This is a genomic window from Stenotrophomonas sp. YJH_SMC_64 (assembly GCF_059371375.1).
Map to the genome: position 1 here is coordinate 1 of NZ_JCAFUN010000024.1, position 48,512 is coordinate 48,512.

At 65.2% G+C, this 48,512-nt stretch carries 45 protein-coding genes; 17 read left to right on the top strand and 28 right to left on the bottom strand.

Annotated elements, in window-relative coordinates; translation table 11 throughout:
• Nucleotides 1-280: 280 nt before the first annotated feature.
• Both AC5P9L_RS20365 and AC5P9L_RS20370 read right to left on the bottom strand, forming a co-directional pair.
• Complete coding sequence (locus AC5P9L_RS20365; RefSeq protein ID WP_099472596.1) at nt 281-1,483, bottom strand: DUF4785 domain-containing protein; 1,203 nt, start codon at nt 1,481-1,483, stop codon at nt 281-283.
• Nucleotides 1,484-1,494: 11 nt separating this feature from the next.
• Nucleotides 1,495-2,373: a lipase family protein gene (locus tag AC5P9L_RS20370; RefSeq protein ID WP_005411808.1), complete on the bottom strand. Its 879-nt coding sequence runs from the start codon at nt 2,371-2,373 to the stop codon at nt 1,495-1,497.
• Between the two features lie 262 nt (nt 2,374-2,635).
• Between AC5P9L_RS20370 and AC5P9L_RS20375 the strand changes: the two genes are divergently transcribed.
• Nucleotides 2,636-3,475 (top strand): acid phosphatase, encoded by an 840-nt coding sequence (locus AC5P9L_RS20375; protein WP_005411807.1) that lies wholly within the window; start codon nt 2,636-2,638, stop codon nt 3,473-3,475.
• 112 nt (nt 3,476-3,587) lie between these two features.
• Here AC5P9L_RS20375 and AC5P9L_RS20380 read toward each other — a convergent pair whose 3' ends face one another.
• Complete coding sequence (locus tag AC5P9L_RS20380; protein ID WP_043035292.1) at nt 3,588-5,858, bottom strand: TonB-dependent receptor; 2,271 nt, start codon at nt 5,856-5,858, stop codon at nt 3,588-3,590.
• Nucleotides 5,859-6,016: 158 nt separating this feature from the next.
• On the opposite strand from AC5P9L_RS20380, the gene AC5P9L_RS20385 reads away from it, so the two are divergent.
• Together AC5P9L_RS20385 and AC5P9L_RS20390 are read left to right on the top strand one after the other, a co-directional pair.
• Nucleotides 6,017-7,033, top strand: coding sequence for a TIGR00266 family protein (locus AC5P9L_RS20385; RefSeq protein WP_043035291.1), 1,017 nt, complete (start codon nt 6,017-6,019; stop codon nt 7,031-7,033).
• A gap of 634 nt (nt 7,034-7,667) precedes the next feature.
• Nucleotides 7,668-8,660 carry a patatin-like phospholipase family protein gene (locus AC5P9L_RS20390; RefSeq protein ID WP_005411784.1) on the top strand — a complete coding sequence of 331 codons (993 nt, stop codon included), beginning with the start codon at nt 7,668-7,670 and terminating at the stop codon, nt 8,658-8,660.
• Between the two features lie 39 nt (nt 8,661-8,699).
• Here the strand turns inward: AC5P9L_RS20390 and AC5P9L_RS20395 are convergent, their stop codons facing one another.
• On the bottom strand, nt 8,700-9,185 hold the full coding sequence (locus tag AC5P9L_RS20395; protein WP_005411782.1) for an Lrp/AsnC family transcriptional regulator: 486 nt from the start codon (nt 9,183-9,185) through the stop codon (nt 8,700-8,702).
• Nucleotides 9,186-9,310: 125 nt separating this feature from the next.
• Between AC5P9L_RS20395 and phhA the strand changes: the two genes are divergently transcribed.
• Together phhA and AC5P9L_RS20405 are read left to right on the top strand one after the other, a co-directional pair.
• A complete protein-coding gene (gene phhA / locus AC5P9L_RS20400; RefSeq protein WP_033833531.1) occupies nt 9,311-10,204 on the top strand; it encodes a phenylalanine 4-monooxygenase in 894 nt (297 codons plus the stop codon).
• Nucleotides 10,205-10,446: 242 nt separating this feature from the next.
• Nucleotides 10,447-10,917 carry an Imm26 family immunity protein gene (locus AC5P9L_RS20405; protein WP_012478677.1) on the top strand — a complete coding sequence of 157 codons (471 nt, stop codon included), beginning with the start codon at nt 10,447-10,449 and terminating at the stop codon, nt 10,915-10,917.
• Between the two features lie 164 nt (nt 10,918-11,081).
• Here the strand turns inward: AC5P9L_RS20405 and AC5P9L_RS20410 are convergent, their stop codons facing one another.
• The gene (locus AC5P9L_RS20410) at nt 11,082-12,137 is read right to left on the bottom strand and encodes a LacI family DNA-binding transcriptional regulator (RefSeq protein ID WP_049450083.1); all 1,056 of its coding nucleotides are present in this window, start codon (nt 12,135-12,137) and stop codon (nt 11,082-11,084) included.
• A 238-nt stretch (nt 12,138-12,375) separates the two neighbouring features.
• Here AC5P9L_RS20410 and AC5P9L_RS20415 point away from each other — a divergent pair, with 238 nt between their 5' ends.
• The 4 genes from AC5P9L_RS20415 (at nt 12,376) to AC5P9L_RS20430 (ending at nt 15,403) form a co-directional block, all read left to right on the top strand.
• Nucleotides 12,376-12,966, top strand: coding sequence for a cysteine dioxygenase family protein (locus tag AC5P9L_RS20415; protein ID WP_005411799.1), 591 nt, complete (start codon nt 12,376-12,378; stop codon nt 12,964-12,966).
• Nucleotides 12,967-13,079: 113 nt separating this feature from the next.
• Nucleotides 13,080-13,718 (top strand): bifunctional 4-hydroxy-2-oxoglutarate aldolase/2-dehydro-3-deoxy-phosphogluconate aldolase, encoded by a 639-nt coding sequence (gene eda, locus AC5P9L_RS20420; protein WP_005411778.1) that lies wholly within the window; start codon nt 13,080-13,082, stop codon nt 13,716-13,718.
• 96 nt (nt 13,719-13,814) lie between these two features.
• Nucleotides 13,815-14,843, top strand: coding sequence for an alcohol dehydrogenase AdhP (adhP, locus tag AC5P9L_RS20425; RefSeq protein ID WP_005411777.1), 1,029 nt, complete (start codon nt 13,815-13,817; stop codon nt 14,841-14,843).
• Between the two features lie 167 nt (nt 14,844-15,010).
• Nucleotides 15,011-15,403, top strand: a complete 393-nt coding sequence (locus AC5P9L_RS20430) for a hypothetical protein (protein ID WP_005411776.1) — start codon at nt 15,011-15,013, stop codon at nt 15,401-15,403.
• 71 nt (nt 15,404-15,474) lie between these two features.
• On the opposite strand, the gene ligD is transcribed toward AC5P9L_RS20430, so the two are convergent.
• The 3 genes from ligD to AC5P9L_RS20445 all read right to left on the bottom strand — a co-directional run bounded on the left by ligD (nt 15,475) and on the right by AC5P9L_RS20445 (nt 19,448).
• Nucleotides 15,475-17,961: a DNA ligase D gene (gene ligD, locus AC5P9L_RS20435; protein WP_111193949.1), complete on the bottom strand. Its 2,487-nt coding sequence runs from the start codon at nt 17,959-17,961 to the stop codon at nt 15,475-15,477.
• Between the two features lie 3 nt (nt 17,962-17,964).
• Nucleotides 17,965-18,885: a non-homologous end joining protein Ku gene (ku, locus tag AC5P9L_RS20440; RefSeq protein WP_062606457.1), complete on the bottom strand. Its 921-nt coding sequence runs from the start codon at nt 18,883-18,885 to the stop codon at nt 17,965-17,967.
• Between the two features lie 164 nt (nt 18,886-19,049).
• Nucleotides 19,050-19,448, bottom strand: coding sequence for a hypothetical protein (locus AC5P9L_RS20445; protein WP_262102013.1), 399 nt, complete (start codon nt 19,446-19,448; stop codon nt 19,050-19,052).
• A 147-nt stretch (nt 19,449-19,595) separates the two neighbouring features.
• Between AC5P9L_RS20445 and AC5P9L_RS20450 the strand changes: the two genes are divergently transcribed.
• The gene (locus tag AC5P9L_RS20450; protein WP_262102015.1) at nt 19,596-19,934 is read left to right on the top strand and encodes a hypothetical protein; all 339 of its coding nucleotides are present in this window, start codon (nt 19,596-19,598) and stop codon (nt 19,932-19,934) included.
• An 80-nt stretch (nt 19,935-20,014) separates the two neighbouring features.
• Here the strand turns inward: AC5P9L_RS20450 and AC5P9L_RS20455 are convergent, their stop codons facing one another.
• Nucleotides 20,015-22,108, bottom strand: coding sequence for a TonB-dependent receptor family protein (locus tag AC5P9L_RS20455; protein ID WP_262102012.1), 2,094 nt, complete (start codon nt 22,106-22,108; stop codon nt 20,015-20,017).
• Between the two features lie 171 nt (nt 22,109-22,279).
• On the opposite strand from AC5P9L_RS20455, the gene AC5P9L_RS20460 reads away from it, so the two are divergent.
• From AC5P9L_RS20460 to AC5P9L_RS20470, 3 genes are all read left to right on the top strand, one after another.
• A complete protein-coding gene (locus AC5P9L_RS20460; protein WP_005411770.1) occupies nt 22,280-23,482 on the top strand; it encodes an amino acid aminotransferase in 1,203 nt (400 codons plus the stop codon).
• A gap of 413 nt (nt 23,483-23,895) precedes the next feature.
• Complete coding sequence (locus AC5P9L_RS20465) at nt 23,896-24,912, top strand: class 1 fructose-bisphosphatase (protein WP_043035283.1); 1,017 nt, start codon at nt 23,896-23,898, stop codon at nt 24,910-24,912.
• Nucleotides 24,913-25,020: 108 nt separating this feature from the next.
• Nucleotides 25,021-25,731: a 2OG-Fe(II) oxygenase gene (locus tag AC5P9L_RS20470; protein WP_024958796.1), complete on the top strand. Its 711-nt coding sequence runs from the start codon at nt 25,021-25,023 to the stop codon at nt 25,729-25,731.
• Between the two features lie 62 nt (nt 25,732-25,793).
• Here AC5P9L_RS20470 and AC5P9L_RS20475 read toward each other — a convergent pair whose 3' ends face one another.
• From AC5P9L_RS20475 to AC5P9L_RS20490, 4 genes are all read right to left on the bottom strand, one after another.
• On the bottom strand, nt 25,794-26,264 hold the full coding sequence (locus tag AC5P9L_RS20475) for a hypothetical protein (protein WP_197633364.1): 471 nt from the start codon (nt 26,262-26,264) through the stop codon (nt 25,794-25,796).
• Nucleotides 26,265-26,951: 687 nt separating this feature from the next.
• The gene (locus AC5P9L_RS20480; protein ID WP_223846460.1) at nt 26,952-27,134 is read right to left on the bottom strand and encodes a hypothetical protein; all 183 of its coding nucleotides are present in this window, start codon (nt 27,132-27,134) and stop codon (nt 26,952-26,954) included.
• A gap of 9 nt (nt 27,135-27,143) precedes the next feature.
• Entirely contained in the window at nt 27,144-27,371 is a 228-nt protein-coding gene (locus AC5P9L_RS20485; RefSeq protein WP_062606456.1) for a hypothetical protein, read from the bottom strand.
• A 114-nt stretch (nt 27,372-27,485) separates the two neighbouring features.
• Nucleotides 27,486-28,082 (bottom strand): hypothetical protein, encoded by a 597-nt coding sequence (locus AC5P9L_RS20490; RefSeq protein ID WP_223846461.1) that lies wholly within the window; start codon nt 28,080-28,082, stop codon nt 27,486-27,488.
• A 315-nt stretch (nt 28,083-28,397) separates the two neighbouring features.
• On the opposite strand from AC5P9L_RS20490, the gene AC5P9L_RS20495 reads away from it, so the two are divergent.
• Nucleotides 28,398-28,703 (top strand): hypothetical protein, encoded by a 306-nt coding sequence (locus tag AC5P9L_RS20495; RefSeq protein ID WP_138970112.1) that lies wholly within the window; start codon nt 28,398-28,400, stop codon nt 28,701-28,703.
• Nucleotides 28,704-28,851: 148 nt separating this feature from the next.
• Here AC5P9L_RS20495 and AC5P9L_RS20500 read toward each other — a convergent pair whose 3' ends face one another.
• The 15 genes from AC5P9L_RS20500 to dnaA form a co-directional block, all read right to left on the bottom strand.
• Nucleotides 28,852-29,943, bottom strand: coding sequence for a PA0069 family radical SAM protein (locus tag AC5P9L_RS20500; RefSeq protein ID WP_049450315.1), 1,092 nt, complete (start codon nt 29,941-29,943; stop codon nt 28,852-28,854).
• A gap of 101 nt (nt 29,944-30,044) precedes the next feature.
• A complete protein-coding gene (locus AC5P9L_RS20505; RefSeq protein ID WP_062606453.1) occupies nt 30,045-30,788 on the bottom strand; it encodes a pyridoxine 5'-phosphate synthase in 744 nt (247 codons plus the stop codon).
• Nucleotides 30,789-30,797: 9 nt separating this feature from the next.
• Complete coding sequence (locus AC5P9L_RS20510) at nt 30,798-31,067, bottom strand: hypothetical protein (protein WP_012478631.1); 270 nt, start codon at nt 31,065-31,067, stop codon at nt 30,798-30,800.
• 40 nt (nt 31,068-31,107) lie between these two features.
• The gene (cls, locus tag AC5P9L_RS20515) at nt 31,108-32,568 is read right to left on the bottom strand and encodes a cardiolipin synthase (RefSeq protein ID WP_049460375.1); all 1,461 of its coding nucleotides are present in this window, start codon (nt 32,566-32,568) and stop codon (nt 31,108-31,110) included.
• Nucleotides 32,569-32,670: 102 nt separating this feature from the next.
• Nucleotides 32,671-33,084 carry an ExbD/TolR family protein gene (locus AC5P9L_RS20520; protein ID WP_005411740.1) on the bottom strand — a complete coding sequence of 138 codons (414 nt, stop codon included), beginning with the start codon at nt 33,082-33,084 and terminating at the stop codon, nt 32,671-32,673.
• 3 nt (nt 33,085-33,087) lie between these two features.
• Nucleotides 33,088-33,513 (bottom strand): ExbD/TolR family protein, encoded by a 426-nt coding sequence (locus AC5P9L_RS20525; RefSeq protein ID WP_005411739.1) that lies wholly within the window; start codon nt 33,511-33,513, stop codon nt 33,088-33,090.
• A gap of 62 nt (nt 33,514-33,575) precedes the next feature.
• Nucleotides 33,576-34,337, bottom strand: coding sequence for a TonB-system energizer ExbB (exbB, locus tag AC5P9L_RS20530; protein WP_005411738.1), 762 nt, complete (start codon nt 34,335-34,337; stop codon nt 33,576-33,578).
• Between the two features lie 94 nt (nt 34,338-34,431).
• A complete protein-coding gene (locus AC5P9L_RS20535) occupies nt 34,432-35,097 on the bottom strand; it encodes an energy transducer TonB (RefSeq protein ID WP_164225556.1) in 666 nt (221 codons plus the stop codon).
• Nucleotides 35,098-35,240: 143 nt separating this feature from the next.
• Entirely contained in the window at nt 35,241-36,428 is a 1,188-nt protein-coding gene (locus AC5P9L_RS20540) for a tetratricopeptide repeat protein (protein ID WP_099484091.1), read from the bottom strand.
• A 132-nt stretch (nt 36,429-36,560) separates the two neighbouring features.
• The gene (locus AC5P9L_RS20545) at nt 36,561-37,367 is read right to left on the bottom strand and encodes a M48 family metallopeptidase (protein ID WP_005411735.1); all 807 of its coding nucleotides are present in this window, start codon (nt 37,365-37,367) and stop codon (nt 36,561-36,563) included.
• A 71-nt stretch (nt 37,368-37,438) separates the two neighbouring features.
• Nucleotides 37,439-38,284, bottom strand: a complete 846-nt coding sequence (locus AC5P9L_RS20550) for a CPBP family intramembrane glutamic endopeptidase (RefSeq protein ID WP_262102011.1) — start codon at nt 38,282-38,284, stop codon at nt 37,439-37,441.
• Nucleotides 38,285-38,351: 67 nt separating this feature from the next.
• Nucleotides 38,352-40,811, bottom strand: a complete 2,460-nt coding sequence (gene gyrB / locus AC5P9L_RS20555; protein WP_005411733.1) for a DNA topoisomerase (ATP-hydrolyzing) subunit B — start codon at nt 40,809-40,811, stop codon at nt 38,352-38,354.
• A gap of 112 nt (nt 40,812-40,923) precedes the next feature.
• On the bottom strand, nt 40,924-42,018 hold the full coding sequence (gene recF, locus AC5P9L_RS20560) for a DNA replication/repair protein RecF (RefSeq protein WP_279915871.1): 1,095 nt from the start codon (nt 42,016-42,018) through the stop codon (nt 40,924-40,926).
• Between the two features lie 995 nt (nt 42,019-43,013).
• Nucleotides 43,014-44,114, bottom strand: coding sequence for a DNA polymerase III subunit beta (gene dnaN / locus AC5P9L_RS20565; RefSeq protein ID WP_005411731.1), 1,101 nt, complete (start codon nt 44,112-44,114; stop codon nt 43,014-43,016).
• A 275-nt stretch (nt 44,115-44,389) separates the two neighbouring features.
• The gene (dnaA, locus tag AC5P9L_RS20570; protein ID WP_005411730.1) at nt 44,390-45,721 is read right to left on the bottom strand and encodes a chromosomal replication initiator protein DnaA; all 1,332 of its coding nucleotides are present in this window, start codon (nt 45,719-45,721) and stop codon (nt 44,390-44,392) included.
• A gap of 256 nt (nt 45,722-45,977) precedes the next feature.
• Here dnaA and rpmH point away from each other — a divergent pair, with 256 nt between their 5' ends.
• Genes rpmH through yidC form a run of 3 tightly spaced genes read left to right on the top strand, consistent with a single transcriptional unit; the run spans nt 45,978 to nt 48,333 of the window.
• Nucleotides 45,978-46,118 carry a 50S ribosomal protein L34 gene (gene rpmH / locus AC5P9L_RS20575; RefSeq protein WP_005411729.1) on the top strand — a complete coding sequence of 47 codons (141 nt, stop codon included), beginning with the start codon at nt 45,978-45,980 and terminating at the stop codon, nt 46,116-46,118.
• A gap of 5 nt (nt 46,119-46,123) precedes the next feature.
• Nucleotides 46,124-46,618: a ribonuclease P protein component gene (gene rnpA, locus AC5P9L_RS20580; protein WP_005411728.1), complete on the top strand. Its 495-nt coding sequence runs from the start codon at nt 46,124-46,126 to the stop codon at nt 46,616-46,618.
• Nucleotides 46,618-48,333 (top strand): membrane protein insertase YidC, encoded by a 1,716-nt coding sequence (yidC, locus tag AC5P9L_RS20585; RefSeq protein ID WP_012481686.1) that lies wholly within the window; start codon nt 46,618-46,620, stop codon nt 48,331-48,333. Before rnpA ends, yidC begins: the two co-directional genes overlap by 1 nt.
• Nucleotides 48,334-48,512: the final 179 nt, after the last annotated feature.

Consider the following 48,512-nt stretch of genomic DNA (forward strand, 5'->3'; position numbering starts at 1 on the left):
GGCGGACAAGAAGTTCTCGACTAAACGGCGTCAAACGGGCATTTTTATGGTGGTTCATCCGGGCTCTTTGGGGTCTGGATAGGTGTGGTAACCACCATTTTCCAAAGATGCCCCGGATGAACAACCTACCGAGAGATCACAACTAACAGTCGACTCTACCCCGTCGTGGTGTCATTCCCGTCGTGATGTCATTCCCGCCGTCACGCCATTCCCGTCGCGATGCCATTCCGTCGCCATGCCGGTGCAGCGGGCCGGATGTTCCGGCCCGCCACCGCCTTGCTCAGAACCTCAACGCCAGCGCGCGTGACTCGATCGGTGCCATCCGGCTCTGATCCTGCAGCTGCAGGTCGCGCAACTCGTACGGCGCACCGAACCCAGCCGGCAACGCGGCCTGGTCGAACGGCAGCACCAGCTGGCCACGCCCCGGTCCATCGAACCACGCGGCTGCGTGCGCCTGCGCCACCGGCTTCAGCTGGCCATCGCGACCGGTGGCATACAACGTGCCACGCGCCTCGTAACGACCGGCGGCTGCCACCTGCAGCGGCAGCGCTACCTGGCGGCTGGCCGGGTCCGGTGCCGCCTGGCCACTGAAGCGCGCAGTGGGCCGCGCCACCGCGAAGGCCACCTTGCCATCGCGCAGCACACCATCGGCCTGGGCGAACACCTGCAGTTCCCACAGCCCCTGCACGTTGCCGACATCAGCCGGAATCCGCACCTGCGCACGCAGGGCACCGTCGGTGGTGCGCAGCAACCGCTGCGGCCAGCTGCGGCCATCGGGCGCGACCAGCAGGGCTTCACCACCCAGGCCGCCACGACGCGAGGCCAGCTGCGCGGTGGTGGCGCCGTCTTCCAGCAGGCGTGCCTGCAACTGCACGTTGCCACCGGCCAGCACCTGCGCCTGGTTGGCCTGCACTTCCAGCCGCAGCGGGCTGTTCGGCTCCAGCACCTGCACCACGTAGCGGCCCTGTGCCTGCGCGCTCTGCAGCGTGTACGCACCGGCGGCACTGGTCGCGCCGGTGCGCAGCATGCTGCTGCCATCCCTCACCGGCATGCCGGCCTGCTGCAGCGCGCGCGCGTCGACACTGCGGGCCATGCTGCTGCGGCCCGCCGGGTCGCGCACTTGCAACGCATTCGCCGGCACTGCCCGCGCGCCTTCGGCCGGGCTCAGCTGGATCACCGCATCGGCGGCCGTCAGCGGTAGATCGATGCCGCGTTGCAGCTGCGCGCCATCGACCTGCTGCCAGTAGCTGCGGCTGACCGAGGCATACGGCGTAGCCGCCTGCAGCGATTGCGCCGGGTCCAAGGCCCAGGCGAAGGACAGCGGTGCGCGCTCGCTGTCATCGGCCGGCACCGGCGCGGCAACCAGCGCAGCGGGCACCTGGTCGCCAGCACGGGCGGCCTGCAGCGGCTGCGCGGCCTGCGCTGCGGAAAGGGACAGTGCTGCCAGCACGGCGCCGGCCAGCAGGGTGGATTGAATCGTCATGGTCGTCTCCCTCACTGGGTCAGGTCGTTGCGCAGCAGGGTGCCGAGGCCGAAGCACTCGCGGCGGCTCTGGTTGTGGCTGAGCGGTTCTGCGCCCTGGGTACGCGCCTTGTCGGTGAACCAGGTGGTGCCGGCGGCCTTCTGGCTGCTGCACTCCAGGAAGCCATCGGAGCAGGACGACAGCCAGTTCTGGGTGAACTCCAGGCCGACGTTGGCGGCATAGCCGCCGCAGTAACTGTTGCTGTCCCACACCGCCGATTCCACGTCGCTGCCGACCACCGCGCGGAACGGCTTGGGCAGCGCCGGGCGACCGGCCGTGCCATACAGGTTCTGCGCGTTGTAGGTGGCCATGCTCGCCACCTGCTGCTGGCGCACCGCGTCGTTCTTGTAGCCCAGCAGCCAGCCCAGCGAGGTTTCAAAGGTGTTGCCGTTGAGTACCGCATCGGCCAACGGCGTACCCGCCGAGGAAGGGGCCAGCGCGGTGACCTTGCGCACCGTGCGGATGATCTTCGGATAGCGGCTGTCGTAGGTCGGGTTGGACAGGATCCAGCGCACCACATTGCCGCCGTTGGAATGGGTGATCACCACCAGCTGGGTGATGCCACGGCTGTCGATGAAGCTGGTCAGCTGGTTGGCCAGGCAACCGGCAGCTTCGGGCTTCCACATGTACTGGGTGAAGTCACAGTTGATGACCACGTAGTTGCTGCTGTTCGGCAGGCCCTGGCGCACGGTGTCGATGATCGCCGGCTGCCAGTAGTCCTGGGTGGCGTTGGTCTGCGCGCCGGTGCCATGCACGAAGGCCACGCCGACCACGTCGGCGGCCTGCGCCTGCGCTGTTGCAAGCCCGAGGAGCAGGGCCAGGACGGTACTTCCTGTTGCGGTGCTGCGCATCGCTTCTCTCCCTCTGTCTTCGGATCCCCCCGACCCGGCTGGAACTGGACGGCCCTGGCGCTTGCCGTTGTGCCGATGCTCGCGGTGCAGCGGCGTGAAAGTCCGTGCGCTGCGCCCGGAATCAGGAGACTGACGTCAAACGATGACGCTTTTCATATCGCGACAATGACCATGCCGGGTCTGGCCGTATGACCGATGGCCACTGCAGTGTCGTATGGGGGCTGCGATCATGGCGCGTTGTTTTCTCTCCCGGAGCCTGTCCATGTCGCTGATTTCCCACCCTGCCCGCCCGCTGCTCGGCCTTGCCGTCGTCGCGGCCCTGGCCGGTTGTGCCGCCACCGCCACCAAGCCGACCGCCGTCGAAGCCAACATCACCACCAAGGCGGTGGGCTATCTGGACAAGAGCGCGGTTCCGGCCAGCCTCGACCTGGTACCGGCACCACCGGTGGCCGGTTCGGCCGCGCTCGCCCTGGACGAGCAGGTCAGCCGTGAAGCCCGCGCGCTGCGTGGCAGCCCGCGCTTCGCCCAGGCCGGTGTCGATGCGGAACTCGGTTTCCCCGAAGGCGCCAACCACTTCTCCTGCGCCGCCGACATCGACGTCGATGCGGTGAAGACCCCGGCGCTGTATCGCCTGCTGGAGCGCAGCCGGATCGACGCCAGTGCGGCGACCAAGGCGGCCAAGAACCACTACCAGCGCCCGCGCCCGTTCATGGTCAACGGTGAACCGACCTGCTCGCCGAAGGACGAGGAAGGCCTGCGCAAGAACGGTTCCTACCCATCCGGCCACACCTCGATCGGTTGGGCCTGGGCACTGATCCTGTCCGAGATCGCGCCGGACCGCGCCGATGCCATCCAGGCCCGTGGCCGCAACTACGGCGAGAGCCGCCTGGTCTGCAACGTGCACTGGCAGAGCGACATCCTCGAAGGCCGCTTCATGGGCGCCGCCGCGGTGGCCCGCCTGCACGACAACGCTGCGTTCAACAAGGACCTGCTGGCCGCACGCAAGGAAATCGCCGCCGCACGCAAGGCCGGCCTGCACTCCAGCCGCGATTGCACTACCGAGAATGCGGTGCTGAAGGTGCGCCCGCAGAGCGCGCTGTAAGCGCGCGCCGGATCACTCGTTGCCGGCCAGCGGCCGGCACTACCAATGGGCGTAAGGAAGAAGGGCCGGCATTGCGCCGGCCCTTCTTCATTGCATCAACGCAGCCACCGCATCAGAACTTCGCGGTGAACTCCACGCCCCAGGTACGCGGCTCGTTGAGGAAGCCGGTCAGGTTGTTGAAGTCGATCGCACCGACCACGCGGGTCTGGTTGGTCAGGTTGCGGCCGAACACGGCTACGTCGTACTGGCCGTAATCCCAGTTGTAGCCCAGGCGCAGGCCGCCTTCCAGCGAACTACGGCCGCGGAATTCCGGCGACTCGTAGATGAAGAAGTTCACCGCGCTGCGGTAGGCCCAGTCCGTGTAGGCATACAGCTCGCTGCCATCGCTGAGCGGGAAGCCCACGCGCAGGGTCGCGTTGTGGATCCACTTCGGCGCCTGCGGCAGCGGGTTGCCGTTCACCAGCGCATAGGTCTGGCCGTTGATCACCGTGGTCGGGTCGTTGATGGTGCAGCCACCGCCGCAGATCGCCACCGCCAGATCCTTGTCCTTGATCTCGGTGTCGTTGTAGCTGCTGCCGAAGGTCAGCAGGACGTTATCGGCCAGGTAGGCTTCCAGGTCCAGTTCCACGCCCTGGCCGATGGTCTTGTCGGCGTTGAGCAGGGTGGCGGTGTTGTTGCTGCCACCCACCGCGATCAGCTGCTGGCCGTCGACGTTGTAGCGGAACACGCTCAGGCCCAGGCGCGCGCGGCGCTCGAACAGGTCGGCCTTGATGCCGGCTTCATACGAGATGACCTTCTCCGAATCGGCCTGCGACAGGCCCGGCGCGAAGGCCAGGCGGCCCTGGATCGACGGTGCGCGGAAACCCTTGGCCACGCGGGCGTAGGCGTTGATGTCGTCGGTCAGCTTGTAGACGCCGCTGACATCCCAGCTGACGTCGTTGACGTCGGTGTTGGCCAGGTACGGGCCGCTGACCGGGGTGCCGAACGGAACGGCCTGCAGCACGCTGGCGCTGAAGTCCTTCTTGTCCTGGGTGTAGCGCACGCCGGCGCGCAGCTTGAAGCGATCGGTGACATCGAAGTCGCCCGAAGCGAACACCGCCCACGCCTTGTTGCGCTGGTTCTGCACCACGTGGCCGGTCTGTGGATTGCCCGGGGTCAGCGAGTCGTAGTTGAAGTTGTTGATGGTCACGTCTTCATCGAAGTAGAAGACGCCGGCCTGCCAGTCGAAGCGGCCCCACTCGTTGGACTCGATCCGCACTTCCTGCGTCCACTGGCGGTGGTGCGGCAGGCCGTCGGCCGACTCCGAAGAGAATGGAATCAGGCCCGGGCCGTAGTTGCCGGCACCGAGGAAGGCCGCACCGTAGCCGCCGTCGATGTCGCCACGGTTGAGCGATTCGGCGGTCTCGTAGCCGGTGATCGAATGCAACGTCACCGAGCCGAGGTTCCACTGCAGGCGCGCGCTGCCGCCCCAGGTTTCCAGGTCGGAGAAGTTGACGCCGTCGTTGGCCACCTTGTCGCGGTCGAAGTTCTCGACCAGCGAATTGCCACCCTTCTGGATGATGTTGGCGCGGAACAGGCGGGCGGTGCCGTTGAGCTTGCGCTTGTGCAGGTTGAACAGCGCTTCGAAGTCGTCGCCTTCGTACAGGAACTGCACGCGGCCGGCGGCTTCGTCATAGCCTTCGAAACCACTGTTGGGGGCACCGGCGCGGGTGTTGTCGACCCAGTCATCGCGGCGCTGGTAGATCGCCGAGACACGTGCCGACCAGCGGTCGGTAAGCGGGCCGCCGTAGGCGCCCTGCACGTTCCAGCTGTTGTAGCTGCCGTAGCCCACGCGCACGTAGCCGTCGGCATCCTGCGACGGTCGCGCCGAATCGAACTTGACCACGCCGGCCGGGGTGTTGCGGCCGAACAGCGTGCCCTGCGGGCCACGCAGCACTTCCACGTTGGCCAGGTCGAACAGCGGGAAGCCCTTCAGCAGCGGGCTTTCCTGCACCACGTCGTCATACACCAGCGACACCGGCTGCGAAGCATTGAGGTCGAAATCGGTGTTGCCCAGGCCGCGGATGTAGAAGCGCGGGAAGGCACGGCCGTAGGACGACTCGATGTTGAGGCTGGGCACGCGCGCGGCCAGGAAGCGGATGTCATCGCCGGCCGAGCCGAGCACATCCAGCTTCTCGCCCTGGATCGCGCTCAGTGCGACCGGTACGTCCTTGGCGTTCTCGACGCGGCGCTGCGCGGTCACCTGCAGGGCATCGAGGGCAACCGGATCCTTGGCGGCGGGGGTTTCCTGAGCGGCTGCTACCAGCGGCAGCAGGGCGGAAAGAGCGGCAACGAGGGGGCGCGCGACCGGAAGGCGGCCACGGGAAGTACGGGTCGGGGACATGGCGGTAGGCTGTGTTTGGAGGGGTGGTAAAACGGCGCTACCAGATAATTGTTGCAATACAGCACCTACGCCGCAAATGCCCGCCGTTCATGGCCCCGTCGCCGGCGCCCCCGGGCGCTCGCTAGACTCGGGGTTTCCAACGCGACGGACCCGCCGCCATGACCCAGTGGTACTTCCATGCCTCCGCCCAGGCCGAGCGCATCGGCCCGCTTGATGACGAGGCCGCGCGCCGCTACGCGCAGGCCAATCCGCGCGCGCTGGCCTGGTGCCAGGGCATGAGCGGGTGGACGCCGATCGCCGAGGTGGCCGAGCTGCAGGCGCCGGCCCCGGGCATGCCCAACACCCCACCGCCGGTCCCCGCCGGCGTCAGCGGCCGCGCCGACGACATCGAGTTCCGCATCGTCGGCCATGAAATGCAGTTCGTGGAGATCGAGCTCGACCCCGGCGAGAGCGCCATCGCCGAGGCCGGCGCATTGATGTTCAAGGACGCCACGGTACAGATGGACACGGTGTTCGGCGCCGCCAACGGCGACCAGGGCGGCGGCTTCATGGGCAAGGTGATGGCCGCCGGCAAGCGCGTGCTGACCGGCGAGAGCCTGTTCGCCACCGTCTACACGCAGAGCGGGCACGGCAAGGGCAAGGTCGCCTTCGCCGCGCCCTACCCGGGCACGGTGCTGGCGATGAAACTGGACCAGCACGGCGGCCGCCTGATCTGCCAGAAGGACAGCTTCCTGGCCGGTGCGCGCGGCGTGCAGATCGGCGTGCAGTTCCAGCGCAAGATCATGACCGGCCTGTTCGGTGGTGAGGGTTTCATCATGCAGAAGCTGGAAGGCGACGGCTGGGTGTTCATCCACGCCGGCGGCTGTGTGGTGGAACGCGAGCTGGCTGCCGGCGAGCGCCTGGACGTGGATACCGGCTGCGTGGTGGCCTACCACCCGACCGTGGACATGGACGTGCGCCGTGTTGCGGGCATCAAGAGCATGCTGTTCGGCGGCGAGGGCGTGTTCCTGGCCACGCTGACCGGCCCAGGCAAGGTCTGGCTGCAGTCGCTGCCGTTCTCGCGCCTGGCTGGCCGCATGTGGATGGCCGCGCCGCAGGGCGGTGGCCAGAACCGCGGCGAGGGTTCGGTATTGGGCGGCCTGGGCCGGATGCTGGACGGCGACAACCGCTTCTGACCGCCTCCGGTCGTGCCGGCCGCTGGCCGGCAGCCCCATGGACCTTGGCACGCATCCCGGTAGTGCCGGCCGCTGGCCGGCAACCCCATGGACCTTGGAGCGCATCCCGGTAGTGCCGGCCGCTGGCCGGCAACCCCATGGACCTTGGCGCGCATCCCGGTAGTGCCGGCCGCTGGCCGGCAGCCCCATGGACCTTGGCACGCATCCCGGTAGTGCCGGCCGCTGGCCGGCAGCCCCATGGACCTTGGCACGCATCCCGGTAGTGCCGGCCGCTGGCCGGCAACCCCATGGACCTTGGCACGCATCCCGGTAGTGCCGGCCGCTGGCCGGCAACCCCATGGACCTTGGCACGCATCCCGGTCGTGCCGGCCGCTGGCCGGCAACCTCATGGACCTTGGCGCGCATCCCGGTAGTGCCGGCCGCTGGCCGGCAGCCCCATGGACCTTGGCGCGCCTCCCGGTAGCGTCGGCCGCTGGCCGGCAGCCCCATGGACCGTTGCCAGTTTCCCTATGGTTGCCGGCCAGCGGCCGGCACTACCTTTATGAATGGGCGATATTTCCCACCCTGCCCGCCCCGCCACGGCTTCGGTATGCTGGCGCCCTTTCCTGAATCCGGCGCCGCGAGCGCACTGCCGATGAGCCTGTTCCGCCCCCGCATGCTGCTGTCCGTCGCCCTGATCGGCCTGCTGGCCGGCTGCGGTGGCGATCCGGTCCGCCCTACGCCGCCGCCGGCGCCGACCGTGGTGCCACAGGCCAAGCCGGTGAAGATCGGCATCGCACTCGGCGGTGGCGCGGCCAAGGGCTTTGCCCACATCGGCGTGATCAAGATGCTGGAGGCCAATGGCTTCGAACCGGCGGTGGTGTCCGGCACCAGTGCCGGCAGCGTGGTCGGCGCGCTGTACGCCAGCGGCATGGACGCGTTCCAGATGCAGAGCAAGGCGGTGGCGCTGGATGAAGCCAGCATCCGCGACGTGCGGCTGTTCTCCGGTGGCCTGGTGCAGGGCCAGAAGCTGCAGGACTACGTCAACGAACAGGTTGCCAACCGTCCGGCCGAACGCCTGAAGAAGCCGTTCGCCGCCGTCGCCACCCAGCTGGAAACCGGCGAGCGGGCGATCTTCGTGCGCGGCAACGTCGGCCAGGCGGTGCGCGCGTCGAGCAGCATTCCCGGCGTGTTCGAACCGGTGAAGATCGGCGGTCGCAACTACATCGATGGCGGCGTGGTCAGCCCGGTGCCGGTGGATGCCGCGCGCCAGCTCGGCGCCGACTTCGTGATCGCCGTGGACATCTCCAGCAAGGCCAGCGGCAAGGCGCCGACCGACATGCTGGGCATCGTCAACCAGTCCATCTCGATCATGGGCCAGCGCCTGGGCGAACAGGAACTGGCACGCGCCGACATCGTCATCCGGCCGAAGGTGCTGGACATCGGCGCTGCCGATTTCAGCCAGCGCGGCACGGCGATCCTGGAAGGCGAAAAGGCCGCGATGGCCGCAATGCCGCAGATCCGCGCCAGGATCCAGCAGCTGCAGCGCGCACGCGCCGCCGCAGCGGCACCGGCACCGGTAGCCGCACCGAAGTGCGAGGAAGCCTCGCGCCTCGGCAAGCTGATGGGCCGCAAGGACAAGTGCTGATCCCTTGATGCCTGGCCACCGGGCATGCCCGGTGGCCGCTCAGGACTCCAGCTGCGAAAGCGGCAATGCCTGGAAGCCCTTCACCGTGCGCAGCACGAAGCTGGAATTGGCATCGGCCACGCCACCGGCGTTGAGCAACCGGTCCAGCAGGAAGCGAGAGAAGTGCTCCAGGTCGCGCACGTAGACGTGCAGCAGGTAGTCCATGTCGCCGGTCAGCGCATGGCAGGCCACCACCTCGTCCCACGCTTGCACGCTGTCCACGAAGTGGCCGATGGCGGCCTGGTCGTGCTTTTCCAGCTGCACGCGCACGAAGGCCTGCAGGCCCAGCCGCAGCTGCCGCGGCTCCAGCCGCGCGCCATAGCCGACGATCACACCCTCGCTTTCCAGCCGCTGCAACCGCCGCAGGCAAGCCGAAGGCGAAAGATTCACCCGCGCCGCCAGTTCGGCGTTGGTGGCGCGCCCATCCCGCTGGATTTCAGCCAGCAGGCGTATATCCGTGCGATCAAACTGGACTTCTCCGGCCATTGTTGCCCCGCAACATGGTGAGTACGCAAGGATATTGCGCCAACAGGGCCAACGGGCGCAACTTTTGCAACCCTGTTGCGCGTGCTCTGCCCTAGCATCGTAGGCATCCCGTCAAGGAGTGCCCCATGGACCTCGCCCAGCCCCGCCGCGTCGAACACCAGCAGACCGACAAGGGCTACGTGCCGGTGTACACCACCGCGCTCGTCGAGCAGCCGTGGGACACCTATACCGCCGACGACCACGCCACCTGGAGCACGCTGTACCAGCGCCAGCGCGAGCTGCTGGTCGGCCGCGCCTGCCAGGAGTTCCTGGATGCACAGGACGAGATGGGCATGAGCGCGCACATGATTCCGCGCTTCGACCAGCTCAATGAAGTACTCGGCGCCGCCACCGGCTGGACCCTGGTCGGCGTTGAAGGCCTGCTGCCGGAACTGGATTTCTTCGATCACCTGGCCAATCGCCGTTTTCCGGTGACCTGGTGGATCCGTCGCCCGGACCAGATTGATTACATCGCCGAGCCGGACCTGTTCCACGATCTGTTCGGCCACGTGCCGCTGCTGATGAACCCGGTGTTCGCCGACTACATGGAGGCGTACGGCCGTGGCGGCGTCAAAGCCCACGCGATCGGCCCGGACGCGCTGCAGAACCTCACGCGCCTGTACTGGTACACGGTGGAATTCGGCCTGATCGACACGCCCGAGGGCCTGCGCATCTACGGCGCCGGCATCGTGTCGTCGAAGGGCGAGTCGCTGTACTCGCTGGAATCGGCCGCGCCCAACCGCATCGGCTTCGACCTGCAGCGGATCATGCGCACGAAGTACCGCATCGACACCTTCCAGAAGACCTACTTCGTCATCGACAGCTTCGAACAGCTGATGCAGGCGACGTCGCCGGACTTCACCCCGATCTACGCGGCACTGGCCAGCCAGGCGCATCTGCCGGCAGGCGATGTGCAGGGCGATGACCGCGTGTTCCAGAAGGGCACCGGTGAAGGCTGGGCCGACGGCGGCGACGTGTAAGGTGTATGAGTGCTGCGCGACCGATGGAAGATGACTGCCGTTATGCAATGCGTGACACTCTGTCGCAATCGGCCTTGAACTTCGGTTCGAGGTCGAATCATCCTCTACGCACTGTCCTATCTGATTGACCAAAATTGATCGAGGCCGCGCTCGATCGAGAGACAGTCATACCGCAAGGGCTGTGCTGCACCGACTGCTACCCCAAGCTACCAGCCATTCATTAGAGATGATTTCACCCGCAGATGAGCGTTGAGACCAAGCCCAGGAAGAGGGTCCGCGTCATCGCTGGAGACGTCTATGCTGTTCCATTGGATGCTGAGCATCAGAGCTTTGGCTATATTCGTGCATATCGGGACGTTGACATCGCCGTCCTTCCTGTTTTGTCCAAAGGACGCATTCTCTCCATCACGCAGATTTCTACCTTAAACAGCGTATTGGACGTGTTCCTGTTTCAGGAGGCGATCAGGGAGGGCAGATGGCCACGCGTCGGCAATGTGCCATTCGAGGACGATGCCTCCGCATGGGCCCCACCCAGGAAGCAGGTTGCCGCGATACGACCGGATGTCAGGATGGTCGTCTTTCAGGGTCACTTCATTCCGGCCGCCAAGTTCGGCCAGTACGACAATCTCCCTGAATTTCGCAAATTCGACGAAAACGATGTCATCGAGGAGATACTGCGAAGATCCGGCGATTTTTTGGTCTTCGACTCGTAAGAAATACTGGTTTCGCAACACTAGAGAGCTGGGGGCCGACGGCGGCGACGTGTAAGCGCACGGCGCACACCGCTTTGCACTGAAAACGGCGCACCTCGATGCGCCGTTCTCGTTGATACCTGATGCCTGATGCCTTCGCGGCGGCGCAGGCGAGGGCAGGGCACTCAGGCGTCCACGGCGCGGCAGGAACCACGCACCATCAACTGCGGATGCACGCTGGCTGCGGTCGGCGCATCCGGCAGATCGGTCTGCACCAGCATCGCTGCGGCCATGCGGCCGATGTCGGACACGTGGCGGCGCACCGAGGTCAGCGGCGGCCACAGCCGCGACGCCAGCGGGCTGTCGTCGTAGCTGACGATCGACAGCTGCTGCGGCACCGCGATGCCCGCACGCAACGCCACCTGGTACACGCCGGCAGCCATTTCATCGTTGCCGGCAAAGATCGCACTGGGGCGTTGTCCGCCCAGCAGCAACCGTTCGGCGGCATGCACGCCGGATTCGAAGGTGTCGCCCGCTTCCAGCACGCGCTCGCCCGGCAAGGTCAGCCCCACCTGGGCCAACCGGTCAAGGAAGCCATGGGTACGCTCACGCGCCGCGCGCCGGTCACCCGGTCCGGCGATCACCGCGATGTCGCGGTGGCCGAGCGAGAGCAGGTAGCCCGCTGCTGCTGCCGCGCCATCGCGATCGTGGGTGACCACCGCCTGCACGTCTTCTTCCGACGCATGCGCGTTGATCCGCACGTAGCGGCAGTCGATGTCGTCCAGCATCTGCGCGAGTGCAACCGATTCGGATGCACGCGGGCCGAGGATCACCCCATGCAGCTTCTGCTGCTGCACGAAGCGGCGCACGCCCTGCGCGCACTCCGGGTCCTGGCTGTCGCAGGGATGCACCACCAGCTCATAGCCGGTGCCGCGCAGCGCTTCCAGCGCGCCGTGCTGCAGGTCGACAATGCATTGGGCGCCGGGGTCGTCGTACACCAGCCCGATCAGGAAGGAGCGGCGGAACGCGAGTCCGCGCGCCAGGGGGTCGGGCACGTAACCGACCTCGCGCATCAACGCCTCGACCTTGTCGCGGGTGTCTTTGCGCACCAGCGGCGAGTTGTTGATGATTCTTGAAACCGTTTTCTTGGAAACTCCCGACAGTCGTGCGATGTCGTTGATCGTGGCAGCCTTGCCTTTCGATGCCGGCAACGCGGCATCGCTCATATTTCGCACTGACATGTATAGAACCAGGTAAGTCGGAGAATTCTAGCCTTGCGCCCGTCGGGCGCGAAGTTGCGGAATGTCGCAGCTGGAGCGGCACAGACCGTGTTCGACACGTTCCACCGCGTGAGGTTCCATTGTGATCGCTCTACTGCGTTTGCATCTGAACCGTTTTTCACGCGTGCTTGCCATGAATGCGGGTGCCACGCGCGCGAACACCAACATTCCCTTAACCATGCTCCGCTACAGTCGGGGCATGGACCTGCAGACCTCTCCGTTTCCGGCGTTCCGTGGCCGCGACCGGTTGATCGCCGCAGTCGACGCGGCGATGACCTCCGGTGATGCCGGGCGCATCACCGCCGACCTGCAGCTGGCGCTGCAGGAAGCCATTGCGGACAGCCGCATCGAGCTACCCGAATGCGTGCACCGTCCGGTCAGTGATCATTACGCGCGACGCCCGCTGTACCACAGCCAGGAACACGGCTACAGCGTGATTGCCATGAGCTGGGGCCCAGGGCAGGGCACGCCGCTGCACGACCACGATGCCATGTGGTGTGTGGAGGGCGTGTGGTTGGGGGAACTGGAGATCACCCGTTACGAGCTGCTGGAATGCGCCGGCGAACGCTGGCGCTTCCGACGCCACGCCGCGCTGCGCGGCGGCTGCGGCAGCGCCGGCAGCCTCATTCCACCTCACGAATACCACACCCTGCGCAATGCCAGCGATGAAGCCCTGGCCATTTCGGTGCATGTATACGAAGCGCCGATGGAACGTTCCGCGGTGTTCGACCCGCTTGGGGGTGACTGGTACCAGCGCCGCATCCAGGCACTGCAGGCCGACGCAGTCTGAATCCGCCGCAGGGCAGGGTACCAGCACCTTTGCAGCGCGCATGGCATCATGCGCCGCTGCGCTGCCGGACCCGGCGGCGATCCGCGATGCCCCATCGGGCAAGGAGCAAGACCATGTCCAGCGCTGATCCGCGCCTGCGCGCGCTGTTGAAGCTGGCACCGGTGATTCCGGTGTACACCCCCGAAGATGTGAATGAGGCGGTCGAAGTGGCCCAGGCGCTGTTCCGCGGCGGCCTGCCGGTGATCGAAGTGACGCTGCGCACGCCGCAGGCGCTGGATGCGATCAAGGCCATGGTCGAGGCCGTGCCCGATGCTGTCATCGGCGCCGGCACCGTGCTCAACGCCACGCAGATGCAGGCGGCGAAGCAGGCCGGCGCGCGCTTCGCGGTGTCGCCCGGTGCAACGCCGGCGCTGTATGCCGCCGCGCGCGATGCCGACCTGCCGTACTTGCCCGGTGCCGCCACCGCCTCGGACCTGATCCTGGGCCTGGAGCACGGCACGGACACCTTCAAGTTCTTCCCGGCGGTGCAGGCCGGTGGCGCTGCGTTGCTGGCGGCCTGGCACGGCCCGTTTGCCGACGTGCGGTTCTGCCCGACCGGTGGCATCAGCGCGCAGACCGCGCCGCAGTTCCTGCACCTGCCCAACGTGCTGTGCGTGGGCGGTTCGTGGCTGACCACCCCGGCGCTGCTGCAGACCCGTGACTGGGACGCCATCGAACGACTGGCGCGCGAAGCATCGGTGCTGGCCAGCTGAACCTGCTGCACGGATCTTCAAAGGTTTGATCGTGATCAAAGCGCCGGCCTCGAGCCGGCGTCATTCTGTGGGCAAGCGCACTGCGGAGATCCGAACATGCAATCCACCATGAAGGCCGCCGTCGTACGCGAGTTCGGCAAGCCGCTGGTCATCGAGGAAGTCTCGGTACCGCGCCCGGGGGCGGGCGAGGTGCTGGTCAGGATCGAGGCCTGTGGCGTCTGCCACACCGACCTGCACGCCGCCGAGGGCGACTGGCCGGTGAAACCGAACCCGCCATTCATCCCCGGCCACGAGGGCGTGGGGCACGTCGTGGCCGTGGGAGGCGGGGTAGGGCACGTCAAGGAAGGCGACAGGGTCGGCATCCCCTGGTTGTACTCGGCGTGTGGCCATTGCGAACACTGCCTGGGTGGCTGGGAAACGCTGTGCGAGACGCAGCGCAACACCGGTTACTCGGTCAACGGCGGCTTCGCCGAGTACGCACTGGCCGATGCCAACTATGTCGGCCTGCTTCCGAAGGAAGTGGGCTTCGTCGAGATCGCGCCGGTGCTGTGCGCCGGCGTGACCGTCTACAAGGGCCTGAAGGTGACCGACACCAAGCCCGGGGACTGGGTGGCGGTTTCCGGCATCGGTGGCCTGGGCCACATGGCGGTGCAGTACGCCCGCGCGATGGGCTTGAACGTGGCTGCGGTGGACGTGGACGACAACAAGCTGGCATTGGCCCGGCAGCTCGGCGCGCAGATCACCGTGAACGCGCGTACCACCGATCCGGCCGCATTCCTGAAGAAGGAGATCGGCGGTGCGCACGGCGCCCTGGTCACCGCAGTGTCGCCCAAGGCGTTCGAACAGGCTCTGGGCATGGTCCGCCGCGGTGGCACCGTGTCGCTCAATGGCCTGCCGCCCGGCAACTTCCCGCTGGACATCTTCGGCATGGTGCTCAACGGCATCACCGTGCGCGGCTCGATCGTCGGCACCCGGCTGGATCTGCAGGAGTCACTGCAGTTCGCCGCCGAAGGCAAGGTCGCAGCCACGGTCAGCACCGACCGCCTGGAAAACATCAACGACGTGTTCGCGCGCATGCACGCGGGCACCATCGAAGGCCGCGTGGTGCTCGACTTCGCCGCCTGACTGCCTGTGCATGGCCGCCGCTGCTCCGTACCCCTCTCCCACGGGCATGGCGGCCATGCCGATCCATCGGTAGTGCCGGCCGCCGGCCGGCAAAACCCCAGTCGGTTCGGTAGTGCCGGCCGCTGGCCGGCAACGCGGGCACTCTGTGGCAGCCGTACAATACGCGCATGCCTGGCCTGCTCAAGACCCTGTTCCTGTCCATCGTCGCCCTGATCGGCGGCGTGCTGTCGCTTGCGCTGGTCAGCAGCGTCGCCGGCTGGCTGCCGCCGTTGCTGGGCCTGTCGCCGGACAGCAACAGCGTGCAGCTGGGGTGGGACCTGGCCTTCAGCGTACTCGGTGGCGTCGCCGGCATTTCCTTCGCCACCTATTACGCACCGTGCTGGCCGCGTTCACATGGCTTCTCGATCTGGTCGCTGATCGCGCTGGGCTGTGGCTACGCGATGTGGACGGCGGGTGCGGACTTCCCGTTCTGGTTCGTCATTTCGCTGTTGGCATCGCTGCCGTTGCAACTGCTGGTCGGTTGGTGGTTCGGGCGCCGCCCCTCGCGCGATCTGCGCTGAGCGCATGCAGGTAGTGCCGGCCGCGGGCCGGCAACTGCAGGATGGCCGAGGTTGCCGGCCAGCGGCCGGCACTACCGCTTCAGCGACGGCAGCCTCTGCTTCAACCGCGCGATGCCCTGCCATGGGTCACCCTTCAGCCGCTTGGCGCGCGCCAGCGCCTTGGCCATCGGAAACGCGTCGGCCGCGCTCACCCGGGCCAGTTCTTCCCAGCGCAGCGGCACCGCCACGCCGGCAGCATCGCGCGCGCGCAGCGACCACGAACACACGCTGGTGGCACCGCGTGTGTTGCGCAGCCAATCGATGAAGATCACGCCGCCGCGCTTGGCCTTGCTCATCGTCGCCACGTAGCGATCAGGCTGCTCCAGCGCCATTGCCTGCGCGAACGCCTCGCAGAACGCCTTGGCCTCGTCCCAGCCAGCCTTGGGCTGCAGCGGCACCACCACGTGCACGCCCTTGCCACCGGACAGCCGCACGAAGCTCTGCAGGCCCACCTCCTGCAGGCGGTCACGGACATCGCGCGCAGCGGCCTTCACCTGTGCCCAGCTCACCCCTTCGCCGGGGTCGAGATCGAACACCAGACGATCCGGGTGCTCGGGATCGGCCACGGTCGCGCCCCACGGATGCAGTTCCAGGGTATTCATCTGCACCAGCTGCAGCAGGCCCCGCGCATCGTCGACGTAGACGTAATCCTCGCGGCCGCTCTTCTGCTGCAGGGGTACCGCATGTACCGCGTCCCCCAGGCCGGGGCCATGGTGCTTCTGGAAGAAGCAGGCCTTGCCCACGCCGTCCGGGCAGCGCAGCAGTGACAGCGGACGTCCGGCAATCTCGGGCAGGATCCAGCGCGCCATGCGTTGGTAGTAATCGGCCACGTCACCCTTGCGCAGTTTCTGCCTTGGAAACACCACCCGCTCCGGATGAGTGATCTCGACCTCGCCTCCGGTTTCGGTATCTGCGGTGCTCATTCCCAGGTCCTCCTTCTGCTTGTCGCTGCGCAGTCGCTTGAAACTGGCCTGGCGCAGCAGGCCTTCCTTGCCCCAGCCACGGAAGGCCACCTCGGCAACCGCCACCGGCTTCACCCAGCGTACGCTGGCAGCGCGGAACGGCACATGCGCCGGCAGCTGCAGCACGGGCGTCTTCACCGCCGAGGGCTGCAGTGCCTTGAGGAGCGCGCGCAGGCTTTGGTCGTCGAAACCGGTGCCAACGCGGCCCACATAGCGCAAGCCGCCCTTGTCCGGCGTCGCCAGCAGCAGCGAGCCGAACCCCACCCGTGAACCCTTGGGTGCCGTGTAGCCGACGATCAGGAACTCGTCGGTGTCTTCGTGCTTCACCTTCACCCAGCTGCGCGCGCGGGTATTCACGTACGGGGCATCCACCTGCTTGCTGACGATGCCTTCGAATCCGGCCTTGCCACTGGCAACGAACACCTGCGGGCCATGGTCGATCACGTGCTCGCTGAAGGCCAGGGTGCCAGGCGCCGGCCCAATGAGCTCTTTCAGGAGTGCTTTGCGCTCCAGCAACGGCGCACGACTGATATCCGCTCCAGCCAAGCCCGGAAGATCGAACACGATGTAGCGCAGCGGTTGCTTCGAACTGCCGTCGATCACCCGCTGCAACGCTGCGAAGTCACTGCGTCCTTCCTTGTCCAGCACCACCAGTTCGCCGTCCAGGCGTGCATCGCGCACCGGCAGCGCCTGCACGGCCTGCACCACTTCGGGAAAATCATCGGTCCAATCCAGACCATTGCGGGAGCGCAGCTTGACCTCGCCATTGTGCAGATCCGCCAGCAGGCGATAGCCATCCCACTTGATCTCGTGAAGCCAGCGGTCGCCGTCCGGCGCACTGTCGCGATGATCGGTCAACTGCGGTTTGAATGCATGCGGGTAGGGTGCGTCACGTGCGCCGTGCAGTTGCAGCGCGCGTGCATGCCAGCGCACATCGGCCTTGCGTGTGGTCGTGCGTGCGACGGGTGCAGCTCGCGCCGTCTTGTCCGCGGAACGCTTCTTCGCCGCAGGTGTTCGTTTGGGCATCGGTGCCGTCAGCAGGTCATCCGCCTCCGCGTCGCGCGCTTCCCCGTCACCGCGCTTGATCAACAGCCACTGCACCTGGCGTCCTTTCATCGCGGTCCGCACCAGCTTCCAGCCACCGGCCAGGCGTTGTCCATGCAGCACGAAGTCGATCTTGCCCGCCGCCAGTGCCTGCAGTGGATCGCCTTCACAGGCCCAGGTGCCGTGATCGAAGACTTCCACGTGGCCCGCACCATAGTGGCCTTCAGGAATGTCTCCCTCGAAACCGGCGTAGGACAGCGGATGGTCTTCCACTTCCACGGCCAGCCGCTTTTCACCGACGCGCAGGGAAGGCCCCTTGGGCACCGCCCAGCTCTTCAGTACGCCGTCCATTTCCAGGCGGAAGTCATAGTGACGCGAGCTGGCATGGTGCAGCTGGATGACAAAGGTCGGCCGCCGCTTCGGGTCGCCCGGTGCGGGCGTGTCGTCGGGCTCCGTTGTCTGCCCGGCGCCACCGCCAAGCCGGCGTTTGCGCCGATACTGGTGCAACGACATGGCTCACCCCGCCTTGCGTCGGGGTGCGGTCTTCTTTGCAGCCTTCTTGGTTGTCTTCTTTACGGCCTTCTTCACTGGCGACTTGGCGGCTGCTTTGCGCGTTGCGGCCTTCTTCGCTGGCGTTCGCTTGTTCGCATCCAGGCTCTTCTGCAGCAGCGCCATGAAGTCGACCACATTGGTACTGGCGTCCTCGCGCGGTGCCGGCTCATCGTCCACCCGCGTGGTGCCGCCCTTGGACTTGATGCGCTTGTTCAACACCTGCTGCAGGCGCTCGCGGAATTCATCGTGGTACTGCGACGGATCCCAGTCGCCGGCCATCGACTCGATCAACTGCTCGGCCATCGCCGTTTCCTTGCTGGTGATGCGGTAGTCGGACAGTTTGCCGGTGGGCAGCTTGTAGTCCTCGGGATCCACCAGTTCCTGCGGATAGCGCAGGATCATCAGCACCAGCGCGTCCTCATGCGGCATCACCGCACACAGGTATTCGCGCGTACGCACCACCACTCGCGCGATGCCCACCTTGCCGGTGCTGCGCAACGTTTCGCGCAGCAGCACATAGCCCTTCTCGGCCTTCTTGCCGGGCACCAGCAGATACGGTTTCTCGTAATAGCGCGGGTCGATCTGCGCCGCATCCACGAATGATTCCACCTCCACCGCTTCGTGGCTTTCAGGCGCGGCCGAGCGGATATCACCTTCCTCCAGCACGACATAACTGCCCTTGTCGTACTCATAGGCTTTGACGATGTCCTTCCAGGGCACTTCCTCGCCAGTGTCGGCGTTGACCCGTTCGAAACGGATCGGCTTGCGGTCGCGGGAATCGAGCATGCGGAACTGCAGGTCGACCTTGCGCTCGCCGGACATCAGCGACACCGGCACGTTGAGCAGGCCAAACGACAGCGTGCCGGTCCAGATCGGGCGGGCCATGGGCGTACCTTTGGCGGGGCAGGGCATCCAGCTTCGGATGGGCGGTGTAAACCACCCGTGTCGATACCGTGCACGTGGGTTCTACGCAGATGCGGTAGTGCCGGCCGCTGGCCGGCAGAGCTCGCGGCCTGAAGTTTCCTGGGGTTGCCGGCCAGCGGCCGGCACTACTGCAGCAACGGCCTCACCGCCGCCGCCGGAATATGGTCCAGCGCGCGCCAGGCGTCCTCCACCACCGGCCGCGCCTGCGACCAGCCCAACCGTGACTGCCCGCGCATCTGTTCCCAGTGCTCGGCCAGTTCCTCGCAGGTATCGGCGGCATCACCGCGTGGCCAATCCGCAGCATGCGTGGTCAACGCGAAGGCATACACCGGGCACAGGTCGCGCCAGTTCCGGTGGCTCTGCCCGCGGCGCTCCTCGTAGTCGCTGAGCATGTACTGCAGGTAGTCCTGCGCCACCGCCTGGGGGTCTTCATGGCGACGCGCACGGCGCTGCGCGCTGCGCTGGCCAAGCGGATCGAGCAGGGCGTTGAACACGGACGGTGCGGGTCGTTCAAGACGGGGCATGGCCGGCTCCTGCAGCGGGGGCGGGTGGGCAGGAATACGCGCGGTGCCGTTACCGGGGGGTGAGCGAGATGTTCATGACGCCAGGTTCGCAACGGCTTTACCTGCGGGGCGGTGTAGTGGAATCCCCCCAAGGGCAGGTACCAGACCATGAGCCGAGAGACCTCGCGAGACCCGCTGCGGGAGAACCACCCGCCCATTCCCGGCGAGCAGCGCGGCAAGCGCGATGCCGACAACGCCGACTACCGCGGAGCCGGCGCGCCGTTCTTCGATGCCGAGCACGACCACCTGCCGGTGAAGCACGAGGCTGAACAGGCGGCCCAGGACCGCAAGGATGGCGGCGACCGCCATCGCGGTGGCCAGGAGAGCCCGCTCAAGCGCCGTGAACGCAAGCAGCGCGCCAGCGACAACCAGGACGAGGCGCTGGAGGAGACCTTCCCGGCCAGCGACCCGACCTCGCCGTTCGTGCCAGCCAAGGCCCCCGACTGACCGGTAGTGCCGGCCGCTGGCCGGCAACGTCTGGGCTGCCCTACACAGAGCGATGCCGGCCAGCGGCCGGCACTACCAACTCAACGCCACGACCATTGCAGGCCGACGTTGGCTCGCCGTCCCGGTCCCGGCTCGTAGAAGCGACCATTGCCGTCATTGACGATCACCGAGCCGATGTAGGCCTGGTCCAGCACGTTCTCCAGCCTAGCGAAGGCGCGCAGCTCGCCGCCCGGCAGCGTCCATCGACGGCCGGCTTCCAGGTGCAGCAGGGCGTAGCCCGGCGCGCGCTCGGTGGCCACGTCATTGACCACGGTATCGCTGCTGGCCATTGCCTCCAGCGCCCACTGCCAATCGGCAGGGCTCCACTGCAGCCGGGCGAAGGCCTGCTGGCGCGGCACGCCGGGCAGACGGCTGCCTGCAGCGACCAGGGTGTTCGAGGTCAGGTACGGCGAGCGCACCTGCGCCTGCAGCCAGGTCCACGCCAGCTGTAGTTCCAGGTGCTCGGCCAGCGGCTGTCGGTACTGCAGCTCCAGCCCCTGGCGGCGGGTGCGGCCAATGTTGCGGTAGGTGCTGCGTCCGCCGATATTGCTGGCAACGGCCAGCTCGTCGTCGGTATCTGCACGGAACAGGCTGATATCGAGTTGGTTGCCATCCTGTGCGTGCCACTTGCTGCCAACCTCGATGGAGCGGCTGCGCGCGGCGGCCAGATCCAGTGCCAGCCCGGCTTGGCCGTCGGCGCGATAGCCCAGTTCGTTGAAGGTGGGGGTCTCGAAACCACGCCCCACGGCCGCGTGCAGCCGCCACTGCGGGCTGGCCTCGAAGCTGACGCCTGCCACCGGCGTGGTCGCCTGGTAGCGGCGGTGGCCACTGTCGTCGGGGTTGGCGCCGACGATGTAGCGGTCATTCGATTCGAATCGCACGGCGCTGTGGCGCAGCCCGGCCAGCAGCGACCAACGCGGGCTCCATTGCCACCAGGCCTGGGTGAACTGATCCACGTTCTGCACGACGTCGATCTGGTCACGACGCAGCCGCCCACGCACGCCCAGGGCGCTGCCGATGAAGTTCTCGAAGCCGGTGCGGTGCTGGCGCTGGCGGTCGGCGCTGAGCCCGGCTACCAGGTCCAGCGGTCGCCCGGCCAGATCACCGTGCCAGCCCCAGCGCGCGTCCAGCCCGCCATAGCCGCCCTGCAGATCGATCACGCCGCCGGCATGCAGCGGGCTGTTGGTCTGGGGTGCCGGCGGAATCGGCAGGTACTGGCGTACCGCGCGCTGGCCGGCATAGCCCATCAATTGCCAGCGCTGCGCTCCCGTTTCACGGGTCCAGCGCAGGCCGGCCTGCTGCTGGCGCACGGTTTTGCGGGTGTTGTACTGGTGCGCGACTGCCGAGGCCTGGCGCGGATCAGCCGCCACCTGGGCACGGGTCAGGCCCAGCGGATCCTGCGCATCGGGGGCGTCAAGCGCATTGAGCAGCAGCTCCAGCCGCCCACCGCCCAGCTCTCCACCGATGCGTGCGTTGAGCGATTCACGGCGCGCGCGGCTATGGTCCCGCCAGCCATCGGTGCGGAAGTGATTGGCGGCGATGTTGTAGTCCAGCACTTGACCGGCACCCTTCAGCTGCGCACCGACACTGAGCGTGTTGTCGGCGCCGGCATTCACGCGCAACCGCCACGGGTCGCCGGCCTGACCCTGCGCGCTCCAGACTTGCAGCACGCCGCCGGAGGAATTGCCGTACAACGCCGAGAACGGCCCGCGCAGCACCTCGATGCGCTCGGCGCCCAACAGGCTGGCATGCGACAGCTGACCCTGGCCGTCAGGCATGGTCGCCGGCACCCCGTCGATCAGCACCCGCACCCCGCGCACGCCAAAGGTCGAGCGTGCGCCGAAGCCACGGATCGACAGCTGCGTGTCCTGGGCGAAGTTCTGCCGGTCACGTGCCAGCAGTCCGGGGACCCCGGCCAAGGCCTCAGACAGCTGCGCACCGGTGCCCGCGCGGCTGGCGTCGATCCAGACCGTGTCCTGGCTGGCCGGCAGCGCGAACGGATCGATGCCTGGCACCCGGGCGGCCTGTACCTGCACCGCAGGCAGGGCGGTGGGCGCAGGCTCGGCCACCGCCGCCCAGGGCGACAGCAGCAGGGCGGACAGTGGCAGGCAACGGCGTCGTGCGGCGGGATTCATGATTCAGGTTGATGGATCAGGCGGCAACGCACGCCATGGTACGGGGCCGCGGATGACGATGGCGGCGGCCAGCCCCGGCAGGCTTTGTTACGATGGGCTGTTTCCGGCCGAAAAGCCGCGGACCGCGTAGCGCACTTCCTCCCCCTTTCCGTCTACCGAACGAGTACCGCCGTGTCCTTCTTTGCAAACGTGGAACTGGTCCCAGGCGACCCGATCCTGGGCCTGACCGAGGCGTACAACGCCGACAGCCGCCCGACCAAGGTCAACCTGGGTGTGGGCATCTACTACGACGAGAGCGGCCGCATTCCGCTGCTGCGCGCCGTCAAGCAGATCGAGCAGCAGCTCGCCGCCGAGGCCAAACCGCGCGGCTACCTGCCCATCGATGGCCTGCCGGCGTACACGCAGGCGACGCGTGAGCTGGTGTTCGGCAAGGACTCGCCGCTGCTGGCCGCCGGCCGCGTCACTACCGCACAGACCGTCGGCGGCAGCGGTGCGCTGCGCGTCGGCGCCGACGTGCTGAAGAAGCTGCTGCCGCACGCCACCGTTGCGCTGAGCAACCCGAGCTGGGAAAACCACCGTGCGGTGTTCAGCGCCGCCGGTTTCGACGTGCTGGATTACACCTACTTCGACCCGAGCACCCATGGCGTCGATTTCGACGGCATGCTGGCCGACCTGGGCAAGCTGGACGCCGGCACCGTGGTGCTGCTGCACGCCTGCTGCCACAACCCCACCGGTGCCGACCTGACGGTCACCCAGTGGAAGCAGGTCGCGCAGCTGCTGAAGGACAAGCAGCTGTTCCCCTTCATCGACATGGCCTACCAGGGCTTCGACAAGGGCATCGAGCAGGACGGCGCCGCCGTGCGCATCATCGCCGAAGCCGGCATCGACAGCTTCATCGTCGCCAACTCGTACTCCAAGTCGTTCTCGCTGTACGGCGAGCGCGTGGGTGCGCTGTCGATGGTGGCACCGACCGCCGCTGACGCCAAGGCGGTGCAGTCGCAGGTCAAGCGCGTGATCCGCACCATCTACTCCAGCCCATCCACCCACGGTGCTGCGCTGGTGGCCGGCGTGCTGACCAACCCGGAACTGCGTGCGATGTGGGAGCAGGAGCTGACCGAGATGCGCGAGCGCATCCACGCCCTGCGCCAGGGCCTGGTCGAGAAGCTGGCTGCCGCTGGCGCGCCGCAGTTCGGTTTCATCAACGAACAGGCCGGCATGTTCTCCTACTCCGGCCTGAGCCGCGAGCAGGTCGAGCGTCTGCGCGACGAGTTCGGCATCTACGCCGTCGGCACCGGCCGCATCTGCGTGGCGGCGTTGAACCAGAACAACCTGGAATACGTCGCCAAGGCCGTGGCCACCGTCGCCAAGGGCTGAAACAACGCTCCAGTAGCTTGAAGACAAAGGCGCCGAAAGGCGCCTTTGTTTTTTGCTTTTGTTCTTACCCTCCCACCGCGCTCGCGGCGAACCCTGAAGCGCGCGGGAGGGGGAGGCGATGCAGGACCGTTGGCGCCATGGGCCCGAGGCATGCCTCGGGCGGGTTGGGCAGGACGCCCCCACCCCGGTCTTGCCGTGTGCGCAGGACAGCGCACACGAGCAAGGCGCCATCGAGCTTACATGGACGTACTTGCAGCGTGTCCTGCATCGCCTCCCCCTCCCGTGAGCCTCGACAAAAGGAAGGCGCCACGAGCGCAACGCATCTGGAAACGATTACGCCTTCCCGCGCTCACGCACGGCCCCGCCATACGGGCGACAATAGGCGTTTTCCCGCTGCCGAGACCTGCCCGCTCATGTCCCGTACTTCGTTGACCCGCTTCCTGATCCAGGAACAGCACGCCGGCCGCATCAACGCCGACCTGCGCCAGCTGATCGCGGTCGTCGCCCGCGCCTGCACCAGCATCTCCATCGCCGTCAGCAAGGGCGCCCTCGGTGGCGTGCTGGGCGATGCCGGTACCGGTAACGTGCAGGGCGAGGCGCAGAAGAAGCTGGACGTGATCAGCAACGAGATCCTGCTTGAAGCGAACGCCTGGGGTGGCCACCTCGCCGCGTGCGCCTCGGAGGAAATGGACCACAGCCAGCCGGTGCCGGACATCTACCCGCGCGGTGATTTCCTGCTGCTGTTCGATCCCCTCGACGGCAGCTCCAACATCGACGTCAACGTCTCCGTCGGCACCATCTTCTCGGTGCTGCGCTGCCCGACCAATGTCGAACTGCCGGGCGACGACGCCTTCCTGCAGCCGGGCAGCAAGCAGATCGCCGCCGGCTACTGCATCTACGGGCCCAGCACCCAGCTGGTGCTGACCGTCGGCCATGGCACCCACGCCTTCACCCTGGACCGTGAGAAGGGCGAGTTCGTGCTGACCACCGAGAACATGCAGATTCCGGCGGCTACCCAGGAGTTCGCGATCAACATGTCCAACCAGCGCCACTGGGAAGCACCGATGCAGGCCTATGTCGGTGATCTGCTGGCGGGCAAGGAAGGCACGCGCGGCAAGAACTTCAACATGCGCTGGATCGCCAGCATGGTCGCCGACGTGCACCGCATCCTGACCCGCGGCGGCATCTTCATCTACCCGTGGGACAAGAAGGATCCATCCAAGGCCGGCAAGCTGCGCCTGATGTACGAGGCCAACCCGATGGGCCTGCTGGTCGAACAGGCCGGCGGCGCCGCCTGGACCGGCCGCGAGCGCATCCTCGACATCCAGCCCGACCAGCTGCACCAGCGCGTGCCGGTGTTCCTGGGTTCGCGCGAGGAAGTGGCCGAAGCCGTGCGCTACCACCGCGCGCACGACGACGCGCAGGGCTGATTGGCGGTTGCCTGACGACGGTCATGGCAGATCGATGACATGACCGTGGGGTGACACCGAGGGCGGCAAACGGCACCATCAAGCCGTTGCCGCCTAAGGAATGCACGCATGCACGAGCAGGGCCCGGTCGATTTCATCGAGGTCATCCACAACGCGGTCCCCAGCGAGGTCTGCGCGGCGATCGTCGAGCGCATGCGGGCGGCGCGTGGCCTGCAGCCCGGTGCCGTGGGCAGTGGCGTGTTCCCGGAACTCAAGCACAGCAAGGATCTGCGCATCAGCGGCCTTGATGGCTGGCAGGATGTGGACCATCAGCTGCAGCACGCGGTGTTCAACGGCCTGCTGACTTATCTACGCCGTTATCCACAGGCATTGATCGCGCCGCTGATGTTGCAGATCCAGGACAGCAAGGGCCAACCGCGACGCCTGTCTGCCGAGGACTTCCCTGACATGCCGCAGCAGCAGCTGGCCGACCTGGCCCGCACCTGCCTGCGCCCGGGCGCCATCAACCTGCAGTGGTATGCGGCGGGCGAGGGCGGTTACCCGTACTGGCACTGCGAGCTGTACCCCAAGGATGCGCAGGCCGAGACCCTGCACCGGCACGTGCTGTGGACGCTGTACCTCAACGAGGAATTCGAAGAGGGCGAGACCGAGTTCCTGTTCCAGGGGCGGAAGATCGCACCACGCACCGGCAGCCTGCTGATTGCGCCGACGGCGTTTACCCATACCCATCGCGGTAACAGGCCGCAGGGGGGGGACAAGTTCATCGCGACGAGTTGGATCCTGTTCCAGAGCGCGCAGAAGTTATTTGGGGGACGGTGAGGTCATCGTACTCCTCCCGATTGGAGCCGATATCCAGGCAAGTTCGTTATGCCGTCGGTGGTTTACCGGGCCTCAGGAGAGCAGTAGTAGTCGCCGCCCCTGTCCGAGTCCCAGTAGGTTCCTCCATAGAGCTTCACCGTACTGCCTCTTGTCGTCAGCTCTACCGAGCGCGCCAGGCGATCCTCGCAGAAGACCATCAATCTGTAATGGCGCTGCCGTTTGTCTTTCTGCAGTCGCCACCGCTTCTCTGCGGCTTGTTTGATGAAGAAAGCGGCGATCTGCTCTGGATCAGATTCGAGTTCGGCGTCGAAGACGGCCCCCAGGAACGTGACCTTCGGTAAGAACTTAACGTTCGTGGGATGGCTCCCTGAAGGAAGTTCAAAGGTCTCGGTAGCAGCGCGCAGTTCTGATTCTGTTGGCTTTCCGGTCCAATCGCCACCTCCAATGGATCCAAACATTGAAAGATAGGTACCGCCTATCAGGGCCGCAATCACAGCGTATAGAAGCAAATGAGCCAATGATTTCTTCTTCACCAACCATTCCCCCAATCGCCATCCTTCTTAGACAGCTCACCCGGTGATGCACCGCCGCCAATTCCAATACCAATTTCAGTGGAAGTTCCACCGCCGGCGGAATAGTTGATACCTCCACCAACTCCAGCTCTACATTAGGGCTTCGGCTTCCTCCACGGTCTGATCAGGGTTTTGTACATGACCCAGGCAATCCAGCCGCAGACCAACCCAACCCCAGCGACAGTGATTTCCTCTTCCCCGAAAGGAGATCCACTTACCCCTTGATAGACGACGAAGACAGTTGCTCTCAACGACAACAGGGCAAATATCACTACAGGTGCCCAAAGTATGAACTTCATCATTCCCCCGTGTGCAATGCATGGACCCATGCTCGACAACTGGCCGTCTAGACTCTCTGTCCCGACATCTGCGGCATCATGATCTTCTTGCATGTACGGATTACCGGCATGAGGTTCCTCTTTCCGCTCTTGCCTCCGCGGTACTACCGCCGAGAATCGATGTCAGAAGAGGCAGCATTTTCCCTCAGAACGCGGTGCCAGTACGCGTAACTCCAAGCTTTCCATGCTAGCTGTTGCAGCTTCCAGAACCCGAAAGCCATCAGCCTCAGATTGGCTGTTGCAAGCGGCCGTGGCAAATAGAGTCCAGCTTGCTCGACTTCGCTCCAGATAGAGTCGGGCGGGCTCGACGCTACCGCGGGCGACGGCGATAGAGAATCCCGCCTGCCACAGCGCCGAACACCGCCACACCGAAACCAACGAGCTCTTCTTCTCCAAGCGCGTCGCCGGAGATCGGCTTGCCGCCCGTCAGCAACAGAAGGTTCAACGGAAGCATCCACAGGAACGCGATGCCCAGCCAGTAGATGATCTTCATGTCATGTGCTCACGGGTCCGGATACATCGACTTGAACCAGTAGGCGGATCTGTTCCGCATCCATGAGCTGAATTCTCCCGTCTCCAGTTTCCGCAGCTGGCGCATGTCTATTCCATAGCGCTGGAACAGCGAAATCAACTCTCTCATATCTTCGTCATCCACAGCCGACGGATCAACAGAGACGTTGATCGTCCTGAGGAACCCTTCGACAGACACCACGCCCGGAATCTGGTTCAACCTGGAGAAGAACGCATCCTCGTCCAGTCGTGATTAGAACCTCAGGGAATGAATTTCTATTTTCAGCATTGCCAGTCGTCGCAGAAGTGATTGCATGCAGGCAGTTCCACCCGGCTATCGGGTGGGACCAAAGGATCCCCAGAGATCGTCGTTTCCTCCTTGCCAGGCACTGAGCTTCTCGACAGGGATTTCCTTCAGTTGACAGGTGAACTGGAGATAGAAGGAACGGTCTTCTTTTCGATAACTGTTCCACCCGACAGCCGTCACTTTGACTTCCATCCGATTATCGCGCTCATGCGGCTGATGTAGTTCTACGTCGACTGAATCGGACAGCCAGTTGTCTCCCTTGTGCACAAAGCCCGCGCCGCCACTGGTGAGGCGTGCATCCACTACCTCCGGCGTCCCTTCCGACGAGGGCGCGTATCGCTTCAAGCTGCCTGTGATCTTGATGTACTGCTGGGAGTCGATCACGCCTGGCGACTCCGAGAAGAGGCGCAGCAGAAGGAGGGTATCGGTGCCCTTGCGCACCCTCTGACCTGTATCTGCCACCCACAGACGCTGTTCGAACTCGTCCAGGCCAGCCGGCATGTCAGTGACGATCGCGGCCTGCGGAACGATGATGCATTCGTGAATGGAGCGAGCTTCCACCTGCACGCTCGCAAGGTAGAGAAGGAGACCACTGGCGTGGAAGCAGTGAGTGCGTTTCATCATGTACAGCACGTTCGTGCGGATTCAGTTGCGCGAACGTCTGGAGGGGTGTGCCTGTTCGAAGGGGGATGCCTCCGGATCATGCACTCCCGTCCATGCATCAAGCTGCTCCAGAGACAATGGCTTGGCTCTCAGATGCTCTGACACTGTGGTCGGTGCCTCGCACTCTCCCGGCCACTGCAGTGGGCTTGCAGAGCGAAACGTTGCATCGACCTGGACCTCGATGCCGAAGTCTCCTGCGGAAACCACGGTAATCTGCCCTGCGACCGGCACTGCGTAGCAGCCCGTCTTTCCGGCAAACGCGCTGGACCCTCTGCTATGGAACATCCGTACTCGATCATTTGGGACAGAGAACCGGTCGCCTGCTTTCGCATCAGCGGGGAGCTGGATCGTGAGCTTGCTGAAGGTGGAACGGTCGGTCCTCCACGACGTGCGGAATCGTCTCAGCCCGATCACTCGGCTGTCCCCGGCAACGATCTGGTGACAAGCGAAGAGCCGCTGGCGCGGCTCGACCGTAAGGCAGGTGGGGTCGCGCATGGCAGCGTCTTCAACCACAAACGCACGGGCAGCCTCTGCATCGGTACCACAGAAAAGCAGAAACGCACCACAGCTGAAGGCATGTGAGCGCTTCATGTGCGAACCGATTCGTCGTCAAGCGAACGGCATCGCACTGTCACGGATCCTGGGTCATCCATCTGCATCCCTCCCTGGCTTGCAGGCCATCCGGCCAAGCGCAGATTGTTGCCGGTAAGCCGGGCAGCGGTCCAGCGTTCTAGAACAGACTTCCCTGCGGCGAATCCTTCTTCGGCGTCAGCGGCTTCACGAACCGGCTGCAATCCAGCTTCGGCCAATGGCTGTTCTGCGCATTGAAGCCGAGACGCTTTCGCGCCAGCTTGAAGCGGTTGTTCAACAGATCGGCATACACGCCCTGGCCACGCATGCGGGTGCCGAACTGGCTGTCGTAGTCCTTGCCGCCGCGCAGCTGCTGGATGGTACTCATCACATGTGCGGCGCGATCTGGATGATGGGTGTCCAGCCAGTCGCGGAACAGCGGCGCCACTTCCAGCGGCAGGCGCAGCAGCACGTAGCCTGCGGTGCTGGCGCCAGCATCGTGCGCGGCCTCCAGCACGGCTTCCAGCTCGCTGTCGTTGATCCACGGAATCACCGGCGCCACCATCACACCGACCGGAATGCCCGCTTCATGCAGGCGCTTCATCGCACGCAGCCGTGCATGCGGCGCCGACGCGCGTGGCTCCAGCTTTGCGGAGAGATGCGGGTCCAGCGAGGTCACCGAGAAATGCACGCTGACCAGGTTCTCCGCCGCCAGCGGTGCGAGCAGATCGATGTCGCGCTCGACCAGTGCGTTCTTGGTGATCAGCGAGAACGGATGCCTGGTTTCCAGCATCACTTCGATCAGCTGGCGGGTGAGCTTGAACTTGCGTTCGATCGGCTGGTACGCATCGGTGTTGATGCCCAGCGCGATCGGTTGCGGAACGTAGCCCGGCTTCGACAACTCCTTGCGCAGCAGCTGCGGCGCATTGGTCTTGGCGAACAGCTTGGTCTCGAAGTCCAGGCCTGGCGACAGGTTCAGATAGGCGTGCGAGGGGCGCGCGAAGCAGTAGGAGCAGCCATGCTCACAACCGCGGTACGGATTCACCGATTGGCTGAAGCCGACGTCCGGTGAGGTGTTGCGGCTGATGATGCTGCGTGCGGTCTCGGCACGTACTTCAGTGCGCAGACGCGGGGCGAGGAATTCCTCGCTCTCATCGACCGCCCAGCCGTCGTCCACCGCCTCGCTGACGGTGCTTTCAAAGCGCCCGGCAAGGTGGGACGTGGAACCTCGGCCCTTGATCGCGATACCCATTGCGGCAGGTTACGCCGCAGCCGTCTCAATGGCTGCGACGGCTGCCTGAAGGGTTCAGCGCGGTGCTGCGTCGAGCATGGCTCAACGCTACAGGGGAGCGGTCAGAGCAACGCCAGGTACCCGCGCACGGTGGCATCCAGCCCGTCATACAGTGCCTCGCCGATCAGCGCGTGGCCGATCGACACCTCCAGCACGTCTGGCACGTGAGCCAGGAAATCGCGCAGGTTGTCCTGTGACAGGTCGTGCCCGGCGTTGACGCCCAGGCCCACCGCCTGCGCCCGCCGCGCCGCAGTGGCGAACAGTTCCAGCATCGCCGCAGCGTCGCCGGCCGCGTGTGCTTCGGCGTAGGGGCCGGTATACAGCTCGACACGATCTGCACCGACGTCGGCCGCCTGCTCCAGCAGTGGGTTGCCCGCATCGACGAACAGGCTGACCCGGCAGCCCATCGCCTTCAGTTCGGCGACCAGTGGTCGCAGCCGCTCGGCATCCCGCTCGAAGTCGAAGCCATGGTCGGAGGTGATCTGTCCATCGCCATCCGGCACCAGCGTCGCCTGCGCCGGGCGGGTCTGCGCGCACAGCGGCAGCAGGCCTGGGTAGCCCTCGCGCGGCGGTGCGAACGGGTTGCCTTCGATGTTGAACTCGACACCACGCGCGCGGGTCAGCGTGGACAGCGCCAGCACGTCCTCGGCGGTGATATGGCGGCGGTCCGGCCGCGGGTGCACGGTGATGCCATGTGCACCGGCATCCAGGCAGGCCTGGGCGGCGCGCACCACGTCCGGTTCGGCGCCGCCGCGCGAATTGCGCAGGACGGCGATCTTGTTGACGTTGACGCTGAGCTGGGTCATGGAACGGAACTACTTGGAAAGAGGGGACGGATCGTGGTCGTTGGCGTCGGCATTGCGGCGGGCCTGGGCCTGCTCGCGCAGGCGGCGCAGCTCCTCGGCATCGACAAGGGTGGCAGGGTCCCGCTGAAGGTCGCCGAAGCGGGCTACATAGCGACCGCGCACCCAGGCCAGCAGGAAGGCGAGGGCGGCCAGCAGGCACAGGGTCATCAATGCGGCGCTGGGGGTCTTCAGGGCGAAGGCGAAACAGCCCAGCGCCAGCAGCAGGTACAACCAGTACATAGTCGGGCTCCCCGGATGATCGCCGCAGTGTAGCGCTGCGTCAGAGCAGCGGCGAGGCCAGCCGGGCGAAGGCCTCGGGCAGGCGGTGCAGCCACAGCGAACGGCCAGCCTGGTCGTGCACGCGGGTGGCGCGGTCGAACTCTCCCTGCAGCAGCCCGGCCAGAGCGGCGACGCGGTCACGGTCGCTGATCATCATCGACAGCTCGAAGTTCAGGCGGAAGCTGCGGTGGTCGAAGTTGGCGCTGCCGACGATGCAGACATCGTCGTCGGCGATGAAAGCCTTGGTATGCAGCATGCGCGGGCCGTACTCGTAGATCTTCACCCCGGCGTGCAGCAGTTCGTCGAAATAGGAGCGCGCGGCCTGGGTGACAAACCAGGAGTCGCTCATCTTCGGCACCAGCAGGCGCACGTCCAGTCCACCCAGTGCCGCCGAAGTCAGCGCCATCCGCGCCGCTTCGCCCGGCACGAAGTAGGGCGTCACCAGCCACACGCGCTCGTGTGCTTCCTGGATGGCCGCCACGTGCAGGCGGTGGATCGTTTCCCAGCCCGAGTCCGGGCCGGAGACCAGCACCTGGGCGTTGATCGCACCATCGCCGCGCAGCGGCATGTCAGCCGGCCACAGACGGGCAATGTCCATGCGCGAGGGATCCTGGCCACTGGCATAGAGCCAGTCCTCGGCGAACACCAGCTGCAGGCTGCGCACGACGTGGCCGCAGATGCGCATGTGCAGGTCGCGGTAGGCGTTCGGCTTGCGGCTCTCGTCTTCATCGTCGGTGATATTGATGCCACCGGTGAAGGCCAGCCGGCCATCGACGATCACCAGCTTGCGGTGCGTACGCAGGTTCAACCACGGCCGCTTGAACGGCTTCAGCAACTGCCGGGGATGGAACCAGACCGCCTCGCCACCAGCATCGATCAGGGGCTGCAGGAAGCGGCGAGGCAGGGCGGAAGAACCCACTGCATCCAGCAGCAGGCGCACCTGCACGCCGGCACGGGCGCGCTCGACCAGGGCGTCGCGCAGGGCGGTGCCGGCATGGTCCGGATTGAAGATGTAGTATTCCAGGTGCACGTGATCGCGAGCCTGCGCCACCGCTTCCAACAGAGCGGCGTAGGTAGCGGCACCATCCACCAGCCAGGTCACCTCGGTCGCGCTGCTCGGCGCCAGGCCCGTGGTGGCCTGCGCGATCTTGGCCAGCTCGGTGCAGTCGGCATCCGGTGGGCAGACATCGCTGTAGTGCTCCATGCCCGATCGTGCGCGTCCGCGGCGCAGCCGTTGCCGCTTCACCTTCTGCGGGCCCAGCAGGTAGTAGATGAACAAGCCGAGGTAGGGCAGCAGCGCCAACGACAGGATCCAGCTCAGCGTGGCGACCGGCTCACGCTTCTGCAGCATGATCCAGCCCGCCAGCGCGAACAGATACAGCAGGTAGGCCACCGCCAGGATCGAGCCAAGGTGGGCGATGCCGTCGAGCCAATGACGCAGGGAGTCGAAGAGGGCGAGCATCCGCCGATCATAGCGGTCCAGGCCGGCAGGCATAAAAAAAAACGCCCCTGTCTCCAGGGGCGTCTGCAGTCGCGTCATGACTGTTGTGTTGCGGTGTAGCGATTACTGCTGCACAAAACCGATCTTCTTCATCTGAGCATTCTTCGCGGCGGCCAGAACCTTGGCCATCACGTCGTACTCGGAATCCGGGCTGGCGTCGATGCGCAGTTCCGGCTGGTTGGTCGGGTCACGCTGGACCTCCTGCTCCATCCGCTGCTGCAGCTCGCTGGTATTGATCGGGCTGTTGTTCCACGAGACCTGGTTGCTGGCGTCGATCTTCAGTTCGATCGGCGGCGGCGGTTCGACCAGCTGCGGCGGTGGGTTGAGCACGCGCTGCGGCAGGTCGACGGCGATCGGGTACGTCATGATCGGCGCGGTCACGATGAAGATGATCAGCAGAACCAGCATCACGTCCACGAGGGGCGTGACGTTGATGTCTGCCATGGGGCCCTTGCCACCACCACTACTGAATGCCATGGCTTATTGCCCCTTTTCTTTGGTCGCGACGAAGCCGACGTCCAGCATGCCCTGCTCCTGCGCGACCTTGGTCAGGTCGTTGATGACGCGCATCTTGGTGGTGCGGTCACCACGCAGGTTCAGCGGCGGCTGCGGGGTCTGCTGGGCGGCGGTCGCCAAGCGCGACTCGAGAGTCTGCTTGTTGATTTCTTCGTCGTTCCAGTAGATCGAGCCGTCTTCCTTGACTGCCAGGGTGATCGGTCCGGAACGCTTTTCAGCGTCTTCCGGCTTCTGGATCAGGTTGGCTTCCGGCAGATCCACCTTGACCTTGTGGGACATCAGGGGCGCCGTGATGATGAAGATGATCAGCAGCACCAGCATCACGTCCACGAGGGGCGTAACGTTGATGTCGGCCATGGGGCCGCCGCTGTTACCACTACTGAAAGCCATAACGGGCTCCGTCTAGATCTTGGTGACTACTTACGTTCGTCGCTGGGTGACGCGCGCCGCAATTAGCGGACGCGCGAGCCGGTGGCGAAGAAGTCGTGCAGGTCGTGCGCGAAGGTATCGAACTTGCTGATGGTCGCGCTGTTGATCTTGCTGAAGAAGTTGAAGGCGAACACGGCCGGGATCGCGACGAACAGACCGATCGCGGTCATGATCAGCGCTTCACCCACCGGGCCTGCAACGGCGTCGATCGAAGCGGAGCCGGTGGCACCGATCTTGATCAGGGCGCCGTAGATGCCCCACACGGTACCCAGCAGACCGACGAACGGAGCGGTCGCGCCGACGGTGGCCAGCAGGGTCATGCCCGACTGCAGCTTGTTGCTTTCGCGGGTAACGGCCTGACGCAGGGCACGGTCGACGAACTCCGAACGGCTCAGGTTCTCACCCACGCCGCCGGTGGCGCCGCCTTCAGCGCGCTGGTGGTGCGCAGCAGCCTGGGCAGCGTCCAGGGCGATCTTCGAGAACGGCTCCGAAGCCGGCTGCTCTTCCATGGCACGGATGGCGTCCTGCGCGTTCGGGGTATCCCAGAACAGGCTGACGACGCGATCAGCAGCGCTCTTCAGGCGGGTCGCACGGAAGATGTTGATGACGGTCCAGTACCAGGACATGGCCGACATGGCGATCAGGGTCAGCAGCACGACCCAGGAAACCGCGAAATCACCCGGCTTGGTGGTCATTTCGTGGATCAGGTGCTCGAAGCCCATCTGCGACAGGGCGTTGGACGGATTGCCCCCGGCAGCAGCGGCGATGAAAATTTCCTGCAGCATGACGCTTACCTTTGTTGTGTGTGGTGATAAAGGGTGTAGCTAAGCTAAACAATCGAACCGGGAGCGGGGGTGGCCATGCGGCCACCCGGGCGCATCAGTTCAGCGCAAAGTTGACCGGGACGCGAACGCGACCTGCCGCCTTCTTACCGCCAGATTCAGCGGCGTTGAAGCGCCACTTGCGAGCCGCTTCCATCGCGGCACGGTCCAGGTCGCGGTTACGGCTGGACTTTTCCACCGTGACATTGGTGACGTTGCCGTTGGCATCGACATCAATGATCAGGATCACTTCGCCCTGGATACCCGCGCGGAAGGCGGCCGGCGGGTAGCGCGGCGGATTCATGGCCTTCGACGAGATGTCCACGCTGGCCTCGATCGAGGTCGCAGGTGCCGGCGGCGCGGGGGGCGACGGCGGGGTGACGATATCGCTCGGGCGCGGCTCCGGCACGTCCACGACCGGCGCCTGCGGCGGCGGCGGGACCGGCGACGGCTTCGGCGGCGACAGATTCTTCACCGGCGGCGGCGGAGTATCGGTCGGCGGCGGCGGCGGCGGCGGGGGCGGCGGCGGCGGCGCATCGACGATGGTCACCATGACGTTGCGCTCCTTCTCAGCCACGGCCTTGGGAGCCACGGCGGGAATGAGGAGCATCATGAAGGCGGCCAGATGCAGGGCAATTACAAACGCGATGCCGACGATGCGAGGCCAGCTCAGCCCCTTGTCATCGGGTTGTTCGTACCGGTGAACGACTAGTTGTTCCGTCATGCGCCAAGAGCTCAATAGTGGGGCCGGGATGCCGGGGGCGGAATCCCTGATCAGCGGTGCATGACACCGCAGGAACCTCCAAGCTTATACCAATCCTGAGCGCCTGCGCATCAACTGGGCAGGCATTCAGGCGTTATTCCTACTTACTTCAGGTTGATGATTTTCTTGGCATCAGCCTGGTTCTTCACACCCTTCGCCAGCGCCTGCTGGGCGGCCTGCTTGGCCTCCGGGATGCGACCTTCGGCATGCAGGACGCGTGCCAGGTTCAGGTAGGTCTCACCGTCCTTGGACAGCGGGGCAGCCTTCTGCCACGCATCGATCGCCTGCGGCACCTGGTCGGAGTAGTAGTAGGACTGGGCCAGCGCCAGGTAAACCTGGTAGTCCGGCTTCAGGATGCCCTTCTGCAACCCTTCGTTGATGACCGCGATGACGTCCTTTTCCTTTTTGTCGGTGTTGGCATAGATGGAGTACAGCTGCTTGTACTCGCGCTCTTCGGTGAGCTGGCCGCTGCTGCGCAGCTTGTCCATCACCGCGGCCGCCTTGTCCATCTGGTCGGCCTGCATGTACATGCTGGCCAGGTTCAGCTGGGCCTTCTTGTCGTTCGGGTTCTTGGCGGCCAGCGCCTCGGCTTCCTTGACCGCTTCGCCGGACTGGCCGGCTTCGGACAGGGCCGCCATCAGCAGCTGGTTCCAGTTGTCCTTCGGTTCGGCGGAGCCGGCGATGGCCTGCTTCAGCACCGGAATCGCTTCCTGGTAGCGCTCCAGCTGGTACAGCGCCTGGCCCTTGGCGATCAGTTCTTCCGGCTTGGTCGACTTGCTCTCGGCGAAGTACTTGTCGAGGGTTGCCAGGCCTTCGGCTGTCTGGTCTTCCTGCAGCTGCAACTGGCCCAGCATCAGCATCGACTGGAAGTGGCCGTTGTTGTCCAGGCCGTTGAACTGCAGGACCTGCTTCAGGTAGGCGATGGCAGCCGGGGCGTCATCGGTCTGGTAGGCAGCCTGCGAGGCCAGCTGCGCGGCCAGCGACTTGTCGTACTCGTTCGCGGCGCTGTCAGCCAGGATGGCGTCGGCCTGGGTGCGGGTTTCCGGGAACTTTTCCTTGTTGTAGCTGTCGATCATTTTCTGCAGCTTGCTGCCCATCTTGGCCGAAGCCTTGACCATCGGCTCCTGGCGGGTCGCGTTCGGGTACAGCGCCTCGGCCTTGGCCTGCTTGCCGCCACGGTTGCCGCGCTCGGAGGAACGCGAGGACTGCGCGAAGGCATCGGTGACCACGGCGCCGGTCAGGGCGGTCGCGACGAGGACGGAAAGCACAGCTTTGTGGTTACGGAAAATCATCGTTCACCTCGATCGAACCGCCGGTTAGCGGCAAAGTCGGACTGTCAGAAAAATCTGAGCCGCCAAACGTATCAGAAACAGATGGCGTGAGAAATCGTTTTATGTGCTGCAATACAGCATAGAACTGCGCACTCATCCGCACTTTGGCCGTAGCCCGGCCGCCTGCGCCTGCTGATAGACCGGCGTCAGGCCCGGGGCATCACGTCGCAGTTCCTGGATCCGGTTGGCCGGATCCGGGTGGGTGGACAGCCATTGCGGGCTGCGACCGCCGCTGGCGGCCATCATGTTCTGCCACAGGTCGACCGCCTGCGCCGGATTGAATCCGGCCTGGGCCATCAGCCGCTGGCCGATCACGTCAGCCTCGCTTTCCTGCGTCCGCGAGCCCGGCAGCAGGAAGGCAGTCTGCGCGCCCATGCCACCGAGCTGGTTGACGGTGCTGGCAGCACCTTCGCCGTAGGCTGCGCCAGCCAGCGCGCCGAGCACGGCCAGCCCGGTCTGCGCACCCATCTGGCGGGTGATGCGCTCTTCGTGGTGGCGGGCGATGACATGACCGATTTCATGGCCGATCACGGCAGCCAGCTGATCCTGGTTCTTGGCCACGGTGAAGATGCCGGTGTTCACGCCGACCTTGCCGCCGGGCAGGGCGAAGGCGTTGGGTTCCTTGTCGACGAATACCGCCGTCTCCCACCGTACGCCACGGTATTGAGCTGGCAGCTGCGCGACCAGGGCGTTGACCACGCACTGCACGTAACCGTTCTGGCGGCCGTCGGTGCTGATCTTTTCCTTCTGCTTGGTTTCGGCGAACGCCTGTGCGCCGAGCTGGTCCAGCTGCGCCTGCGAGACGCCGCCCACCATCTGCCGGCGACCGGTAGGGGAGGTGGTGGTCGCGCAGGCGCTGACCAGGGTAGTGATGACAAGGGCCAGCAGCAGTTGTTTCATGGAAACTCCCCCGTGTTCATATGCGGAGTGTGTAGCGTAGCGGCTTAATCTTTCGTCAAGCGGACGCGGCGTTACGTTGACCCCAGGAACACCATCGCGGCAAGGGCGACCGCATTGTTCAGCGCATGGGCGGTGATCGCCGCCCACAACGTGCCGGTGCGCCGGTAGAGCCAGCAGAACGCGGCCCCCATGCCACCATAGACCAGCCACAGCTGTGCGATTTCGGCCGGGCCATTGGCACTGGTGCCAGGGATCTCATGGATCAGGGCAAACGCGAGGCTGCTCAGTACCACGCCCAACCCTGGCCGCCCGGCCTGCCACAGGCGGCCAAACAGCACGCGGCGGAACAGCAGTTCCTCGTAGGCCGGCGCCAGGACCACCGCGAACAGCACCAGGAACAACGGGAAACGTGCGATCGCGCTCTGCATCAGCGCCAGATTGGTGGGGACCGGCTCGACGCCGACCTGCTTGGCCAGGAAGGCGATGCCGTTGCTGCCGAGCACGATCAGGGTCGCCACCAGCAGGGTCCAGCCCCAGGTGGAGGGGCGGCGCAGCGCCTGGCGCGAGGCGTGGCGCTCGGCGGCGTTGGCCGGCCGTCGCCAGAAGTACAGCAGCAACGCGGCGCCACCGGTGGCGAACAGTGCCATGAGAATCTGCGCAAGCGCGCCGGGCTGGCCCAGTGACGCCGCGACCGAACTGGCGTCGGGTGCGCCAGCGCCAGCCTGCGCGTTCGCGTAACCAACCACCACGCCACGGTACAGGCCCCACAGCAGGCCGCTGATCAGGCTCAGGCCGAACAGGGTGACAGCGGCGATGCCCAGGTCGATGAAGAACCCCGCCAACGGCGAAACGGCACGCGGCGCGGCAGAAGCCGGCGGAACCGGGGGCGGAGCGGAGACCGGGGCGGATGCTGACATCAGGTACCTGTGTTCAAGAGTCGAAGGCCGGCGCGCCTCCCCGCGCGCCGGCCGTGTCCCGATTGTGTCAGATATCCAGGTTTGCGACCTTCAGCGCGTTGTCTTCGATGAAATCGCGACGCGGTTCGACGACATCGCCCATCAGGGTGCTGAAGATCTGGTCGGCTGCGACAGCGTCCTCGATACGCACCTGCAGCAGTCGGCGGGTTTCCGGGTTCACCGTGGTGTCCCACAGCTGCTCCGGATTCATTTCACCCAGACCCTTGAATCGCTGGATCTGGCGGCCGCGCTTGGCCTCCTCGAGCAGCCAGTTCTGTGCCTTGGCAAAGCTGTCGACTTCGATCGACTTGGCACCGCGGGAAATGGTCGCGCCCTCGCGGACCAGACCGTGCAGCAGCTTCGATGCCTGGTGGATCGCGCGCAGTTCGCCGCTTTCGAAGGCCGACATCGGCAGCACCTGGATGTGCTGTTCGCCCATGTGGCGACGGGTCACCAGCACAGCGGCCGGGCGCTCGTCGTTGGCTTCCTGCAGTTCCAGCGTGAAACGCGGGCTGCCCAGGCTGCCCTGGTTGAGGCGCTTGGCCAGTGCATCCAGGCCCTCGCCTTCGCCGGCAGCGCGCAGGCTTTCCAGGTCCATCGGCACGAAATCGACCAGCGCTTCAAGCAGGTTGCGGTCGTAGCGATGTGCGTTGCGCTCGATCGAATCCAGCGCGGCTGCGTAGGCCAGCAGCAGCTTTTCCAGCGCAAGGCCTTCGATGCCAGGCTCGCCGGTGGCCGGCACCAGCGCAGCGTTTTCCACCGCGCTGCTGGCCAGGTAGCTGTCCAGCGCCGGGTCGTCCTTCAGGTACAGCTCCTGCTTGCCCTGCTTGATCTTGTACAACGGCGGCAGGCCGATGTAGACGTAACCGCGCTCGATCAGCTCCGGCATCTGACGGTAGAAGAACGTCAGCAGCAGGGTGCGGATGTGGGCGCCGTCGACGTCGGCGTCGGTCATGATGATGATCTTGTGGTAACGCAGCTTGTCCGGGTTGTACTCGTCTCGGCCGATGCCGGTGCCCAGCGCCGTGATCAGCGTGCCGACCTGGTCGGAGGACAGCATGCGGTCGAAGCGCGCGCGTTCCACGTTGAGGATCTTGCCGCGCAGCGGCAGCACCGCCTGGTTCTTGCGGTTGCGGCCCTGCTTGGCCGAGCCACCTGCCGAGTCACCCTCGACGATGAACAGTTCGGACAGCGCCGGATCCTTTTCCTGGCAGTCGGCCAGCTTGCCCGGCAGGCCGGCGATATCCAGCGCGCCCTTGCGGCGGGTCAGGTCGCGGGCCTTTCGCGCCGCTTCACGTGCGCGCGCGGCGTCGACGATCTTGCCGGCGATCGCCTTGGCTTCGTTCGGGTTCTCCTGCAGGAACTCTTCCAGGCGCGCACCGAAGGCGTTTTCCACCGCCGGACGCACGTCGGAGCTGACCAGCTTTTCCTTGGTCTGGCTGGAGAAGCTCGGGTCCGGAACCTTCACCGACAGCACCGCGATCATGCCTTCTCGCATGTCGTCGCCGGTCAGGTTGATCTTGGCCTGCTTGGCGATGCCGTTCTGCTCGATGTAGTTGTTGAGCACACGGGTCAGCGCACCGCGGAAACCGGCCAGGTGGGTACCGCCGTCCTTCTGCGGAATGTTGTTGGTGAAGCAGTACATCGTCTCCTGATAGGAGTCGGTCCACTGCAGCGCCACATCCACGACGATGCCGTTGTGCTCGCCGGTGACTGAAATGACGTTCGGGTGCAGCGGCGTCTTCAGCTGGGCCAGATGCTCCACGAAGCTGCGGATGCCACCCTCGTAGTGGAAGTCATCGCGACGGCCGTCGCCACGCTCGTCGGCAAGGACGATCTTGACGCCGGAGTTCAGGAACGACAGTTCGCGCAGGCGGCGGGCCAGGATGTCGTAGTGGAACTCCACGTTGTCGTGGAAGGCGACGGTGGACGGCCAGAAGCGCACGGTAGTGCCGCGCTTGGTGGTGGTTTCCAGCTTGGCCAGCGCGGTCACTGCGGCGCCGTTGCTGAATTCCTGCTGGTAGTGGAAGCCGTTCTGGAACACGTCCACCAGCAGCTTCTGCGACAGCGCGTTGACCACGCTGACGCCGACGCCATGCAGGCCGCCCGAAACCTTGTAGCTGTTGTCGTCGAACTTGCCGCCTGCGTGCAGGACGGTCATGACGACTTCGGCTGCAGACACTTCGCGACCGAGCTTGGCACTCATCTGCTCGTGCTTGCCAGTCGGGATACCACGGCCGTTGTCGGACACCGAGACCGAACCGTCGGCGTGGATCGTCACCGCAACGTGGTCGGCGTGGCCGGCCAGCGCTTCGTCGATCGAGTTGTCGACGACCTCGAACACCATGTGGTGCAGACCGGTGCCGTCATGCACGTCACCGATGTACATGCCGGGACGCTTGCGGACAGCCTCCAGGCCTTCCAGGGCGGTAATGCTGTTGGCGTCGTAATTGCCGTTGTTTGCCGGGGTGTTCTGTTCGTCGCTCATTGCGCTTGCCGTAGGCTCCGCAGGTCGGCCACCGCTTGGAGCGATGTGCCGAGAATGAAAGGATTCCAACCCGAATTATACCAGCCGGGGTCGAGCGGCCCTGGTGTGCCCACTATGGCACAGCCATGATCTGTGCATGTTCCACGTGGAACCGGGCGATGTGGGTCAGGTCCAGCAGCGCCGCCGGGGTTTCGGTAGCGGTGATGAAGATCTGTGCCGGCCCATTGAGCAGGCGCTCCAGCACCCGCGCCTGATGGGTGCGATCCAGCTCCGAGGCCAGATCGTCCAGCGCGATCACCGGCCATTCGCCGCGCTGTTCCGCATAGTCCTCGGCCTGCGCCAGCAGGCAGGCCAATGCCGTCAGCTTGGCCTGACCACGGGACAACGCATCACGGCCCGGAATGCTGTGGAAATCCACACTCCAGTCTGCCCGGTGTGGGCCGACCGAGGTATAGCCGGCCTGCCGGTCACGTTCGCGGGCCAGAAGCAGGGCATCGGCCAAGGGAAGCTCATGCCGCCGCCAACCGGGGCTCAGTTCCAGACCCTGGATGCCGAGTTGCGGAGCCAGCCTGGCGGCCAAGGCCACCGTGCGCTGCTGCAGACGCTCCAGGTAGTGCTGACGGCGGCTGGTCAGCGGTTCCCCGGCCTCGGCCAGCTCGTGATCCCAGGTATCGAGCATCCGCGACGGCCCGCCCTGCTTGAGCAGAGCATTGCGCTGCTTCAGCGCCCGGGAATAGCGGCGCCACAGGGAGAGAAAATCCGGTTCCACGTGGAACAAGCCCCAATCGAGGAAACGCCGGCGGGGTTCGCCACCCCCACTGACCAGTGCATGGCTCCCCGGCTCGAACGTCACCACGGCCAGCGCTGCGCAGAGATTGCCCAGCTGCGCGACGTCTTCACCGTCCAATCGCCCCTTCCAGTCCTGGCCACTGTGGCGCAGCCCGGCCTTTCGGCGGTGCGGCGGGTGATCGCCACGCTGTTCGTCCCATTCCACGAAGATCTCCAACGCTTCCTGGCCCTGGCGCACCAGACCGTCACGCACTCGGCCACGGAAGCTGCGCCCGTAGGCCATCAGGTGCAGGGCTTCGAGCACGCTGGTCTTGCCGGCACCGTTGTCGCCGGTCAGCAGGTTCAATCCAGGCTGGGGCGACAGGTCCACCGCACTGAAGCGACGCAGTTGGTGCAGGGCGAGGCGGCGGATAAGCATGGGGCGCGAAAGACCATCCGCACGAGGCGGTAGTGGGGCAGGGAATCCATCAGCTTACTGCATCGGTCAAGCCAGCCGTGGCGCGCCAGACATCGCCACTGTGCTGAAGCCTCCGCCTGGCAACCCTACGCGTGTTCCACGTGGTGGCGCTCCCTCATCTGGGCTCGCCTGGGTCTGGATATGCCCGGGAATCCTTGAATTCTGAGCGGCGGCGCAGGGTACAGGCCTTCAGATTTCAGCGATTTCAGCCTCATTCCGCGAGCATCGCCAGGTGCCCTCGACGGTGGGTTGCGCGAACACCGCGCGGATTTCTTGAAATCTACGATGCGATGCCGTGGAGGGTTCCACAGATTTCAAAGAATTCAGCCCGTTCGTTTCACGCTGTCCACAGCGGGTCTGTATGACTTATACACAAGGTATGGGCAAACTGTGGATAAAAAAGCCCTTTTGCCCGACCTGCCAAACTATCCACAGGTTCCCCCCCAGCCTGAGGGGCCTCTATACAGGGGGTTTCAGCTCCATAAATCTCTTGAAAATCAATTGGATAATGCATTTTTCCACGAAATCTGGGCCCACCATCACCACCATGCTTTAGATTTATACCCAGATTTAGAAGCTAGGCCAGCTCTGATCCGGCCCCAACCAACCCTGTGGACAGTGATGTCTGCAGATGAAGCAACCACTGCGATAGCGGATGCGATCCGCTTCATCCATCCGACCAGATCGGGTCACCCTCAATCAGGCTGAAGACCCGGAACTGCGTACTCGACCGAAGTTGGCTGGGCAGCGCCCAGGTCAGCAACCTGGATTCCTAACGCGCAGGGCCGATTGCATCGGAGGGGCAACCAAGAACAATCGGCAAGCAGCAATCTCGAGCAAGACATTCGCCCAGACCTGGAGATTCCGCGATCCCCGATGCTCCACGTGGAACCTGCAAAAAAAAACGCCCGGGGAGATCCCGGGCGTCCTTCGGTTCCACGTGGAACAGGCTGCTGTCAGAGACGCAGCGGCATCACCACGTGACGCGACTTCTCGCTGCTGGATTCACGAACCAGCGCAGAAGAGTTGGAATCGCGCAGCTGGATGATGACCTCCTCATCGCGCAGCGCGGAGAGGGCATCCAGCAGGTAGTTCACGTTGAAGCCAATGGCCAGATCACTGACCGTGGTGTCGGCTTCGATCTCTTCCTGGGCTTCTTCCTGTTCCGGGTTGTGCGCGCTGATCTTCAGGTTGCCCGGCGAGACTTCCACGCGGATGCCGCGGTACTTCTCGTTGGACAAGATCGCGGCGCGCTGCAGCGAGGCACGCAGTGCTTCACGATCAACCTTCACTTCGCGGTCGGCACCGATCGGAATCACCGCTTCGTAATCCGGGAAACGACCGTCGATCAGCTTCGAGGTGAAGGTGACATCGTCGCGCTTGACGCGCACGTGGCTGCGGCCGACTTCCAGTTCGATCTCGCGATCGCCGCTCTCCAGCAGGCGCTGCAGTTCGGTCACGCCCTTGCGCGGCACGATGATCTGGCGCTTGGAACCGCTGGGCTTGGCCAGATCGGTTTCACACAGGGCCAGGCGATGGCCGTCGGTGGCGACCGTGCGCAGCGCATCGCCGCGCAGGTCGAACAGCAGGCCATTGAGGTAGTAGCGCACGTCCTGCTGGGCCATCGCGAACGCAGTGCGCTCGATCAGTTCCTTCAGGGTTGCTTCGCCGATGGCCACGCGCTCGGTGGCTTCCACTTCGTCCACCGACGGGAAGTCGTTGGAGGGCAGGGTGGCCAGGGTGAAGCGGCTGCGGCCGGCCTGCACGGTGATCTTGTCACCGGTCTGCGAGACGGTAATCCGGCTGCCGTCGGGCAGGGCGCGGATGATCTCGAACAGCTTGCGGGCGGGAATGGTGGTTTCGCCGTCCTGGGCATCTTCAACCGCGATCCGCGACACCATCTCCACTTCCAGGTCGGTACCGGTCAGCGACAGCTGGCCGTTCTGCACCTGGACCAGGAAATTGGCCAGAACCGGAAGGGTCTGGCGGCGTTCGACCACGTTGACGACCTGTGCCAACGGCTTGAGAAAGGCTTCGCGCTGCAGTGTGAAACGCATGTGGTTCCGTGCCCCTATGCTTTAAAAAATGTGGAATAAATCAAAAGCTTGGTGGTGCTGGTAGAGACAGAATCGCTGGAAAACAACGCTAAGTCTTTGTAAATAAAAGGATTTCAGGCATCGAAACCCTCTGTATTACCGACCCCCAGGGGGGGGGGAAAGCTGTGGATAAAACCGACGCGATTTCAAACGCCATTTTTATCCACAACGTGTCCCGCGCTTGCTACCGGATTCTGCACCGTTTTGTGCGATGACGCCTCATCGGCATCCGTGCATCATTCGCTCAGCTTCCGGATCAGCTTGTCCCAGTCCTCGCGGAGCTTGCCGTCGGTTTCCATCAGGGTCCGGATCTGGCGGCAGGCATGCAGCACCGTGGTGTGATCGCGACCGGCAAAGGCATCGCCGATCTCGGGCAGGCTGTGCTCGGTCAGTTCCTTGGTCAGGGCCATGGCGACCTGGCGCGGGCGTGCCAGCGAGCGGGTCCGACGCTTCGACAGCAGATCCTTGATCTGCAGGCCGTAGTAGTCGGCAACGGTTTTCTGGATGTTGGGAATGCTGATCGCCTGCTGCTGGGCGCGCAGCAGGTCGCGCAGGGTTTCCTGGGCGAATTCGGTGGTGATCGCGCGGCCGGTGAAATTGGCGCGGGCGGTCAGGGTATTGAGCGCGCCTTCGAGGTCGCGCACGTTGGAGCGCATCTTCTTGGCGATCAGGAACGCAACATCATCGGGAATCTCGGCACCGCGTTCGCGTGCCTTGGCCAGCACGATCGCGGCGCGGGTCTCGAAGTCCGGCGGTTCGATCGCGACCGACAGGCCCCAGGCAAGCCGCGACTTCAGGCGCGCTTCCAGGCCCTCGACTTCGCGCGGATAGCGGTCGCAGGTCAGGATGATCTGCTGCTTGCCATCGAACAACGCGTTGAAGGTGTGGAAGAACTCTTCCTGGGTGCGGTCCTTGCCGGCGAAGAACTGGATGTCATCGATCAGCAGCGCGTCCACCTGCTGGAACTGGCGCTTGAACTGATCCATGGTCTTTTCCTGCAGGGCCCGGATCATCGCGCTGAAGAACTGTTCCGAACGCAGGTACAGCACCTTCGCGCCCGGATTGGCCTGGCGCATGGCGTTGCCGGCGGCGAACATCAGGTGGGTCTTGCCCAGGCCGGTGCCCCCGTACAGCAGCAGCGGGTTGTGCGCGCGGTCGCCCGGCTTCTGCGCCGCCTGGAAGGCGGCGGCCAGGCCCAGCTGGTTGCTGCGGCCTTCGACGAAGTTGGCGAACGTGTAGTGGTTGTCCAGGTTGCCGGCAAACGGCACCTGCGGTTCGCTGGACACATGCGCCGACGGCGTGGAAACCGGCGCGTTCTGCGCCTCCACAGGGCGCGGGCGCGAGCCGATTTCAAGAAAAACGTCGCTGAAACCGGCGAAGTGCGCCAGCAGTTCGCGGATCCGGGCCAGGTATAGCTCGCGGACCTGGTCGACGATGAAGGCATTCGGTGCATACAGCACCAGGCTGTCCACGCGCAGATCGGCCTGCAGTGGCTTCAGCCAGGTATGAACGTCTTCCGGCGGGAACTCCGCTTCGAGGCGCTCGAGACTACGGGACCAAGCATCCATCAGCAATAATCGTCCGGTGGCCGGGGCATGGACGCGACAAGGCGCCCAAACACAGGCCTGAAAGGGGGGGAAATGGATGGCTCAGACTACCACCGAGCGCCCGCCTTCGGAATGCTTGTCCCCTACTTATTCACAAAAACATCCACAGCTATTGCACAGCCCGGTGAATTCGCGTAGCTGCCAGGGGTTGACTTGGGGCAGGGTACCTCTCTAGAATTTCCGGTTCTTTCCGTCCCATTCATACGAGAGGCCCCCAATGGCCACGAAGCGCACCTACCAGCCCAGCAACCTCAAGCGTAAGCGCGACCACGGCTTCCGTGCCCGTATGAAGACCGCTGACGGCCGCAAGATCCTGTCGCGTCGCCGCGCCAAGGGCCGCAAAGTCCTGAGCGCCTGATTGCCATGCCGCACCCCGCGGCAGACGCAATCCCTTCGACAGTGAATACTGCAGACCCGCGCAAGCGATTCCCTCGCTCTGCGCGGGTTCGCACGCGTGCCGAATACTCAACGGTCTTCAACGGCGCCCGCCGTGTGTCCGATCCGCTGATGACCCTGCACTGGCTGCCGGCTGACCGGCCGGCCAGGCTGGGTCTGGCGGTTTCCCGCAAGGTTGATCCGAACGCCGTCGGGCGTAACCGGATCAAGCGCGTCCTGCGCGACATCCTGCGTCAGACACGTACCGACATCCAGCCAGGCGACTTTGTCGTCGTGGCTCGTAGTGCTGCGCGTTCCGCCAGCAACGACGAGATCCGCCAGGCCTTCCTGCGCCTGCTGCGTCGCCTGCGTGCATTGCCCACGCCGGGCGTGGACGGCACAATGCCGCCGCCTGATGGCATCGCAACTCCTTCTTTGACCGAGCCGGCATCGCGTCCCGGCCCCGCCGAGCCTGTCCGCTGATGAACCAGACCCGCGTATTCCTCATTTTTGCCTGGCTGATGGTGGCCGTGCTGCTGTGGATGGAGTGGAGCCGTGAAAAGGCTGCTCCGACCCCGGCACCAACCACCACGTCGGCCCCGGCCGCCGCACAGAGTGTTCCGGGCGCGAACCCCGGCGCCATCCCCAGCGCCCAGGTGCCGGGCGCCCCCGGCCAGGCCGCCGCACAGGCCCAGGCCAGCGCTACCCCGGCCAGCCAGCGCGTGACCGTCACCACCGACGTGCTGCGCCTGGTGCTCGACGGCGGCCGCGTGCTCGACGCCGAGCTGCTGCAGTTCCCGCAGACCAAGGACGAAGGCAGCCCGCCGGTCCGCCTGCTGACCGAAGACCCCGCGCACCCGTACAGCGCGATCAGTGGCTGGGCCAGCGAAGACAGGAACACCCCGGTCCCCGGCGCCGACGGCTTCAAGCTGGTGGGTGACACCAAGGACTTCGTGCTGGCCAAGGGCCAGAACGAGCTGCAGATCCCGTTCGTGTGGACCGCCGACAACGGCGTGACCATCAAGCGCACCCTGACCGTCTCGCGCAACGAGTACGCCGTGCGCTTCAAGGACGAAGTCAGCAACGCTGGCGCCGCGCCGTGGAACGGCTACGTCTACCGCACCCTGGACCGCACCCCGACCATCCTGTCCCGGAGCATGACCAACCCCGATTCCTTCAGCTTCAACGGTGCCACCTGGTACGACAACGACAAGAAGTACCAGCGTCGTGCGTTCAAGGACTACCTGGAAGACGGCACGCTGAACCAGAACATCACCGGCGGCTGGCTGGCGATGCTGCAGCACCACTTCTTCACCGCCTGGATCCCGCAGAAGGACCAGACCGCACACTACGTGCTGTCGCAGGTGGCCGGTCGTGACCTGATCGAAGCGCGTGGCCCGGCCTTCACCGTGGCCCCGGGCCAGTCCACCAGCACCGAAGCCCGCCTGTGGGTCGGCCCGAAGCTGGTCAACCTGATCGCCAAGGAAGACGTGCCGGGCCTGGACCGCGTGGTCGACTACAGCCGCTTCTCGATGATGGCGGTGATCGGCCAGGGCCTGTTCTGGGTGCTGAACCAGGTGCACAAGCTGGTCGGCAACTGGGGCTGGGCGATCGTCGGCCTGGTGGTGCTGCTGAAGCTGGTGCTGTACCCGCTGTCGGCGACCCAGTACAAGAGCGGCGCCAAGATGCGTCGTTTCCAGCCGCGCATCGCGCAGCTGAAGGAACGCTATGGCGATGACCGCCAGAAGTTCCAGACCGCGATGATGGAGCTGTACAAGAAGGAAAAGATCAATCCGATGGGGGGCTGCCTGCCGATCCTCATCCAGATGCCGATCTTCTTCGCCCTGTACTGGGTGCTGGTCGAATCGGTCGAACTGCGCCAAGCGCCCTGGTTCGGCTGGATCCAGGACCTGACCGCACGCGACCCGTACTTCATCCTGCCGGTCATCAACGTGGCAGTGATGTGGTTCACCCAGAAGCTGACCCCGGCACCGGGCATGGACCCGATGCAGCAGAAGATGATGCAGTTCATGCCGCTGGTGTTCGGTGTCATGATGGCCTTCATGCCGTCCGGCCTGGTCCTGTACTGGGTGGTCAATGGCGGCCTGGGCCTGCTGCAGCAGTGGTGGATGACCAAGCGCCATGGCGGCGAGCCGGTCCCGGCCACCACCGCGCCGGCCCCGGTCAAAAAGAAGTAATCCCGACCTGTAGAGTCGACTGTTGGTCGACTGGCAGTAGAGCAGTCGACTAACTGTGATCTCTCTGTACGTTGTTCATCCGGGACATCTTTGGAAAATGGTGGTTACCACACCTCTCCAGACCCCAAAGAGCCCGGATGAACCACCATAAAAATGCCCGTTTGACCGTCCATAGTCGA

Bases quoted from the DNA above. Each gene is read 5' to 3' on its own strand.
- AC5P9L_RS20415 (WP_005411799.1), top strand. From the start codon at position 12,376: ATGGACCTGCAGACCTCTCCGTTTCCGGCGTTCCGTGGCCGCGACCGG.
- AC5P9L_RS20375 (WP_005411807.1), top strand. From the start codon at position 2,636: ATGTCGCTGATTTCCCACCCTGCCCGCCCGCTGCTCGGCCTTGCCGTC.
- rpmH (WP_005411729.1), top strand. From the start codon at position 45,978: ATGGCCACGAAGCGCACCTACCAGCCCAGCAACCTCAAGCGTAAGCGC.
- AC5P9L_RS20430 (WP_005411776.1), top strand. From the start codon at position 15,011: ATGCCTGGCCTGCTCAAGACCCTGTTCCTGTCCATCGTCGCCCTGATC.
- AC5P9L_RS20545 (WP_005411735.1), bottom strand. From the start codon at position 37,367: ATGAAACAACTGCTGCTGGCCCTTGTCATCACTACCCTGGTCAGCGCC.
- eda (WP_005411778.1), top strand. From the start codon at position 13,080: ATGTCCAGCGCTGATCCGCGCCTGCGCGCGCTGTTGAAGCTGGCACCG.
- cls (WP_049460375.1), bottom strand. From the start codon at position 32,568: ATGCTCGCCCTCTTCGACTCCCTGCGTCATTGGCTCGACGGCATCGCC.
- AC5P9L_RS20405 (WP_012478677.1), top strand. From the start codon at position 10,447: ATGAGCGTTGAGACCAAGCCCAGGAAGAGGGTCCGCGTCATCGCTGGA.
- ligD (WP_111193949.1), bottom strand. From the start codon at position 17,961: ATGTCGTTGCACCAGTATCGGCGCAAACGCCGGCTTGGCGGTGGCGCC.
- phhA (WP_033833531.1), top strand. From the start codon at position 9,311: ATGGACCTCGCCCAGCCCCGCCGCGTCGAACACCAGCAGACCGACAAG.
- AC5P9L_RS20520 (WP_005411740.1), bottom strand. From the start codon at position 33,084: ATGGCATTCAGTAGTGGTGGTGGCAAGGGCCCCATGGCAGACATCAAC.
- dnaN (WP_005411731.1), bottom strand. From the start codon at position 44,114: ATGCGTTTCACACTGCAGCGCGAAGCCTTTCTCAAGCCGTTGGCACAG.
- AC5P9L_RS20505 (WP_062606453.1), bottom strand. From the start codon at position 30,788: ATGACCCAGCTCAGCGTCAACGTCAACAAGATCGCCGTCCTGCGCAAT.
- exbB (WP_005411738.1), bottom strand. From the start codon at position 34,337: ATGCTGCAGGAAATTTTCATCGCCGCTGCTGCCGGGGGCAATCCGTCC.
- AC5P9L_RS20385 (WP_043035291.1), top strand. From the start codon at position 6,017: ATGACCCAGTGGTACTTCCATGCCTCCGCCCAGGCCGAGCGCATCGGC.
- yidC (WP_012481686.1), top strand. From the start codon at position 46,618: ATGAACCAGACCCGCGTATTCCTCATTTTTGCCTGGCTGATGGTGGCC.
- AC5P9L_RS20500 (WP_049450315.1), bottom strand. From the start codon at position 29,943: ATGGGTATCGCGATCAAGGGCCGAGGTTCCACGTCCCACCTTGCCGGG.
- AC5P9L_RS20465 (WP_043035283.1), top strand. From the start codon at position 23,896: ATGTCCCGTACTTCGTTGACCCGCTTCCTGATCCAGGAACAGCACGCC.
- ku (WP_062606457.1), bottom strand. From the start codon at position 18,885: ATGGCCCGCCCGATCTGGACCGGCACGCTGTCGTTTGGCCTGCTCAAC.
- AC5P9L_RS20365 (WP_099472596.1), bottom strand. From the start codon at position 1,483: ATGACGATTCAATCCACCCTGCTGGCCGGCGCCGTGCTGGCAGCACTG.
- AC5P9L_RS20495 (WP_138970112.1), top strand. From the start codon at position 28,398: ATGGAACATCCGTACTCGATCATTTGGGACAGAGAACCGGTCGCCTGC.
- adhP (WP_005411777.1), top strand. From the start codon at position 13,815: ATGCAATCCACCATGAAGGCCGCCGTCGTACGCGAGTTCGGCAAGCCG.
- AC5P9L_RS20450 (WP_262102015.1), top strand. From the start codon at position 19,596: ATGAGCCGAGAGACCTCGCGAGACCCGCTGCGGGAGAACCACCCGCCC.
- dnaA (WP_005411730.1), bottom strand. From the start codon at position 45,721: ATGGATGCTTGGTCCCGTAGTCTCGAGCGCCTCGAAGCGGAGTTCCCG.
- AC5P9L_RS20510 (WP_012478631.1), bottom strand. From the start codon at position 31,067: ATGTACTGGTTGTACCTGCTGCTGGCGCTGGGCTGTTTCGCCTTCGCC.
- AC5P9L_RS20550 (WP_262102011.1), bottom strand. From the start codon at position 38,284: ATGTCAGCATCCGCCCCGGTCTCCGCTCCGCCCCCGGTTCCGCCGGCT.
- AC5P9L_RS20410 (WP_049450083.1), bottom strand. From the start codon at position 12,137: ATGTCAGTGCGAAATATGAGCGATGCCGCGTTGCCGGCATCGAAAGGC.
- AC5P9L_RS20380 (WP_043035292.1), bottom strand. From the start codon at position 5,858: ATGTCCCCGACCCGTACTTCCCGTGGCCGCCTTCCGGTCGCGCGCCCC.
- AC5P9L_RS20370 (WP_005411808.1), bottom strand. From the start codon at position 2,373: ATGCGCAGCACCGCAACAGGAAGTACCGTCCTGGCCCTGCTCCTCGGG.
- AC5P9L_RS20445 (WP_262102013.1), bottom strand. From the start codon at position 19,448: ATGCCCCGTCTTGAACGACCCGCACCGTCCGTGTTCAACGCCCTGCTC.
- AC5P9L_RS20470 (WP_024958796.1), top strand. From the start codon at position 25,021: ATGCACGAGCAGGGCCCGGTCGATTTCATCGAGGTCATCCACAACGCG.
- AC5P9L_RS20525 (WP_005411739.1), bottom strand. From the start codon at position 33,513: ATGGCTTTCAGTAGTGGTAACAGCGGCGGCCCCATGGCCGACATCAAC.
- AC5P9L_RS20540 (WP_099484091.1), bottom strand. From the start codon at position 36,428: ATGATTTTCCGTAACCACAAAGCTGTGCTTTCCGTCCTCGTCGCGACC.
- gyrB (WP_005411733.1), bottom strand. From the start codon at position 40,811: ATGAGCGACGAACAGAACACCCCGGCAAACAACGGCAATTACGACGCC.
- recF (WP_279915871.1), bottom strand. From the start codon at position 42,018: ATGCTTATCCGCCGCCTCGCCCTGCACCAACTGCGTCGCTTCAGTGCG.
- AC5P9L_RS20490 (WP_223846461.1), bottom strand. From the start codon at position 28,082: ATGATGAAACGCACTCACTGCTTCCACGCCAGTGGTCTCCTTCTCTAC.
- rnpA (WP_005411728.1), top strand. From the start codon at position 46,124: ATGCCGCACCCCGCGGCAGACGCAATCCCTTCGACAGTGAATACTGCA.
- AC5P9L_RS20455 (WP_262102012.1), bottom strand. From the start codon at position 22,108: ATGAATCCCGCCGCACGACGCCGTTGCCTGCCACTGTCCGCCCTGCTG.
- AC5P9L_RS20480 (WP_223846460.1), bottom strand. From the start codon at position 27,134: ATGAAGATCATCTACTGGCTGGGCATCGCGTTCCTGTGGATGCTTCCG.
- AC5P9L_RS20395 (WP_005411782.1), bottom strand. From the start codon at position 9,185: ATGGCCGGAGAAGTCCAGTTTGATCGCACGGATATACGCCTGCTGGCT.
- AC5P9L_RS20390 (WP_005411784.1), top strand. From the start codon at position 7,668: ATGAGCCTGTTCCGCCCCCGCATGCTGCTGTCCGTCGCCCTGATCGGC.
- AC5P9L_RS20535 (WP_164225556.1), bottom strand. From the start codon at position 35,097: ATGACGGAACAACTAGTCGTTCACCGGTACGAACAACCCGATGACAAG.